The organism is Micromonospora sp. ANENR4, from assembly GCF_015354395.1.
Taxonomy (GTDB): domain Bacteria; phylum Actinomycetota; class Actinomycetes; order Mycobacteriales; family Micromonosporaceae; genus Micromonospora; species Micromonospora aurantiaca.
In genome coordinates, this window is the sequence record NZ_JADKYQ010000008.1 from 284,515 (window position 1) to 341,383 (window position 56,869).

Below are 56,869 nucleotides of genomic sequence, written 5' to 3' on the forward strand. Positions count from 1 at the left end.
CCGCTACCTCGCCCAGCTGGGCCGGGCCCTGGGGCCGGTGACGCCCGCCTCCCGGGACACGTCGGCGGTCCCCGGGCCGCGTGCGGGAGAATGGTCAACCGTGCCCGCCCCTGACGCGCCGCTGACCGGCGCCCCCACTCCCGGCCCGGCCCGGCCGTCCCGGCTCGACCCGGCCATCGCGGCCAAGCTCCGCCGCACCCCGGACGGCCTGGTCGCCGCCGTGGTCCGCGCCCACGACACGGGCGAGGTGCTGATGGTCGCCTGGATGGACGACGAGGCGCTGCACCGCACCCTCACCACCGGCCGGGCCACCTACTGGTCGCGCAGCCGCGCCGAGTACTGGGTCAAGGGCGCCACCTCCGGCAACCACCAGTACGTGCGCTCGGTGGCACTCGACTGCGACGGCGACGCGCTGCTGGTCAGCGTCGAGCAGGTCGGCGCGGCCTGCCACACCGGGCAGCGCACCTGCTTCTTCACCGAACTGCCGGTCAGCTCCCCGGAGGTGACCCCGTGACCGACGGCACCGTCAGCCCGGACCGGTCCACCTTCGCCGGCCTGGCCGCCCGCTGGCGGGTCGTACCGGTCACCCGGCGGCTGCTCGCCGACGCGGAGACGCCGGTCGGGGTCTACCGCAAGCTGGCCGGTGGTCCCGGCACGTTCCTGCTGGAGTCCGCGGAGCAGGGCGTCGGCTCGGCCGGCACCGCCTGGTCGCGCTACTCGTTCATCGGCGTCCGCAGCAGCGCCACGCTGACCGAGCGCGACGGCGCGGCGAGCTGGACCGGCACCCCGCCCGCCGGGGTGCCCACCGGCGGCGACCCGGTGACCGTGCTGCGCGAGACGGTCGCCGCGCTCGCCGGGCCGGGCTGGGATCCGGCCGGTGACATGCCGCCGCTGACCGGTGGCCTGGTCGGCTACCTCGCCTACGACCTGGTCCGCCGCTTCGAGCGCCTGCCCGAGCTGACCGAGGACGAGCTGGACGTGCCCGAGCTGGGCATGATGCTCGCGACCGACCTCGTGGTCCTCGACCACTACGAGGGCTCCGCGATCCTGGTCGCCAACGCGGTGCTGCCGCCGCTGGACGACCCCGACCGGGCGGAGCTGGTGGAGGCCGCGTACCACCACGCCGTCGGCCGGCTCGACGCGATGACCAGCGCGCTGTCCCGGCCGATTCCGCCCATGGTCTCGACAGTGGACCGGCCCGGCGTGGGCGAGGTGGTCAGCCGCACCCCCGAGGGCGGCTACCCGAAGGCGGTGGAGACGGCCAAGGAGGCGATCCGGGCCGGCGAGTGCTTCCAGATCGTGCTCAGCCAGCGCTTCGAGCGCCCCACCGACGCCGACCCGCTCGACGTGTACCGGGTGTTGCGCACCACCAACCCCAGCCCGTACATGTACCTGCTGCGCTTCGACGGCTTCGACATCGTCGGCTCGTCGCCGGAGGCGCACCTCAAGGTCAGCGCCGGCCCGGACGGTCGGCGGCGGGCGCTGCTGCACCCGATCGCCGGCACCCGCCCGCGCGGCGGCTCCCCGGACGGCGACGCGAAGCTCGCTGCCGAGCTGCTCGCCGACCCCAAGGAACGCGCCGAGCACGTGATGCTCGTCGACCTGGGCCGCAACGACCTGGGCCGGGTGTGCCGGCCGGGCACCGTCGAGGTGCCCGAGTTCGCCACCATCGAGCGCTACAGCCACGTCATGCACATCGTCTCCACAGTCGTCGGAGAGCTGCGCGACGACCGCACCGCGTTCGACGCGCTGGCCGCGACGTTCCCGGCCGGGACGCTCAGCGGCGCGCCCAAGGTGCGGGCCATGGAGATCATCGAGGAGCTGGAGCCGGTCCGGCGCGGCGTCTACGGCGGCACCGTCGGCTACTTCGCCTTCGGCGGTGACCTGGACATGGCCATCGCGATCCGTACCGCGCTGATCCGCGACGGCCGCGCCTACGTGCAGGCCGGCGCCGGGATCGTGGCCGATTCCGACCCCGCCGCCGAGGACCGGGAGACGCGCAGCAAGGCCGCCGCCGTGCTCGCCGCCATCGCGGCCGCCGAGACGCTGCGGGCCGCCCGGTGAGCGCGCCCGGCACCACCGCGCCGCCGGCCCGCGGGCGGCGCGAACTCGCGTACGCGGTGCTGCTCTGCCTGGCCGGCGCGGGCCTGGCCTGCTGGGCGGTGACCCGGACCTGGGCGGTGGAGGCGACCGCCCGGGGGTCACTGCCGTCCGGGCGGGCCGGGCGCACCGGTACGGAGCTGCTGCCCTGGGTGCTGGCGCTGACCTACGTGGGGCTGGCCGGCGGTGGCGCGGTGCTCGCCACCCGGGGCCGGCTGCGCCGGCTGCTGGGTGTGCTGCTGGCCGGCGTCGGGCTGGCGGTGGCCGTCGGCGGCGGGATCGGCCTGACCGAGGCGGGGGTGAGCCGGCAGTGGCCGGCGCTGGTGCTCGCCGGTGGCCTGGCCCTGGCGGCCGGTGGCGCGTTCACCGCCCTGCGCGGGGATGGCTGGCCGGCGATGGGCGCCCGGTACGAGCGGCGGTCCGCTCCGGCCGACGAGCCCGGCCGACCGGCGGTCGAACGTGGTACCCGGGACGCGTGGGACGCGCTGGACCGGGGCGAGGACCCGACGGTCAGCTGACCGGCTGCGCCTCGCGGGCGTCGCGCCGCTGCCGGGCCGCGGCCCGCGCGGCGGCCAGCTCGGCCACCAGCCGCTCCAGCTCACGGCGCTGGGCGGCGCGGGCCCGGTCGGCGCAGACGGCCTCCCAGGCGTTGCCGCGGGCGGTACGCGCCCGGCCGTCGCCGGCCACCGCGCGTTCGAGCGTGTCCACCACGCCGACGGCGAGGGAGGCGACGGTACGGGAGATGGTGGTCAAGCCGATGGTCTGGGTCGGCCCGTTGGCGCTCATGGTCACCCCATACGAGATCGTTGGCGACGGTCGGCAGCCGCCGGCGTCGAGTGTGCCCGACGACGATGCTTCCGGGCGGACGTTTCGCCGCCGTGAAGCACAGGTCAACGCTGCCGCACCGGGGACGACCTGGGCAGGGCCGGAGGTCCTTGAGCTTGGTCACAGCCCATCGCCGGAACCCGTCCTGCGGGCCCGGAACGATCGTGGTGAGATAGGGGATGGGTGACGGTCGATGCCAGCGGTGGCGCTGCGTGACATGGCGTTCACCGGAAGTCGGCCATCATGCCACAGCCCATGTCGTGAGGTGCGCCATACCCCCCGGCACTCGTCGCCAGGTGGCGCCCCCTAGCATCGGCCCATGACGCCCGGAGAGGGGAGTCCGTTGGTGACTGCTGAGCATGCGCACGCGGAGGGGGACGACGCCGGAGCGGCGCCGTCCGCAGGGGTGCTCGACGAGATCCTGGCCGGCGTGCGGGAGGACGTCGCCCGGCGCCAGGAGCAGGTTCCGCTGGAGCGGATCCGTGAGCTGGCCGCCGCCGCGCCGCCACCGCTGGACGCGTACGCGGCCCTGCGCCGCCCCGGCGTCGCGGTGATCGCCGAGGTGAAGCGCTCGTCGCCGTCCAAGGGGCGGCTGGCCGAGATCGCCGACCCGGCCGACCTGGCCGGTGACTACGCGGCCGGTGGCGCGCGGGCGATCAGCGTGCTCACCGAGGGCCGCTGGTTCGGCGGGTCGCTCGACGACCTGGCCGCCGTGCGGGCCGCGGTGAACGTGCCGGTGCTGCGCAAGGACTTCGTGGTCTCCAGCTACCAGGTGCACGAGGCCCGGGCGCACGGCGCCGACCTGGTGCTGCTGATCGTCGCCGCGCTGGAGCAGAACGCGCTGGTCGGGCTGCTGGAGCGGATCGAGTCGCTCGGCATGACCGCGCTGGTCGAGGTGCACACCGAGGAGGAGGCGGACCGCGCCCTGGAGGCCGGCGCGCAGGTCATCGGCGTGAACGCCCGCGACCTGCGTACCCTGGAGGTCGACCGCTCGGTGTTCGAGCGGATCGCGCCCGGCCTGCCCAGCAGCGTCGTCAAGATCGCCGAGTCCGGGGTGCGCGGTCCGCACGACCTGATCCGGTACGCCTCCGCCGGCGCCGACGCCGTGCTGGTGGGTGAGGGCCTGGTCACCCAGAAGAGCCCGCGCGAAGCGGTGGCCGAGCTGGTCAACGCCGGTAACCACCCGGCCACGCCCCGCCCGGTGCGCTGAGCCGCCGGGCACCCGATCCGAGAGGACGCCCGCGATGAGCGCCGCACCCGCAACCGGCCCGGTCCCCGACGCCGCCGGTCACTTCGGCCGGTTCGGTGGCCGGTTCGTCCCCGAGGCGCTCGTCGCCGCGCTCGACGAGCTGGACGCGGCGTACCGGAAGGCGATGGGCGACGAGGACTTCCTCGCCGAGTTCGACGCGCTGCTGCGCGACTACGCCGGCACGCCCTCGCTGCTCTACGAGGCCCGGCGGTTCTCCGCGCAGATCGGCGCGCGGGTCCTGCTCAAGCGCGAGGATCTCAACCACACCGGCGCGCACAAGGTCCGCAACGTGCTGGGCCAGGCACTGCTCACCAAGCGGATGGGCAAGCGGCGGGTCATCGCGGAGACCGGCGCCGGGCAGCACGGCGTCGCCACCGCCACCGCCGCCGCGCTGTTCGACCTGGAATGCGTCGTCTACATGGGCCAGGTGGACACCGAGCGGCAGGCGCTCAACGTGGCGCGGATGCGGATGCTCGGCGCCACAGTCGTCCCGGTGACCACCGGCTCGCGCACGCTCAAGGACGCGATGAACGAGGCGATGCGGGACTGGGTCGCCAACGTCGAGGACACCCACTACCTGATCGGCACCGCCGCCGGCCCGCACCCGTTCCCGGAGATGGTCCGGGACTTCGTGCGCGGCATCGGCGAGGAGGCCCGCCGGCAGTGCCTGGACCTGACCGGCGCGCTGCCGGACGCGGTCGCGGCCTGCGTCGGCGGCGGCTCCAACGCGCTGGGCATCTTCCACGCGTTCGTGCCGGACACCGGCGTGCGGCTCTACGGCTTCGAGGCCGGCGGCGAGGGCGTCGACACCGGCCGGCACGCCGCCAGCATCACCGGCGGCTCGTCCGGCGTGCTGCACGGCACCCGCACGTACGTGCTGCAGGACGCCGACGGGCAGACGATCGAGTCGCACTCGATCTCGGCCGGCCTGGACTACCCGGGCGTCGGCCCGGAGCACGCCTGGCTGCACGACAGCGGCCGGGCCACCTACCTCCCCGTCACCGACGACGAGGCGATGGCCGCTTTCGAGCTGCTCTGCCGCACCGAGGGGATCATCCCGGCGATCGAGAGCGCGCACGCGCTCGCCGGGGCCCGCGCCGTCGCGCCCCGGCTCGCCGAGGAGCTGGGCCGGGAACCGGTGATCGTGGTCAACCTGTCCGGCCGGGGCGACAAGGACGTGCACACCGCCGGCGCGTACTTCGGCATCCTCGACAAGGAGTGACAGCGTGAGCCGCATCGGGGTCGCCTTCGACAAGGCGCGGGCGGACGGGCGGGCGGTGCTGGTCGGCTGCATGCCGGCGGGCTTCCCGACCGTCGAGGACAGCATCGCCGCCATGAAGGCGATGGTCGAGGCGGGCGTGGACGTCATCGAGGTGGAGATCCCGTACTCCGACCCGGTGATGGACGGCCCGGTCATCCAGAAGGCGAGCGACATCGCGCTCGCGGGCGGTGTCCGCGTCGCGGACGCGCTGCGCGTGGTCGAGGCGGTCGCCGCGACCGGGGCCAGCGTGGTCACCATGACCTACTGGAACCCGATCGAGCAGTACGGTGTGGACGCCTTCGCCCGCGACATGGCCGCTGCCGGCGGCACCGGCCTGATCACGCCGGACCTGATCCCGGACGAGGCCGCCGAGTGGCTGGCCGCCTCCGACGCGCACGGCCTGGACCGCACGTTCCTGGTCTCGCCTTCGTCGACCGACGCGCGGCTGCGGATGACCGTCGAGCACTGCCGCGGGTTCGTCTACGCCACCGCGATCATGGGCGTCACCGGCGCCCGGGCGCAGACCTCCGAAGCGGCGCCGATCCTGGTCTCCCGGCTACGCGAGGTCACCGAACTACCGGTCGGCGTCGGGCTGGGCGTGGGCACCGGCGCGCAGGCCGCCACCGTCGCCGGGTACGCCGACGCGGTGATCGTGGGCAGCGCGCTGGTCCGCTGCGTGCTGGACGCCCCGGACCAGGCCGCCGGCCTGACCGCCCTGCGCAAGCTCAGCGCGGAGCTGGCCGACGGAGTCCGCAACCCCGCTCGCTGACGCCCGGGGTCCGCTCCGTCGCCACCCGCTTGATCGACTCCATTTCGCCGAGCTGGCGTGGTCCAGGACGCCGGGACACCGCCACCTCGCCGAACTGGTGTCGATCATGCGTGAGCGCGACCCGGCCGGCGGCGCGGGCACCCGGGGGTCGGTGACCCGGTGGAGGCCGACCAGGTCGGCCGGCGCCACCGCCCAGCCGGTCTCGGCGCGGACCGCCCGGACGACGGCGTCCGCCGGGCTCTCGTCGTGGCGCAGCCGCCCGCCCGGCAGGCCCCAGCGCCGGGCCCTCTCGGACCGGCGGCAGAGCAGCAGCCGGCCGGATGCGTCGGTGACGACAGCGGCGACCGCCCAGGTGAGCGGGCTCATGGACAAACAGCCTACGACCGTGCAAACCAGAAGTCATCGACCCGCGCGGCAGGCGGCCCGGGGTGCCGCACACACAGTCCGCACCGGTACCGTGTGCACCCGTGACCCTCGCCCCGATGACCCCACTGGCGGCCATGCCCAGCCCCAGCACCGCCGTCTGGCAGCTCGGTCCGGTTCCGATCCGGGCGTACGCGCTCTGCATCATCCTCGGCATCGTGGTGGCCTGCGTGGTCACCGAGTACCGGCTGCGCCGCCGCGGTGTGGCGCCCGGCGCGGTACTCGACATCGCCGTCTGGGCCGTGCCGGCGGGCATCATCGGCGCGCGGATCTACCACGTGATCACCTCGCCGGAGAAATACTTCGGTGCCGGCGGTGAGCCGATCAAGGCGCTCTACATCTGGGAGGGCGGCCTCGGCATCTGGGGCGCGGTGGCCGGTGGCGCGGTCGGCGCGTGGCTCGCCGCGCGGCAGCTCGGCATCCCGCTCACCGTCGTCGCCGACGCGCTGGCGCCGGGCCTGCCCCTGGCGCAGGCCGTCGGCCGGCTGGGCAACTGGTTCAACAACGAGCTGTACGGCGGGCGGACCACGCTGCCGTGGGGCCTGGAAGTGCACGTGATGGACCCGGACAATCCGGGTCACGCGCTGCGCGATGACGCCGGCAACCCGGTGCTCCAGCCCGGGCTCTACCACCCGACGTTCCTCTACGAGGCGCTCTGGAACGTCGGCGTCGCCGCGCTGGTGCTGTTCCTCGACCGTCGCCTGCGGCTCGGCCGCGGCCGGGCGTTCGCGCTCTACGTGATGGGTTACACGGCGGGCCGGTTCTGGATCGAGCTGATGCGCACCGACGAGGCGAACCTGATCCTCGGCGTACGCCTCAACGTCTGGACCGCCGCGCTGGTCTTCCTCGGCGCGCTCGCCTACTTCATCCGGGTCCGTGGCCCGCGCGAATACCTGGTGCCGGTGGGCGAGCCGGCCCCCGCCGCCGGCCCGGCCGGTGACGTGTCCCAGGTCGACCTGTCCGCCCGGGAGGCCGCCGCACGGCCGGCCGCGCCCGAGGGCTACCGGGTGGTGACCGAGGAACAGTTCGAGGCGTACCGGAAGACCGGCGAGTTGCCCCCGGAGCCGGCGGCGGACGACGAAGCGGCACGGGCCGAGCCCGCCGACGATGCCGCGACGGGCCGCACGGACGACGACGGCGCCACGGCCGAGCGGACGGACGGCGACGACACCGAGGACGACACGGACCCGGAGCGGGCGGACGCCGAACGGACGAACGCCGGCCGGGCCGACGGCGGGCGCCCGGCGGACCGGGACAGCTGAGCGGGGGAGTCATGCGCAGCGCGGTGGTGGTCGGCGCCGGCCTCGGCGGAATGGCGGCGGCTGGTGTGCTGGCCCGGTCGGGCTGGCAGGTCACGCTGCTGGAGCGCGCCGACCGGGTCCGCCCGGAGGCGACCGCCGTGGTGCTCTGGCCCAACGGGGTACGCGCGCTGCGCGCCCTCGGGCTGGGCGACGGGCTGGACGCGATCGCCACCCCGCTGCCCGACGGCGGCGTGCGCCGCCCGGACGGCCACTGGCTGGTGCAGGCCCGGTCCACGCCGGCCGAGCGGATGCCGGTGGTGGTGCACCGGGAGGACCTGCACGACGCGCTCATCGCCGGTCTGGGTGACCGGGTCGAGCTGCGAACCGGCGTGACAGTGGGGACGGTGCGCGCGGCGTCGGGCGAGCGCCCGGCGGTGGGCGACGGCCGGCACACCTACGAGGCGGACCTGGTGGTGGCCGCCGACGGCACGGACAGCGAGATCCGCCGGCACCTCGCCCCGGAGACCGCAGTGGTCAGCTCCGGCTGTGCCGCCTGGCGGGCCGTGATCCCCTGGTACCGGGCCCCGCAGCTACCCGACGACCAGCCGGTGCACGGCGAGACGCTCGGCGCCGGCTACCGCTTCCTGGCCGCCTCGCTCGGCGAGCGGGGCACCGCGGGCGCCTCCCGCCGGGGCGGCGTCTACTGGGTCGCCACCGCCGCCGGCGCGCCCCGGCCGGAGCCGCCGGAGATCCAGCTCGCGCTGCTCAAGCGCTGGTTCGCCGGCTGGCCCGCGCCGATCGGCACGCTGCTGGAGGCGACCGATCCGGAGGACGTGGTCCAGCAGGAGATCCGCGAGCTGCGGCCGCTGCCGAAGGCGTACGGCTTCCCGGCCGGCCCGGGTGGCGTGGTGCTGCTCGGCGACGCCGCGCACGCGATGCCGCCGCACCTCGGGCAGGGCGCCTGCCTGGCGTTCGAGGACGCGGCGACGCTGGCCGGGCTGCTGCGGGAGTCGCGGCTGCCGGATGCGGTGACCGCGTACGACAGGTTGCGCCGCCCCCGCGCGGCCACGATGGTCCGGCAGACCCGGCGGATGTCGGCGGTCCTGCAGGCCCGGGGCAGGCTGGCGCTGCGCGCCCGGGACGCCGCACTGGGCACGATCAGCCCGCGACTGCGCAACACCGCCGCGGCGGCGGCCGCCGCCTGGCAGCCGCCGTCCTGACCGTCCTGACGCGGCCCTCGGCGGCGCGGTCCCCGCGCGGGCGGGCGGCCCGCGCCGGTGCTCAGATGACGGCTGCGGGCTCGGCGATGCAGGCGGTGCCGATCCGGCGGAACCCGACCCGCAGGTAGACGCGGGCGATGTCCTCGCTGCCGGCGCTCAGGAAGATCAGGTCGGTGCCGGCGGCGCGCAGTTCCCGCGCGAGCGTGGCGGTCACCGCCGCGCCCAGCCCACGTTGCCGGGCGGACGGCAGCGTGGCCACCCCGGCGATCTCCGCCACGTCGTCGACCCGCATCGCCATCCCGCTGGCGAGCGCGCCCTCGTTCGGTGTCTCGGCGAGCACCGAGATGCGCCGTCCGTCGGCGACCCGGGTCGCCTCCTCCTCCAGCGCGGCCACGTCCAGCTGGGCGAGGGCGGCGTCCCGCTCGGCCGGTCCGGCGTCGCCACGCGCGGTGCCGCCGTTGGCGAAGCCGACCGCCGCGACCGCCCGGCGCAGCGCGATGTCCGCCGCGAAGCCGGGTTCGGCGGGGTCCAGCACCCGCACCGGTACGTCACTGAACGTCCCCGGATCGGGCAGCCGCTCCGGTTCCAGCAGCATCAGCGGCGCCTCCAGCACGCTGAGCCCGGCCGAGCGGGCCACCGCGAGCAGGTCGGGCTGGTGCTCGTGCACCCACTCGAACGCCTCGGGCAGGCCCAGTTCCCGCTGCCGGGCGCGGACGGCGGTGACGTCGGCGAGCGTGGGCGCCTCGTCGGCGTCGAGTCGGGGCCGGGCGTAGAACGGCCATCCGGCGCCGTCGCGGACGAACAGCACCAGGGCGCCGTGATCCTCGGTCCGGGCCCCGTCGCGGGGCACCGCGTCGTAGAACCGCTCCAACCGGGCGAGTACGTCAGCGCGTGCGAGATCCACCGCGCGAGACTACACGTCCCAGCATCTGGAAGTGTGATCAATCTGAACTGGCCTTGCGCCGGAAGCCCTAACGTAGACTCAATAAACCGCAGAGGGCCGACGTCGTCCCCATCATGATCCATCCTGAGTGACGACAGGAGGCCCGGTGGCCTTTCCGTACCCTCACAGCCCGCAGTCGGCCCCGCGGACGACCGGGCTCTACGACCCCGCGTACGAGCACGACGCCTGCGGCGTGGCCTTCGTGGCCGACCTGCACGGGCGGCGCTCGCACCAGGTCGTCGCGAACGGCCTCGGGGCGCTGTGCCGGCTGGACCACCGGGGCGCCCGGGGCGCGGAGCACAACACCGGGGACGGCGCCGGCATCATGATCCAGGTGCCGGACGCGTTCCTGCGCGCCACCGTCGACTTCCCGCTGCCCCCGGCCGGCCAGTACGCCACCGGCCTGGTGTTCCTGCCCGACGACGACGCGGCCGAGGCCCGCGCCCGCCAGGTGGTGGACAAGTACGCGCTGGTCGAGGGCGCCGACGTGCTCGGCTGGCGCGAGGTGCCGACCGAGCCGTCCGGCCTGGGGGAGACCGCGCTCGCGGCCATGCCCCGGGTCCGGCAGCTTTTCGTGGCCGCGCACCGGCTGACCGACTCACCGGCCGGTCCGGCCGGCTCCCCGCTGACCGGGCTCGACCTGGACCGGGTGGCGTTCTGCCTGCGCAAGCAGGTCGAGCGGGAGACCGCCGAGCGGGGCGTGCCGGCGTACTTCCCGTCGCTGTCCGGCCGCACGATGGTGTGGAAGGGCATGCTCACCCCGGACCAGCTCCCGGCGTTCTACCCGGAGCTGACCGACGAACGGGTGGTCAGCGCCATCGCGCTGGTGCACTCGCGCTTCTCCACGAACACGTTCCCGTCCTGGCCGCTGGCGCACCCGTACCGATTCATCGCGCACAACGGCGAGATCAACACGATCCGCGGCAACCGCAACTGGATGCAGGCCCGCGAGGCCCTCCTCCGCAGCCCGAGCATCCCCGGCAACATCCGCCGGGTCTTCCCGGTCTGCACCCCGGCGGCGTCCGACTCGGCCAACTTCGACGAGGTGCTGGAACTGCTGCACCTGGCCGGGCGGAGCCTGCCGCACGCGGTGCTCATGATGATCCCCGAGGCGTGGGAGAACGACCCGGACATGCGCGCCGACAAGCGCGCGTTCTACCGCTTCCACGCCAGCCTGATGGAGCCGTGGGACGGCCCGGCGTCAGTCGCGTTCACCGACGGCGAGATCGTCGGCGCGGTGCTGGACCGCAACGGCCTGCGGCCGGGCCGCTGGTGGCACACCGCCGACGGCCTGGTGGTGCTCGGTAGCGAGGCGGGCGTGCTCGACCTGGACCCGGCCACCGTGGTCGCCAAGGGCCGCCTCCAGCCGGGCACGATGTTCCTGGTCGACACCGTCAACGGCCGGATCGTCTCCGACGACGAGATCAAGACCGAGCTGGCCGCCGAGCAGCCGTACCAGGAGTGGCTGCACGCCGGCCTGATCGAGCTGGACGACCTGCCGCCGCGCGAGCACACCGTCTACACCCACGACTCGGTACGCCGCCGCCAGCAGACGTTCGGCTACACCGAGGAGGAGCTGAAGATCCTGCTCGGCCCGATGGCCCGCAGCGGCGCGGAGCCGATCGGCTCGATGGGCACCGACACGCCGATCGCCCCGCTGTCCACCCGGCCGCGGCTGCTCTACGACTACTTCCATCAGCTCTTCGCGCAGGTCACCAACCCGCCGCTGGACGCCATCCGGGAGGAGCTGGTGACCAGCTTGGCGTCCACCATCGGGCCGGAGGGCAACCTGCTCGACCCGGGCCCGGCGAGCTGCCGGCAGATCGTGCTGCCGTACCCGGTGATCGACAACGACGAGCTGGCCAAGATCCTCTCCATCGACGAGGACGGCGACCTGCCCGGCTTCAAGGCGGTCCGGGTCTCCGGGCTCTACCGGCTGCGCGACGGCGGCGCCGGCATCAAGGCCCGGCTGACCGAGATCTGCCGGCACGTCTCCGAGGCGATCGAGGACGGCGTCCGCATCCTGGTGCTCTCCGACCGGGACTCCAACGCCGACCTGGCCCCGATCCCGTCGCTGCTGCTCACCGCCGCGGTGCACCAGCACCTGGTCCGCGAGCAGACCCGCACCCAGGTGGCGCTGATCGTCGAGTCCGGCGACTGCCGCGAGGTGCACCACGCGGCGGTGCTGATCGGGTACGGCGCGGCGGCGGTCAACCCGTACCTCGCCTTCGAGTCGGTGGAGGACATGATCTCCACCGGCGGGCTGGCCGGCGTCGACCGGGTGAAGGCGGTCCGCAACTACGTCAAGGCGCTCGGCAAGGGCGTCCTGAAGATCATGTCGAAGATGGGCATCTCGACCGTGTCGTCGTACTGCGGCGCGCAGGTGTTCGAGGCGGTCGGCCTGGACACCCGCCTGGTCCACAGGTACTTCCGCGGCACGCCGAGCACCATCGGCGGCATCGGCCTGAACGAGATCCACGCCGAGGTGGCGGCCCGGCACGCGCGGGCCTGGCCGGCGCCGGGCGCGCAGGCCACCGACCGGCTGGAGGTCGGCGGCGAGTACCAGTGGCGCCGCGAGGGCGAGCTGCACCTGTTCAACCCGGAGACGGTCTTCCTGCTCCAGCACGCCACCCGCAGCCGCCAGTACGACGTGTTCCGGCAGTACACCGCCAAGGTCGACGAGCTGGCCGCGCAGGCGGGCTCGCTGCGCGGGCTGTTCACGCTGCGCACCGGCGTCCGCCCGGCGGTGCCGCTGGACGAGGTCGAGCCGGCCACCGAGATCGTCAAGCGCTTCGCCACCGGTGCCATGTCGTACGGGTCGATCTCGGCGGAGGCACACGAGACGCTCGCCGTCGCGATGAACCGGCTCGGCGGAAAGTCCAACACCGGAGAGGGCGGCGAGGACGTCGAGCGGCTGCACGACCCGGCGCGGCGCTCCGCGGTCAAGCAGATCGCCAGCGGCCGGTTCGGCGTGACAAGCGAGTACCTCGTCAACGCCGACGACCTTCAGATCAAGATGGCGCAGGGCGCGAAGCCCGGCGAGGGCGGGCAGCTACCAGGCAACAAGGTCTGGCCGTGGATCGCCCGGACCCGGCACGCCACCCCCGGCGTCGGCCTGATCTCCCCGCCGCCGCACCACGACATCTACTCCATCGAGGACCTCGCCCAGCTCGTCCACGACCTGAAGTGCGTCAACCCGGCCGCCCGGGTGCACGTCAAGCTGGTCAGCGAGGTGGGCGTGGGCACCGTCGCGGCGGGCGTGGCCAAGCTCAAGGCCGATGTCATCCTGATCTCCGGGCACGACGGCGGCACCGGCGCGTCCCCGCTCAACTCGCTCAAGCACGCCGGCACCCCGTGGGAGCTGGGCCTGGCCGAGGCGCAGCAGACGCTGCTGCTCAACAAGCTGCGCGACCGGGTGACGGTGCAGGTCGACGGCCAGCTCAAGACCGGCCGGGACGTGCTGATCGCGGCGCTGCTCGGCGCCGAGGAGTTCGGCTTCGCCACCGCGCCGCTGATCGTCGAGGGCTGCGTGATGATGCGGGTGTGCCACCTGGACACCTGTCCGGTCGGCATCGCCACCCAGAACCCGGTGCTGCGCGAGCGCTTCACCGGCAAGCCGGAGTTCGTGGAGAACTTCTTCCTGTTCCTCGCCGAGGAGGTCCGCGGCTACCTGGCCGAGCTGGGCTTCCGCAGCATCGACGAGGCGATCGGCCACACCGAGCTGCTCGACGTGGCCGGCGCGATCGACCACTGGAAGGGCCACGGCCTCGACCTGAGCCGCGTGCTGCACCTGCCGGAGCTGCCCGGGGGCGCGGCCCGCCGGGGCGTACGCGCCCAGGACCACGGCCTCGACGCGGCGCTGGACAACCGGCTCATCGAGCTTGCCGGGCCGGCGCTGCGTGACCGTACCCCGGTCCGGGTCGAGGTCGAGGTCCGCAACGAGCACCGCAGCGTCGGCGCGATGCTCGGCGGCGAGGTCACCCGCCGCTTCGGCGGCGCCGGGCTGCCCGACGACACGATCGAGTTCCGGCTGCGCGGCACCGCCGGCCAGTCGTTCGGCGCGTTCCTGCCGCGCGGAGTCACGCTGCGCCTGTACGGCGACGCCAACGACTACGTCGGCAAGGGACTGTCCGGCGGCCGGATCGTGGTCCGGCCGGACGCCGACGCGCCGTTCGTCGGCGTGGACGCCACGCCGGGCCGCCGCGCCGAGGACCAGATCATCGCCGGCAACACCATCCTGTACGGCGCCACCGGCGGCGAGGTCTACCTGCGCGGCCGGGTGGGGGAGCGGTTCGCGGTCCGCAACTCCGGCGCGGTCGCGGTGGTCGAGGGCCTCGGCGACCACGGCTGCGAGTACATGACCGGCGGCACCGTCGTGGTGCTCGGGCCGACCGGGCGCAACTTCGCCGCCGGCATGTCCGGTGGCACCGCGTTCGTGCACCGGCTCGACCAGCGGCTGGTGAACGCCGAGCTGGTCGACCTGTCGCCGCTGCGCGACGAGGAACGCGACCGGCTGCACGAGCTGGTCCAGCGGCACTTCGCCGAGACGGACTCGGCTGTCGCCGAGGACCTGCTCAAGCGCTGGCCGCAGGCGGTGGAGGAGTTCACCGCAGTGGTGCCCCGCGACTACCGCCGGGTCATGGAGATCATGCGGGCCGCCGAAGCCGCCGGCCGAGACGTCGACGACGCGGTGATGAGCGCGCTCAGCGTGCCGTCGGCCGCGCCGGTACCGCCCGCGCCCCGGGCGGTCGCCCAGGAGGTGGCTCGTGCCTGACCCGAACGGTTTCCTGCGCTACGACCGGCGGCTGCCGGCCCGCCGTCCGGTGCCGGTACGCATCTCCGACTGGCGGGAGGTCTACCCGCCGGCCGGTGAGGGGCTGATCCGCGAGCAGGCCACCCGGTGCATGGACTGCGGTATCCCGTTCTGCCACGACGGCTGCCCCCTGGGCAACCGCATCCCGGACTGGAACGACCTGGTCCGCACCGGCAACTGGGACGCCGCGGTGGAGTCGCTGCACGCCACGAACAACTTCCCCGAGTTCACCGGCCGGCTCTGTCCGGCGCCGTGCGAGGCGGCCTGCGTGCTCGGCCTCGGTGGCCAGCAGCCGGTCACCATCAAGCAGGTCGAGGTGGAGATCGCCGACGCGGCGGTGGCCCGCGACGGCCTGCGGCCCCGGCCCGCGTCCGCCCCGACCGGCCGGTCGGTGGCCGTGGTCGGCTCCGGCCCGGCCGGGCTGGCCGCCGCGCAGCAGCTCGCCCGCGCCGGTCACACGGTCACCGTGTACGAGCGCGACGACGCGATCGGCGGCCTGCTCCGCTACGGCATCCCCGACTTCAAGCTGGAGAAGCAGCACATCGACAAGCGGCTGGCCCAGCTCACCGCCGAGGGTGTGCGGTTCCGGACCGGCGTCGAGGTGGGCGTCGACGTGACCGCCGAGCAGGTGCGCGCCGAGCACGACGCGGTGCTGCTGGCCTGCGGGGCGTTGCAGGGCCGGGACACGCCGGAGACGCCGGGCCGGGCGCTGCGCGGTGTGCACCAGGCGATGGCGCACCTGGTCGCCGCGAACCGGGTGGTGGCCGCCGCCGGGGACGGGCGGCCCGCGCTCGCCACGCTGCCCGACGGTACGCCGATCGACGCCGCCGGCAAGCACGTGGTGATCATCGGCGGTGGCGACACCGCCGCCGACTGCCTCGGCGTGGCGCATCGGCAGGGCGCGGCCGGCGTCCACCAGCTCGACCTCTACCCGGAGCCGCCGGCCGAGCGCGACGCGGCCCGGGACCCGTGGCCGACCTGGCCGTGGGTGCTGCGCAACTACCCGGCGCACGAGGAGGGCGGCGAGCGGGTCTTCGCCGTCGCGGTGCAGGAGTTCGTGGACGACGGCACCGGTCAGGTCCGCGCGGTCCGGATCGCCGAGGTGACAGTGGAGAAGGTGGACGGCCGCCGCATCGTCACCCCGCTGCCGGGCTCCGAGCGGGAGATCCCGGCCGACCTGGTGCTGCTCGCCATCGGCTTCGAGGGCACCGAGGAGCAGCCGCTGCTGGCCCAGTTCGGGGTGACCCGCAACCGCCGGGGCGCGATCGACTCCGGCCCCGACTGGCAGGCCGCCGACGGCGTCTTCGTCGCCGGTGACATGCACCGGGGCGCCTCGCTCATCGTCTGGGCGATCGCCGAGGGACGCGCCGCCGCGGCGGCGATCCACGCGTACCTGGGCGGGGTGGGCGAACTGCCCGCCCCGGTCGACCCGGCCCGCCAGCCGCTCGCCGCGCGCTGACCCCGAACCGGCCGGGCCGCCCTCCGTCGCGGGGGAGCGGCCCGGCCGGCGCCGGTCAGCGGCCGAGCAGGTCGTGCGCCGCCCGGATCTTCGCCCACGAGGCCGGCTGCGCCGGTGCGGCGCTCGTCCGTGCGGCGGTGGCCACGGCGGGCCGGCCGGGGGTGAACAGCCAGGTGGTGAACACCGCGTCGAGGTCCCGTCCGGAGATCCGCTCGGCGAGCGCCTGGAACTGCGCGACGGTGCCGTTGCCGTACTGCCGCTTGGCCGTCCAGGTGCGCAGGATGCGGAAGAACGCGGCGTCGCCCACGGCGCGCCGGATCTGGTGCAGCGCCATCGCGCCCCGGTCGTAGACGGCGGCGTCGAAGATGCCGCCCGGGCCCGGGGCGCCGGGGCGTACCTGCCAGAACTCGGAGTCGGCCGGGTAGCTGTCGTAGGTGAAGTCGAACAGCTCCTGCGCGGTGCCCTCGCCCTGCTCCTCCGACCAGAGCCACTCGGCGTACGACGCGAAGCCCTCGTTGAGCCAGATGTGCCGCCAGTCGGCCACCGACACCGAGTCGCCGAACCACTGGTGGGCGTTCTCGTGCACCACCACGTACGTGTTGGCGCCGCGCCGCCAGAAGCCGGGGCCGTACACCGGGCGGGTCTGCGTCTCCAGGGCGAAGCCGATGCCGTCGACCGGCCCGGCCACGCCGCCCTGCGCCTCGAACGGGTACGGGCCGAACAGCCCGCTCTCCCACTCGACGATCTCGGCGGTGCGTTCGATGCTGGCCCGCGCGGCCGGCAGGCGCTCGCCCAGCGTGGTGCTGTACGCGTTCACCACCGGCTGCCCGTTCGGCGCGACGTCGGTGACGATCTCGTACTGCCCGATGGCCAGGAACGCCTGGTACGTGGCGCCGGGCTTGACGCTGCGCCAGCTCCACCGGGTGCGGTTGCCGGCCTCGGGCAGCGGGTCGCGCGGCTGCACGCCGTTGCTGACCACCTCGACGCCGGTCGGCACCGACACCGAGATGTCCCAGGTGGCCTTGTCCTTCGGGTGGTCGTTGCTCGGGTACCACCACCAGGCCGACTCGGGCTCGTTGACGGCGAGCGCCCCGTCGGCGGTTCGCGTCCACGCGGTGTAGCCGTAGACGGTGGTCTGCGACGGCACGCCGGCGTACCTCACCACCACGGTGAGCTGCTGGCCCTTGGTCAGCGGCCGGGCCGGGGTGACGACCAGCTCGTGGTCGCCGGCCCGGGCGAACCCGGCGGTCCACCCGTTCACCCGCACCGACTCGACGTCGAGGGCGAAGTCCAGGTTGAACCGGGACAGGTCCTTCGTGGCGGTGGCGAGGATCGTGGTGGTGCCGCTGAGCCGGTCGGTGGCCGGTTCGTAGCGCAGCCGTATGTCGTAGTGGCCGACGTCGTAGCCGCCGTTGCCGTAGTCGGGGAAGTAGCTGTCGCCCAGCCCGGGGCTGCCCGGCGTCGGGGTGGCCGCCGCGGGTTGCGGCCGGCCCCATCCGGTGGGGGCGGCCTGGCCGGGGGCACCGGTCACCGTGGTGCCGGCCGTGGTGAGGGTCAGGGCGGCGATGGCCGCCGTGAGTGCGCGTCGCACGGTGGGACTCCCTCCGTCGGGTGTCGTCACCGTCAAGCTAATCGACACATGTGAACGTATCTGTCCTGTCCGGTCGATCGGGGCTATTCAATTTCGACGAATGTTTCGATAGCATTACCGACCAGTAACAGCACCGATCCCTCGGCCACGCGCGCGGTCAACGGGCTCCACCACCCCTGCCCCGTGGAGGCTCTGCCATGCCCCGTCGCGTCCGTACCGTGTTCGCCGCCCTCCTGGCGGCCGTACTCGGCGCCGTGCTCCTGCCCGGCGCCGCCCGGGCGGCCACCGTCAACTACGTCGCCCTCGGTGACTCCTACTCCTCCGGGGTCGGCGCCGGCCCGTACGACCTGTCCACCTGCCTGCGCAGCCAGAAGTCGTACGCCCCGCTCTGGGCCGCCGCCCATTCGGTCACCAGCTTCAAGTTCCCGGCCTGCGGCGGCGCGGTCACCGCCGACGTGCTGGCCGACCAGGTCGGCCAGCTCAGCAGCAGCACCACGCTGGTCACCATCACCATCGGCGGCAACGACGCCGGCTTCGCCGACGTGATGACCAGTTGCCGCTTCGGCAGCACGTCCAGCTGCGAGAGCGCGGTCAACGAGTCGAAGGCGTTCGCCACCGCGACGCTGCCCGCCCGGCTCGACGCCACGTACACTGCGATCCGCAACCGGGCCCCGAACGCCCGGCTGGTGGTGCTCGGCTACCCGCGGCTGTTCGAGACCGGCTCCTGTGGACTGCTCGCCATGAGCAGCTACAAGCGCACCATCCTCAACCAGGCCGCCGACACGCTCAACGGCGTCATCTCCGGCCGGGCCGCCGCCGCCGGCGGCACCTTCGTCGACGCGCGGCCGTTCTTCGCCGGCCACGGCGTGTGCGCCGCCGACCCGTGGATCCGGGACGTCAGCGGCGTCATCGAGGCGTACCACCCGAACGCGAACGGCTACCGCTACGGCTACCTGGCCGCGCTGACCGCCGCCATCGGCTGATCCGCATGTGAGGAGAGGGCCCCGCTCGACACCCGTCCGTCGAGCGGGGCCCCCGCCGTGCCGGGTTGCATCGAACGTCGACAATGGTGCGACACCCCGTGCGACCCGGAGGTGACCATGCGTGAACGGGCGACCCGGCTGCGGCCGGTCCGTGAGCAGCTCCCGGCCGGCGGCCCGGAACTGCTCACCCTGCTGGCCCGGCTGCTGCGGCGTCCACGCCGCGGTGACCGCCGGCTCCCACTGCTCTGGCTGGTCCGGCCCACCGGGGACGGCGCGGTCGCGGCCCTGCTACGGCGTTTCGCGGCGCTCCGGGCCGGGCGGCGGGTACCGCACGCCGTGCTGGACCTCACCGGCCGGCCGGCCGGCGACGACGTCGCGGCCGTGCTGCGCGAGCTGCACCGGCAACTCTCCGTGGAGGCGTTCGGCGCGCCCCGGCTGCGGTTCCGGCACTACCCGCTGGCCGACTGGCTGATGCACCAGACGCTCGCCGTGGACCTGGACGCCGCCGACAGCGGCCGGGCCGCGCTGGTGCGCCGGCTGCGGGACTGGCGGGGACGGCGTGCCGGAGAGGACCCCCAGGTCGGCGGCGACTCCGGCCTCGGTGCCGCGCTGCACCTGCTGCTCTGGCTGCTGTGGCGGGCCGTACCCGGCGTCGTGTTCCGGATCGCCGTCTCCGGCCGGGTGCCGCTCGTCGGACGGCAGTACCGCTGGTTCATGCGCCAGCAGTACCTGGCGCCCCGCCAGTCGGTGACGTTCCTCGGCTTCGCCGAGCGGCTCACCGCCGGCTGGCGCGACGGCGAACACCCGGCCCAGGTGGAGAAGCTGCTGCAGCACGCGTTCCTGGAGGACCTGCGCCTGGCGTACCGGCGGCGGTTCTGGCGGCCCGGGGACTGGCGCCGCACCGCCTATCCGGTGCTGGTGCTCGACGGCGCGCGGCCGGACAACGTCGGGCACACGCTGGTCCGGCTCGTCGACGAGGTCCGCAACGAGACCGGCCGCAACGACCCGTTGCTCGTCGTCGCGGTCGCCGCCGACCCGCCACCGGAACCGGCAGCGGCCCGGCCGCTGGCCGAGGCCGAGGAGGCGTACGAGGAGTGGGCCGAGGCGCTGCCGGAGAACCGCCGGCTGCGTCGCCCCGGCGCCTGGCTGATGCTGCTGGAGGCGGACGACCGGGACGTCGACGCGCCGGTGGGAGGCGTCCCGCCGGCCCTTGTCGCACCCGACCCGCCCTGGTGGGCCCGGCGGTTCCTGCCCGCCGCGGTGGCCCTGGCGCTCGTCGCCGGGCTGGGCGTGTGGGCGCACGGGCGGTGGGCGCCGGACTGCCGCCCCTGGCCCACCGACCGGGTCACCGTGCGGCTCGTCGGCGGGGAGTGCGTCGGCTACAGCGACACCGCCGGGCAGGTCTTCAACAGCGAACCCGGGCAGGACCGGCTGCGCGCCGTGCAGCGCCGCATCTTCGCCCAGAACCGGGCCGCCGAGGAGGTGTGGCGGCGCAGCGAGCACCGCCGCCCCTACCTGACGCTCGTCTACCTGGGCAGCCTCACCGGCAACCGGACCCGCGCGGACGAGGAGTCCTACGTCTCCGAGCGGGAGGAACTGGAGGGCATGGCCACCGCCCAGTACGCCCTGCTCCAGGAGTCGGCGGCGGCGGACGACGCGGCGCTGCTGCACATCGTGGTGGCGAACGCCGGGCGGCAGATGCGACACGCCGACGACGCGGTACGGATGCTGGAAGGGCTGGCCCGCGACGACCCCACAGTGCTCGGCGTGGTCGGCCTGGTGGACAGCCGCACCAGCACGGCGGCGGCGCTGCGCGAACTCAACCGCGTCGGCCTGCCGGTGCTCGCCCCGACGCTGTCGGCCGACCGGATGGACGCCAACTCCAGCCTCTACCTGGCCATGTCGGCGCCGAACCGGGACCAGACCCGGATGGTCGAGGCGTACGCCCGGCAGGTGCTGCGGGTGGGGGAGGCGCACGTCTACTGGACCACCGGCGAGGGCAGCTCGCTCACCGACGACCTGTACGTCGCCACCCTCGTCGACGGCCTGCGGGAACGCTTCGGCGACCGGCTCACCCGGCTCGACGAGTGGCGCAGCGGGCGGCGGCTCACCCAGGAGTGCGGCTACCCGGGGATGCTCTTCTTCGCCGGCCGCTGGTCGGAGTTCGACGGGTTCATGCGCGCGCTCAAGGAGTGCGGCGCGAACCCGCCCCGGCACCTGGTCGCCGACGACTCGGTGAACCGCTACATGGCCAACCCGGGGCTGCGCGCCAGCGCGCCGGGCAACCTGCCGGTCACGTACGTGTCGAAGGCCGCGCTGGCCACCTGCGCGTCGCTGCGGGCCGCGCAGGCCGGGCGCGACGACGCCCGGGGCAGTTTCCTCACCTGGATCGGCGCGGACGGCCTGCTCGACCCGCCCCGATGCCGCGCGGGGACCGGTCCGCCGGTCGGCGAGCGGGTCAGCCTGGCCTACGACGCCACCATGATGACGGTACGCGCGCTGGAGAGCCTCGCCGCCCGCCTGCGCCACGCCGACACCGGCCGCCGATGGGAGCCCCGCTCGGTCAACCCGGTCGGGGTGCACGCCGAGGTGCTGCGGCAGAACGCTGCCGGCGGCTACCCGGGGGTCAGCGGCCTCATCCGGTACGCCCCGGACTCCGGCGAGCCGGTGGCGAAGCGGTTGGCGCTGCTCACCGTGGCGAAGGTGCCCGACGTGGACGCCGCCCCGGTCGAGGTGTTCCACTGCGGCGTGGCCGACGCCGGCCCCGACCCCGGCTGCCGCGTCGCCCCACGCTAGACGAGATCTTGGTACGCGCACGCCCCGCAAGGGGCGCCCGCGTACCAAGATCCACGGAACGAGAGGGCTCAGGTCAGCGGGCCGGGACCAGCTCCGCGGCCGGCGCCGGCGCCAGGTCCGGCACCGCCGGCCCGATCCGCCGCCGGGGCCACCGGCGGCGGCCGGAGGGTACGGCGAGCGCGGCCAGCGCCGCGGCCACCGAGATGCCGGTGAGCAGCAGGAAGCCCGCGGTGAAACCGGCCTCCCGGGGCAGCCCGCTCGGCTGCGGATTCGCGGTGATCACGGCACTGGCGAGCGCCGCGCCGATCGCGCCGCCGATGGTACGGATGTTGGCGTTCATGCCGGTCGCCGCGCCGGTCTGCCCGGCCGGCACGTTCGCCACGATCAGGTTGGCCATCGAGGCGAACGCCAGCCCGATGCCGAGGCCGACCAGGCCACCGGCGACACCGACCTGCCAGCGGGTGTCGTGTGCGACGGTCAGCATGGCGGCGGCCGCCACGTTGAACACCGCGCCGGTGCTCAGCTGGGCCTTGGCGCTGAACCGGGACTGCAGCCGTCCGGCCAGCAGGCCGGCCACGAACATGCCGACGAGCATCGGCAGCATCAGCAGCCCGGCCTGGGTGACGCTGGCGCCGAAGCCGTAGCCGGCGCTGGTCGGGATCTGCGCGAACTGCGGCAGGAACGCGTACACGGCGAACATCGAGGCGCCGTAGAGCAACCCGACGAGGTTCGTGGTCCAGACCGCGGGCAGGCGCATCATCCGCAGGTCGATCAGCGGGTTCGCGGCTCGGGCCTCGGTCGCCAGCCAGGCGGCCGCGAGCACCGCGGCCAGCGCCAGCAGCCCGACCACCCGGCCGGAACCCCAGCCCCACGCGGCGCCCTTGCTGACCGGCAGCAGCAGCGCCACCAGCCAGCCGGACAGGAGTACGGCGCTGAGCCAGTTGATCCGGCCCGGGGTGCGTACCGGCGAGCGCGGTACGAACCGGTGCGCGGCGAGCGCGGTCAGCCCGACCACCACCAGCGGGATCCAGAACAGCCACCGGTAGCCCAGGGTGGCCACGATCGGCCCGGCCAGCACCACGCCCAGCCCGCCGCCGACGGCGACGACCGCGGAGACCGAGGCCACCGCCGAGCTGACCCGGGCGGCCGGGAACTCGTCGCGGATGATGCCGAACGAGAGCGGGAAGACGGCGCCGCCGATGCCCTGCACCACGCGGGCGGCGATCAGCACGCCGATGCTGGGGGCGACGGCTGCCAGCAGGCAGCCCAGTGCCAGCGCGGCGAGCGAGAAGACGAGCGTCTTCTCCTTGCCGACCATGTCGCCGACGCGGCCGATGACCGGCGTGAAGACGGACGCGGAGAGCAGGTAGGCGGTGAGCACCCAGGTCACCGTGTTGGGCGAGGTGTGCAGGTCGTGCTGGATGGTGGGCAGCACCGGCGTGATCAGCGACTGGAGCATCGCGAAGAATCCGGTGCCGGCGGCCAGCACGAGGAAGGTGAGCCGGCGTGAGCCGCGCCCTGATGAGTGGATCATGTGGGAGAACTCCCCGTTGTCGGTACGAGACTGGTGGCCGCTCGCGCAGTCCTGCGGCGGTGGCGGCCGGGTCGTGCGGGCGCTCAGCGGTCGGCGGGCATGGTGGGACCTCCCGGGTCCGTGTCGTGGCGCGAGGATCGCGTGGCCGGAGGGCGGCCGGAAGTCCGGAGTAAGCTATCCGGAGGGGTGGCTCCGGTCAGTAACCGGAGGCGTGCCTCCATTAACCTAGCGGAGGGGTGCCTCCGGTTGCAAGACGGAAGGGGTGACGCGCGTCATGACCGACGCCGACGTGCCCGGTGAGGTCTTCTCCCGCCGCCCGAAACGGGCCGACGCCCGCCGCAACTACGACGCGCTGATCGCCGCCGCCCGCGAGGTCTTCGGCGAGCACGGCGCGGGCGCGTCGCTGGAGGAGATCGCCCGCCGGGCGGGCGTGGGCATCGGCACGCTCTACCGCAACTTCCCCCAGCGGCGGGACCTGTTCGAGGCGGTCTACGTCGAGGAGGTGCGCGCGCTCAGCGCCTCCGCCGCCGACCTGGCCGACGAGCCGCCGTGGGACGCCCTGGTCGGCTGGCTGCACCGGTTCGTCGCCTATGTGGCCACCAAGCGGGCGCTGGCCGAGGAGCTGGTGCACGACTCCGAGGTGTTCCGCAGCTGCCGCACCGAGATCTACGCGACCGGCGAGCCGCTGCTGCGCCGCGCCCAGGAGGCCGGCGCGGCCCGGCCGGACGCCGGCTTCGACGACGTGATCCGGCTGATCAGCGGGCTGGCCGCATATCAGTTCCCGGACCCGGCCCAGCGCGACCGCGTCCTGGCCATCGCGCTGGACGGCCTGCGCCCGCCGGCCCGTGTGAACTGATTCGTCTCGTCGCCCGGCCATCTGTCGACGTGACGCATCAAGGGCTGCTCTGCGCGGGAGGAAGTGGCGGGCACGGCCGTGCCCAGCCGACGAATCGAGCGAACAACACTTGTGGGCTGGGAGCCTCGTACGGGTTGAGGCGATGTAGCTCGTGGGCTGCGTCATAGAGCTGCCCACACAGGTAGATCGACAGGGCCACACGATCGTTCGCGTACTCGGCGAGCAGTGCGAGTCGAGCCTCTGCGCACGGCCACGGATAGGCGCAGCGTTTGCAGATCCAGAGCGGGCGCATGGGCAGATGCGGGCGTGCGCCGGTGCTCACCCCAGCCCTCGCAGCCGCGTGGCCGCGTAAGTGCGGCTGCTGCTGGACATGCGCTCCCGAGTTGTTGATTCCAGTCGGCGCAGACCAGCCAAATACACGAAAAGCTCCCGTTTGGCGACTGCGGTGCCTCGGGCGTTCAACTCGTACGCCTCGATCCATGCCCAGCCGTCGTACGGCTGGCGATCCTCGATCTCCCGGATCACGCGAACGGTGATCGGGCGAAAGAACTGAACGCTTGCCCTGCGGTCGAGGCGGAGGAGGTCTCCCGCGTTGAGCGGGCTGTCATTCGCCGTTGCGTCGCGTCGACCCGTCCTCGGCCTGCTGTCGGGCATGAGTTTCCTCTCCTGCCAGGGGCTGCGTCGGGCGGCTCGCCCGACGTCCCTGGTCCTGTGGCCGGCGGACGTCCGAGCACCGGCTGTGCCGCCTGGAGGTCAGCTTGCCGAGAGCTATAGGACCAATACACAGCGTTGATGTATGGTGCCGAGACGTTCGGGACGTCCATGAGGGAGGAAGGATGAACCACGCGCTCAAGGTGGCGATGGCCGAAGCCGGTGAGACGGCGGAGAGCCTTGCAGCTCAGACCGGCGTGGATCCGAAGACGGCGGCCCGTTGGGTCTCTCCGGGACGTATTCCGCAGCCTCGGCGACGTGCCCAGGTGGCGGAGCTCCTCGGCCGGGACGTCGGGGACCTTTGGCCGGACGTCCTCAAGCGCCGTGAACCGCCGTGGCTGCGTGAGTGGGTCGACTGGGAACGGGACGCCGTGTCGATCCGCTGGTTCGAGCACACATGGGTGCCCGGGCTGTTGCAGACCGAGGCATATGCACGTGCGACGTTGACCGGCGAGGCGCTGACCGCAGCGGAGATCAATGAGCTGGTCGCCTCGCGGCTCGAACGACAGGCGATCCTCCGTCGGGACAGGCCGCCCCTGGTCGTCGCGGTCATCTTCGAGGGCGTGCTGCATCAGTCGGCCTACGGCGACAGTGAGCTGATGCGGGAGCAGCTTGAACATCTGATCCGCTGCGCAGCCCTGCCCGGTGTGCAGATGCATGTCGTGCCGAGGGACATCGGCATGTATCCGGGGCTCGGTGGTGGCTTCATCCTCGCCGAACTGCCCACCGGTGAACATGTCGCGCACGTCGACAGCCAGGCGTCCGCGCAGCTCCTTAATCAGGCTGCGGCCGTTGCTACGCTCAGCCGTAGGTGGGAGCGCATCAGGGGCGAGGCCCTCTCTCGAACCCAGTCACTGGACCTGATCAGGGAAGCGGCAGGATCATGGACATGACCGCTGCGCACTGGCGCAAGAGCACGAAGAGCGGTAACAACGGCGGCTCTTGTGTGGAGGTCGCCGACAACCTCGCGGGCGTCGTGCTGGTCCGGGACACCAAGGACCGGGCCGGCGCGACGCTGGCCTTCGCACCGGCGGCGTGGCAGGGATTCGTCGACCTGGCCAAGGAGATCGGCGTCAGTGAGCACCGATGACACCAGCACCGACGCTCGCTGAGGATCTCGATGCCGAACTGGCCCGGCGGGGGATGGCCGTCTCCGCCGAGGGCCGCGCTCGCGCGCGGAAGCTACGCGTCAAGGTGGAGCAGCAGAGGCCTCGCGGTCGGCGAGTGATGCTGCGCGAACGCTCAAGCCAAGCGGCGCAGGAGATGTCCCGCCATGATCTATGACTGAGAGCGTGGCTCAGCTGATCCGCCGGACGACCGGATCGAGCGCTGCCGTCAGGAGGTCCGTCTCGCCGGTGTTCAGGTGCTGGACGCAAGCGGCGATGTTGTCCGCCGCGTCGAGTTCTGACCAGTCGAGCAGGTAGCCGGCCGCGGCGCCGAGCTGGCGCAGGAAGGCGCGCAGGGTCCGTCCGTTGCCCTCCCGGAACGGATGGCAGACGTTCAGCTCCCCGTAGTAGTGGGCGAGCGACTCGACGAACGCCTCGCGCCTCAACCCGAGCAGGAAGCCGTCCTCGGACAGTCCGGTGAGGACGGTACTCACCTGGTCGTCGATGAACCGCCAGTGGCAGAAACGGGCGCCGGGCTTGCTGATGTCGACAGTACGGGTCTGACCCGCCCACTTGTACAGGTCACCGAAGAGATGGCGGTGGAACGCCTGGAGGTGACCCAAACCGTAGTTGCCAGGGATGATGGTCCGAGCGGCCTGCACGTCCCGGACCGAGACGAGGCGAAACTCGGCGTCGCGTAGGGCGGCGGCATCCCTCAGGCCCAACTTGTTGGCCAGGCAGTCCGTACCCGGCCAGCAGTACGGATCGGTCATCCGCGCAGGCGGGCGATCTCGTCGGCGATCAGGTCCTCGGCGCTCACCAGACCCGAGGCCACATCGCGAAGGCGCTCCTGCCACTCCTCGTCGAACTCCTCGCCCTCGATCGCGGCGTTCGCAGTGGCCAGGGCGACAGCCGTTTCTGTGCTCGCCATCTGCCTCGCGTAGTAGGTCCGCATCAGGTCGGTGTCGAGAGGTTCGGAGGAACTTGCGGACTCGGGCAGTGCCCCCCGAGCGGCTCGCCACGGCAGCTCGTTGTGCGTCATGGTCGACAACTCGGCCGCCGAGAATTTTCCGTACTCGCGGGTGACCCAGCGGACACAGTCGAGCTGGGCGTCCGTGAGCCGGGAGGCATCCCCGAGCGGCCAATCCGACACGTAGAGCTGCTGGCGGTGCTGCCGGTAGAGCAGGGGAACGACAGGGCCTTCCCGCCAGGCCTCGATCGGCTCGGCGAACAGCGGTGCTCCGGTGCGGGCCAGATGCCACCCCTGGCAGTAGTAGACGAGCTTCTCCAGCTTCATCGCCGTGACGCGACCAACCTCGGCGAGCACTGCCGCGGCGACGTCGTGTGCGTTGGCCATCGGGGGACACCTCCTTCTTCGACCCTGCTCAGAGCGTACCGATGATCCGCCTGGCCAGGCGACCCGCGGAGCTGTGTCGAATGGGACGTCCGCCGCAAACCGGCACGGCCCGGCCGGCGGCTCCCGAGCGAGAACCGCCGACCGCTCGCTGTCCCGTCAGCGGTGCCCGTTACCCGGCCGCCCCCACGGCCCGGTGATCGCGAACACGTACCCCGGCGACTGGATGTTGGCGAACAGCGTCTTCCCGTCCGCACTGAACGTCGGCCCGGTGAACTCGCTGTCGTTCAGCTCGTTGCGCGCCAGCGGATACGCAGTGCCCTGCTCGGTGACGCCGACCAGGTGCGACACGCCCTCGCCGTCCTCGGCCAGGATCACCCCGCCGTACGGCGACACGGTGATGTTGTCCGGCCCGTCGTAGTTGCCGTGGTCGGCCTCCGGGTCGGTGTTCACCCCGAAGATGGTCTTCAGCGTGACCGTCTGCCGGCGCGGGTCGTAGAACCACACCTGCCCGTCGTGCTCGTTGGCGCTGCCGTCGTCGTGGCGGGCGTAGCTGGCCACGAAGTACGCGCCGCCGTCGCCCCACCAGGCGCCCTCCAGCTTGCGGCTGCGGGTCACCTCGGCGTCGGTGAACTGCTTGCGTACGGAGACGGTGCGGGCGTCGCGGTCGGGCACCTCGACCCACTGGACCCGGTAGCGGGTGCCGGGCGTGGTGGCCTCGGACAGGTCGGCCACGTGCGTGTCGCCGTGCAGGCAGCGCATCGCGGCGAGGCTGCCGGCGGTCCCGCCGTCGGGCCGCTGGGCGAGCGCCCGCAGCGCGCCCTTGCCGGCCCGGAAGCCGGGCGGCGGCGTCCACCGGAAGTACAGGCCGTTGGGCCCGCTCGCGTCCTCGGTCAGGTAGATCGAGTGCGTGTACGGGTCGACCGCGACCGCCTCGTGGGAGTACCGCCCGAGGAACGTCAGCGGCACCGGGCCGGTGTTGGCGGACCGGTCGTGCGGGTCGACCTCGAAGACGTACCCGTGGTCCTTCAGATATCGCCCACCGGCCCGCTGCTCGGTCTCCTCGCAGGTCAGCCACGTGCCCCACGGGGTGATGCCACCGGCGCAGTTGTTGTGCGTGCCGGCCACGCTCACGTACTCGCGCAGCCGCCGCCCGTGCCGGTCCACCTCGATGGTGGTGGTGCCGCCCCGGGCGCCCGGGTCGTAGGTGAGGCCGGGTAGCGGCGGCACCGGGTACGGCTCGTCGCCGCCGATCTCGTGGTTGTTGACCAGCACCGAGCCGTGCGGGCCGCGGAAGCAGCCGGTACCGTCCGCGTCGCTCGGGGTGGGCTGCCCGGACTCCAGCAGCGTCGCGCCCGCCTGCGCGACGACCGTGTACGAGAAGCCCGGCGGCAGCGCCAGCAGGCCGGCCGGGTCCGGCACCAGGTCGCCGTAGCCGACGGCGGGGCGGCACGCGGGCCGGGCCGCCGCCGGGCCGGCGATCGCCTCCAGGCTGCCGGCCACCATGATGCCGAGTCCGCCGGCCACGCCGCCGCGCAGCAGGGACCGCCGGGGGAGAGGTGAGGTGGTCACGTCGTCGCCTTCCTGTGCGCACGATTGCCTGACCGAAGGCAAGCGGGGCCGGGGGAACGGCGGGCGGCGCGTCCGTCGGTAGCCGGGTGAACAGTGGACGAATCCCCGGTGCGGAGCGCCCCGTGCCGGTGCGGCGCGCGTCCGTTAGGGTTCCCTTCGATCGCAAACGTCGGAGGGCGGACGGTGGGCAGACTCGCGGCGGCGTACCGGCAGGCGGTCGATCGGCATCGGCGGGCGGTGCGGCACTGGGAGGCGGCCCGGCGGCTGCTGGGCGCTGCGGGCCCGGCGCCGGTGGGCAGCCCCGAGCTGGTGGCGCGGCTGGCCCGCCTCGGCGGTGAGCTGGCCGCCGCGGTGCCCGGCACGGCCCGCGTCGCGACCCACCCCGTTCCGGTACGCCTCGGCGCCGCGTCCACTGTCGACGGCGCGTTCCCGGTGCTCGTGCCGGTGGGTGCGGGCGCGCACCTGGCCGTCGACGCGGACGCCCGTGACCCGCGCGTCGGCGAGCTGCTGCGGGCGGTGGTGGTACGGCTGCTGACCGCCGCTCCGGCCGGTGCGATCCGGGTGGCCGGCATCGACCAGGCGGCCTTCGGTGCGGCGTTCCTTCCGCTGCGCCCGCTGCACGACGCCGGGGTGCTCGCCCCGGCGGCGACGACCGAGGCGGAGACGACGGCCCTGCTCGACCTGGCCGAGCGGCATGCCCGTACCGCCCAGCGGTCCGCGCCGGAGGACCGCGAGCTGCTGGTGGTGGTCGCCGCGTCCGCGCCGCCGCCCCGGGAACTGGCCCGGCTCGCAGCGCTCACCCACGCCGGCCCGGCCGCTGCGGTCTGCGTGCTGCTGGCCGGGCACCCACCGGCCGGGCCGTCCGCCGCGCCGCCGCTGGGCGCCACCACCCAGCTGCGCGTCACCGAGCGGTACACGCTCGTCGGCGACCCGCCCGGGCGCCCGTTCAGCACCGACGGCAGCGGGCTGGCCGCGCCGGTGGTGCTCGACGGCGACCCGTCGCACGCCACCGTCACCGCGCTGGCCCGCCGGTACGCCGAGGCCGCCGACCAGGACGGCGTCACGTTCACCGACCTGCTGCCCGCGCAGCGCTGGGCCGGGTCCGCCGCCTCCGGGCTGCGTACCGTGCTCGGCCGGGCCGGACGCCGTCCGCTGAGCGTGGCGTTCGACGACGCCACCCCGCACTGGCTGATCGGCGGGCGGACCGGCGCGGGCAAGACGGTCCTGCTGCTCGACGTGCTCTACGGGCTGGCCGCCCGCTACTCCCCGGCCGAGCTGCGGCTGATGCTGCTCGACTTCAAGGAGGGCGTCAGCTTCACCGAGTTCGTGCCCACCGACCGTGACCCGTCCTGGCTGCCGCACGCCGACGCGGTCGGCATCGAGTCCGACCGCGAGTACGGCGTGGCGGTGCTGCGCGAACTGCGCGCCGAACTGGGCCGCCGCGCCGACCTGCTGAAGCGGCACGGCGTCAGCCGCCTGGCGGACCTGCCGCCCAACGCCCGGCCGCCCCGGATCGTCACAGTCGTCGACGAGTTCCACGTGCTGTTCGCCGGCAACGACGCGCTGGCCCGGCAGGCCGTCGACCTGATCGAGGAACTGGCCCGCAAGGGCCGCTCGTACGGCCTGCACCTGGTGCTGGCGAGCCAGAGCACCACCGGCATCGAGGCGCTCTACGGCCGGGCCGAGGCGATCTTCGGGCAGTTCCCGCTGCGGATCGCGCTACCCGGCGGCGACGCCGTGCTGGACCCGCGCAACGACGCCGCACGCGGGCTCACCGTCGGCACGGCGGTGGTGAACACCGGCGCGGGGGCGCCCGGCTCGGACGCCGAGGTGCGGTTCCCGGACGCGCACGCCGCCTCGGCCGACCTCGCCGCGCTGCGCCACGAGCTGCACGCGGCCCGCCCGGCCGGGTCGCGCCCGCCTGCCGTCTTCCGGGGACACGAGACGCCCCGGCTCACCGACGACAGCGCCTGGGCGGCGTTGACGCCCGGCGCCGACCCGCCGTACGCGCTCGTCGGCCGCGTAGTGGACGTCCCCGGCAGCCCGGCCGGGTTCGCGCTCGACGCCAGCCCGGGCCGGCACCTCGCGGTGGTCGGCACCGCCGCGGGCGGCGCGGACGTGCTCCGGTCGGCCACCCTGTCCCTGGCCCGCCAGCACGCCCCCGGCACCGCCCGGTTCCTGTTCGCGCCGCTGGCGCCGGGCACCACGGACGCCGCCGACGACCTGGCCATGACGCTCGCCGCCGCCGGGCACCAGGTCCGACGCCTCGACGCCGGTGCACTGCGCACCCAGCTCACCGAGGCCGCCGCCGGCGACAGCCCGGCGTCCGGGCGCACCTACCTGGTGGTGTTCGGCATGGACGCCGCGGCCACGACGCTGGCCGCCTCCGACCCGGCGACGTTCCGCTCCGGGTACGACGACCTGCGCGCCGTGCTGCGCCAGGGGCCCGCGCGCGGCACGCACGTGCTCGGCTGGTGGCGCGGGCTGCGCCGGCTCGCCGACGACCTCGGCGGCAGCGGGCACCGCGACGACGTGACCGGCCTGGTCGCGCTGAACGTCCCCGCCGCCGACCTGGGCCTGCACCTCGGCGTGCACGACCTGGCGTACGTCCCGCGCGAGGGGCGCGCCCTGCTGGTCGACCGGCACGAGCACCGCACCGCGCTGATCGTGCCCTTCGCCGCCGCGGGAGAGCCGTCATGAGCGGATTCGACGAGTACGCGGCGCTGCTGCGGGAGCTGTCCACCCGGCAGCGCGGCGGGGAGCGGGAGATCGCCGCCGAGGCGGAGCGCCGCCGTGGCCTCCAGTCCGCCGTCGACACGCTCGGGCAGCGGCTCGCGACCCAGGGCCAGCACCTGGACCGGCTCGGGCAGGCGATCGGCGTGCCGATGACGTCGGTACCGGCGGAGGCGCCGGCGCCGGCGATGGCTGCCGGTGGGGGAGCGCCGGGTCCCGCACCCGGGCCGGGGGACGGGGTGACCGGCGGCGCAGCCGACGCGCCGGGGCGGCCGGACGTCGGGGCGTACCCCTCGGGGGGTGTTCCGGCGCCGCGGGCCGGCGACCCGGCGGCGGAGCTGGCGGCGGCGGGGCGGCTCGCCGAGGAGGCCGACGTGTTCGGGCAGCAGGCCGATGCGCTGGCCCGCACGCCGGTGCTGCTGCCCACCTGGTCGGCGCCGGCGCGGGCGGTGGTGGTGTACGCGGGCTGTGCGCTGGTCGGCTCGCTGCTGATGCTGATCGCGATAGTGGGTTCGTCGCTGCCGGTGACCGGGCTGGACCTGGTGGCGGCGCTGAGCTGCGCGGGCGTGCCGTTGATGTCCTTCGTGGCCGGTCAGGCGGTGCTCGCCCGCTGGGGCCGCCCGGCGGTGGAGGGCGACGCGCCCCCGGCCGGACGCTACGTGCCGCTGGGTTTCGTGATCTGCGCGCTGGTCTCCCCGTCCTTCTTCTGCCTCTACCTCCTCCTCTTCCGCCTCCTGCGCTGACAGCGAGGCGGGGTGGGGCGGTAGGCTGCGCGCGGGTCGGTGAGCTGGGGGAGGGCGTGTGAGCGCGGCGGAGATCATCGCCAGGCTGGCGGCGGCGGCACAGAAGCTGGACGAGGCCAAGGCACGCACCGCCGCCGCCGCGCAGGACGCGGCCGAGGCGCGGGCGCTGGTGGCGGGCGCGCTGGAAGGTGCCACGGCGGGGCCGCTGATCGGCGCCATCGACTCCTACCGGCAGGCGCTGGCACAGGCCGCACAGGGCGGGGAACCGGCCCGGCAGCACGTGCAGGAGACCATCGCGAAGGTCCAGGCGCTGGGCAACTGAGCCCGGTCCGGCATGCCGGTTTGCGCGCAGGGCGCGACAAGGGTTACCGCCGCGTAACTTTTCATTGACGTGTGTGAAATCGGACACGCATCATCGTGTCCACGATCGATCGGATCCCACCCGTCCCCCCGGGTACGCCCGGGTGCCTCCCCCCGGAGGTGCAGCCCATGCTGCTCCGAACGATCCTGGCCGTCACCACCGCCGCCACCGTCCTGCTCGTCCCGGCCGCCGCCCAGGCCGCCACCGCCGAACCCGCCGCCCCGTCTGCCACGGCCACCGTCGCCACCGCCGCGCAACGGGCCGCCGCCGCGGCCGCCGACCCGGTGATCGTGGTCGGCGGCCTCAGTGGAATCTCCATCGCGTACGAGCCGATCGCCGCGCGGCTGCGCGCCGACGGCTACCGGGTCTCGATCTTCCAGTTGCCGAACCTCGGTCTCGGCGACATCCGCGAGTCCGCCCGCGCGTTGTCGTCCTACGTGGACCGGGTGCGCGCCGGCACCGGTGCGGCCCGCGTCGACCTGGTCGGCCACTCCGAGGGCGGCCTGGTCAGCCGCTGGTACGTCAAGTACCTCGGCGGCGCGGCCACCGTCGACCAGTACGTCAGCCTGGGCAGCCCGCAGTACGGCACCTACGTCGCCAACCTGGTCGCCTTCCTCGGGCTGGGCAGCTGCGCCGGGGTGATCGCCTGCCAGCAGATGACCATCGGGTCGAGCTTCCTCGCCGACCTCAACGCCGGGGACGACACCCCCGGCCCGGTGCGGTGGGCGACGGTGCGCACCTGGCAGGACGAACTGGTCCGGCCGGTCGACAACGCCGTGCTCGCCGACGGCGCGACGAACATCCTGGTGCAGGCGTGGTGCCCGCTGCGGGTCGTCGGCCACCTCGGGCTGGTGCTGGACGGCACCACGTACACGGCGGTACGCCAGGTGCTCTCCGGCGCCGCGGTCCAGCCGAACTGCTTCGCGGTCTGAGCCACGTGCCCGGGCCCGCCGTCGGGCAGGCCCGGGCACGTCCGGCCGGGCCGTCGCTCAGTCCGCGTCCCGGTCCGTGATCACGTCGGCGGCCCGCCAGGCCAGCGCGGTCACCGGGGCGCTGGTCCAGCCCGCCACCATCACCGGCAGCACCGACGCGTCGACCACCCGCAGCCCCTCCACGCCGCGGACCCGCAGGTGCGGGTCGACCACGTGATCGTCGCCGTCGCCCATCGCGCAGGTGCCGATCGCGTGGTAGCCGCAGTAGCCGCGTGCCACCGCCGCCTCGACGATCTGCGTGTCGGTGGTAGCCGCCGTCCCGGGCACCGTCTCGGCCCGGATGCGCTTCGCGATCGGGCCGGTGCCGAAGAACTCCCGCATCCGGCGGAACAGGTCCACCGCCACCCGCCGGTCGTGCTCGGTGGCGAGGTAGTTCGCCACGATGGCCGGCGGCGTACGCGGGTCCGCGTCGGTGATCGTCAGGCTGCCCTCGCTGTCCGGCCGGGTCACCGTGCCCAGGCACATCAGGCCCGGTTCCCGTTCCAGTTCGAGGGCCTTGCCGGGCCGGGGCGGGGCGGCCGAGAACGGCGCCATCAGCAGGTGCGCGTCCGGGCGGTCCAGCTCGGGGCGGGACTTGAGGTGGGCCGCCACGTCCAGCACCGGCAGGGCGAGCGGGCCGCCCCCGGTGAGCAGCCAGCGCAGCGTGGCCCGGGCCTGCCCGAGCGGGCTGCCGATGGTCATGTTGTGGCCGCCGCGTTCGGCGAGGCGGTACTGGAGCACCATCGACCGGTGCTCGCGCAACCCGGCGCCGACCCGGGGCCGGTCGAGCAGCACCGGCACCCCTGCCGCGCGCAGCGTGTCCGCCGGACCGATGCCGGAGACCTGCAACAGGTGCGGAGTGGCGAGGGCGCCCGCGGCGAGGATCACCTCACCGGCCGACCGGTACGTGGTCTTCCCGCCGCCGCGCGCCACCCGTACGCCGGTGGCCCGGCCGCCCTCGACGAGCACCCGCAGGACGACGGCGCCGACCTCGACGGTCAGGTTGGGCCGGCGCCGCACCGGGTGCAGGAACGCGTCGGCGGCGCTGACCCGGCGTCCGGCGTGGATGGTGGCGGTGGGATAGCCGATCCGCTCGTCGTCGTGGGCGTCCAGGTCGTCGGCGCGGCGCCAGCCCAGCTCGGCGCCGGTCGCCACCATCTCCTCGGCGAGCGGGTCGGTGCCGGTGGCGATGGACAGCCGCACCGGGCCGCCGGTGCCCCGGTGCGGCGCGGACCCGAGCGGGTGGTCCTCCAGCCGCGGGAACACGCGGCCCATGACCGACCAGCCCCAGCCCAGTGGTGCTAGGGCGTCCCAGTCGCGGGCCGCGCCGCGGCTCCAGATCATGCCGTTCACCGACGTCGAACCGCCGATCATCCGCCCGCGCTGCCAGATCTCCTGGCGGCCCGGTCCGGTGGTGGCCGGGTAGTGCCAGGCGGTGCGCTGGTCGTCCATCAGCCGGGAGAACGCCTTCGGCACCCGCACGTACGGGCTGCGGTCCCAGCCGCCCGCCTCCAGCAGCAGCACCCGCGTCCCCGGATCCTCGGTGAGGCGGTTCGCCAGCACGCACCCCGCCGCGCCGGCCCCCACGATGACGTAGTCGAACTCCTCCACAGCGGACCCCCACTCGCGAGAATCCCTCTGACAGTAGTTGCTCGATCACATTCCGCGAAAGGGCCGGGCGCGTCCGGGTCAGGCGGCCTTCGCCAGCGCCTCGAACTCGTCGTCGGTCAGCTCCACCTCGGCCGCCGCCACGTTCTCCTCCAGGTGCGCCACCGACGACGTACCCGGGATCGGCAGCATCACCGGCGACCGGCGCAGCAGCCAGGCCAGCGCGAGCTGCGCCGGGCTGGCGCCGTGCGCGGTCGAGATCGCGTCCAGCGGTCCGCCGGGCCGGGCCAGGTTGCCGGTGGCGATCGGGAACCACGGGATGAACGCCAGGTCGTGGCGCTCGCAGTGCTCCAGCACGTCCTCCGCGCTGCGGTCGGCCAGGTTGTAGAGGTTCTGCACGGACACGATCGGCGCGATCGCCCGGGCCGCCTCGATCTCCTCGACGCTGACCTGGGACAGCCCGATGTGCCGGATCTTGCCCTCCTGGCGCAGCAGCGCCAGCTCCCCGAGCTGGTCGGCCAGCGGCACCTTCGCGTCGATGCGGTGCAGCTGGTAGAGCGGGATGCAGTCCAGTCCCAGGTGGCGCAGGCTCAGCTCGCACTGCTGGCGCAGGTACTCCGGGCGGCCCACCGGCCGCCAGTCGTCCGGGCCGGAGCGGGTCAGCCCGGCCTTCGTCGCGATGACCAGGTCGTCGGCGTACGGGTGCAGCGCCTCGCGGATCAGCAGCTCGCTGACGAACGGCCCGTACGAGTCGGCGGTGTCGACGAACGTGACGCCCAGCTCGTACGCGCGGCGCAGCACCCGTACCGCCTCGGCCGGATCCTTCGGGTCGCCCCAGACGCCGGGGCCGGTGAGCTGCATCGCCCCGTAGCCGAGGCGGTCGACCGGCAGGTCGCCACCGATCCGGTAGCTGCCCGACGCCTTGGCGGGCTGGGTGCTGGTGGCCATTCGCGGTCCTCCTGTGCTCGTTCGTGCCTCGCAGGGCGGTGTTGCGCCCCGACCACTGGACATTCCCCGAATCGTGACGGCGAAGCACTGGTAGTTGCGGCGAGCGGCCCCGGCGCACCGGGCCGCCGTGGGAGGCTGGGTGGGACGGTGCTCAGGAGGTGCGCATGGCCGCGACGCCACGGCTCGACTTCGCGCTGGACACGTACGAGTGCATCGTGCTCTACCCCGGGCCCTCGGGACGGGCCCTGCCGGACGAGACCGTGCAGCGGCTGCAGGCCGAGCACCTCCAGCACATGCGGGCGCTGCAACGGCGCGGCATCGTGCTCGTGGACGGGTCGGTCGACGGCCCGGCCCGGGAACCCGACCCGCCGATCGGTTTCGGCCTGGCCCGGACCGGTTCGGTGGACGACGTCCGCAGCGTCATGGAGGCCGACCCGGCGGTGCAGGCCGGGCTCTACCGGGTCGAGGTGCTCACCTTCCTCTGCCCGGCCGGCTCACTGGAGTTCCCGCTGGTCAAGACGGAGAGCTGAGGCGCGACGCCCGCCCCTCCGACGGCACCGGTCGCTGCCGCGTACCCGGTGCCCGCCCACGCCCGGCCGGCCGAGCGCGGCGGCCCCACAGTGCCCCCGGCCGGTCCGTGACGGGGAGCGGTACGATTTCTCACCGCGCGGTCGCCGATGCCCGCCACACGACGTTCCGGTGCGGTACGCCTACCGCCCGCCCACGCGGTTGACGCGCGTCGTTGGACAAATGTTCCGCAGTCCGCAAGGGGTCGGCCGGGAGGCCGATCCGGAGGAGAGACTAGCCTGATGGGCGTGACACGCCGCGCGAAGATCGTCTGCACTCTCGGCCCCGCAACCGCGTCCCCGGAGCGTATCCGCGGCCTCGTAGAGGCGGGCATGAACGTGGCGAGGCTCAACTTCAGCCACGGCAGTCACGCCGACCACGAATCGGTCTACCGGCTGGTCCGCGAGGCGGCCGAGGCGGCCGGCCGACCGGTCGCCGTGCTCGCCGACCTCCAGGGCCCCAAGATCCGTCTCGGCCGGTTCGTCGACGGCCCGCACGAGTGGCGCACCGGCGACTCCGTGGTGATCACCGGCGACGAGGTGGAGGGCACCAAGGAGCGGGTCTCCTGCACCTACCGCAAGCTGCCGCAGGAGGTGAAGCCGGGCGACCGGCTGCTGATCGACGACGGCCGGGTCGCGGTCGAGGTCAGCGACGTCACCGGCAACGACATCCGGTGCCTGGTCACCGAGGGCGGCCCGGTCTCCAACAACAAGGGCGTCTCGCTGCCGAACGTCGCGGTGAGCGTCCCGGCCCTGTCCGACAAGGACGCCGAGGACCTGCGCTTCGCCCTCGGCCTCGGTGTCGACCTGGTCGCGCTCTCCTTCGTCCGCTCGCCGGAGGACATCAAGCTCGTCCACTCGATCATGGACGAGGAGGGCGTACGGCGCCCGGTCCTGGCCAAGGTCGAGAAGCCGGAGGCGGTCGACCACCTGGAGGCGATCGTGCTCTCCTTCGACGGGGTCATGGTCGCCCGCGGCGACCTCGGCGTCGAACTGCCGCTGGACCAGGTGCCGCTGGTGCAGAAGCGCGCCGTGCAGCTGTGCCGGGAGAACGCCAAGCCGGTCATCGTGGCCACCCAGATGCTCGACTCGATGATCGAGAACTCCCGCCCGACCCGCGCGGAGGCCTCCGACGTGGCGAACGCGGTGCTCGACGGCGCGGACGCGGTGATGCTCTCCGGCGAGACCAGCGTCGGCAAGTACCCGGTGCTCACCGTCAGCACCATGGCGAAGATCATCACCACCACCGAGGCCGGCTCGATCGCCGTCCCCCGGTTGCAGCACGATCCGCGTACGCACGGCGGCGCGCTCACCGTCGCCGCCTCGTCGATCGCCCGGGCCATCGGCGCCAAGGCCATGGTCGCGTTCTCGCAGACCGGTGACACCGTCAAGCGGCTGGCCCGGCTGCACTGCGACCTGCCGCTGCTGGCGTTCACGCCGGTGCCGGAGGTGCGCAACCAGCTCGCGCTGTCCTGGGGCGTGGAGACGTTCCTGATGCCGTTCGTCCAGCACACCGACGACATGTTCCGCCAGGTCGACCAGGCGCTGCTCGGCCTCAACCGGGCCAACCCGGGCGACTACGTGGTCATCGTGGCGGGCAGCCCGCCCGGCACCCCCGGCTCCACCAACACGCTGCGCGTGCACCAGCTCGGTTCGCTGGTCGACGCCGCTTCGGCGCGAGCCCTCCAATGAGTGGTGTGGCCACCGGGCAGGCGGCGGTCGACCAGCTGCTGGAGGTGCTCGACCTCGCCCGTACCGGGGAGATGACCTTCCGGGGGATGAGCCCGCCGGTGGGCCCGCAGCGGGTCTACGGCGGGCAGGTCGCCGGCCAGGCCCTGGTCGCGGCCGGCCGCACCGTCGACGCGGAGCGGGCCGTGCACTCCCTGCACGGCTACTTCGTGCGCCCCGGCGACCCGGCCGAGCCGATCGAGTACCAGGTGGAGAACGTCCGCGACGGCCGCTCCTTCTCGGTACGCCGCTCGGTGGCGTTGCAGCACGACAAGCCGATCTTCTTCATGTCGGCGTCGTTCCAGCGCCAGGAGGAGGGGCTGGACCACCACGCCCCGCTCCCGCCGGACGTACCCGGCCCGGACGACGTGCCGACGATGGCCGACCGGCTGTCCCGCTACCCGGAGCGCCTGGGCATCTGGGGGATGATCCCGCGCCCGATCGACGTGCGCTACGTCGGCGAGCCCGGCTGGGTCCGCCCCGGCGACCGCCCGGCCGAACCGCACCAGCGGGTGTGGATGCGCCTGGACGGCAAGCTGCCGGACGATCCGCTGCTGCACGCGTGCGCCCTCACGTACGCCTCCGACCTGACGCTGCTGGACTCGGTGCTGTCGGTGCACGGCGAGGTGTGGGGCCCGGGCGGTGTGGTCGGCGCGAGCCTCGACCACGCGCTCTGGTTCCACAGGTCGTTCCGCGCCGACGAGTGGTTCCTGTACGACTGCTGGAGCCCGTCCGCGTCCGGCGCCCGCGGCCTGGCCACGGGCCGGATGTTCACCACCGACGGCCGGCACATCGCCAGCGCCGTCCAGGAGGGGCTGCTGCGGCGCGTCGGCGACTGACCGCCCGGGCGGTGATCGCCCGGCCGGTGATCGTCCCGGCGCGGGTCGGGCGGCAGGTCCGCACCGCAGCGGACTAACCTGGCCGTATGCGTCTTTCCGCCCGGGTCGACTATGCCCTCCGCGCGGCCGCTGAGCTGGCCTCGGTCGCGGACGGGGGAAGCACCGGACGGAGCCGCCCGGTGACCGCCGAGCAGATTGCCCGCGCGCAGGACATCCCGCCGAAGTTCCTCGAGAGCATCCTGCTGCAACTGCGCCGGGGCGGCATCGTGCACGCCCAGCGTGGCCCCGAGGGCGGCTACTGGCTGGCCCGGCCGGCCGGCGAGATCTCCCTGGCCGAGGTGATCCGCGTCATCGACGGTCCACTCGCGCACGTGCGCGGGCAGCGCCCGGAACAGCTCGGCTACCAGGGCGCGGCCCGCGCGTTGCAGGACGTCTGGATCGCGCTGCGGGCCAGCGAGCGGGAGATCCTGGAGCTGGTCACCATCGCCGACGTGGCCGCCGGCGCGCTGCCCGGCCGGGTCAACGAACTGGCCGCCGACCCGCGCGCCTGGAGCTGACCACACCGTCCGGCGTCTCCTACCAACCGGATGGGGGACTTGACCCGGGGTGCCCTCGTGCCGCATTGTCGACCAAGTTGATAGGAGATACCGAAAAGTCAGGGGGCGCTCGTGCGCAAGCTGCTGGTCCTCGCCCTCGTCGGGCTCGCCGCGCAACTCGTCGACGGCGCGCTCGGCATGGCGTACGGGCTGACCTCCTCCACGCTTCTCCTGTTCGCCGGCGTGGCACCGGCCGCGGCATCCGCCTCGGTGCACCTGGCCGAGATCGGCACCACGCTCGCCGCGGGCGTCTCGCACTGGCGATTCGGCAACGTCGACTGGAAGGTGGTCGGCCGCATCGCGTTGCCCGGCGCGATCGGCGCGTTCGCCGGGGCGACGTTCCTCAGCTCCATCTCCACCGAGGCGGCGGCGCCGTGGATGGCAGCCATCCTGTTCACGCTCGGCGCGTACCTGCTGGTGCGGTTCTCCCGGCCGCTGCGCGCCAACCGCGCCGCCGGCCGGCTCCGTAGCCGCTTCCTCGCCCCGCTCGGCCTGGTCGCCGGCTTCGTCGACGCCACCGGCGGCGGTGGCTGGGGCCCGGTCGCCACCCCGGCCCTGCTGGTCTCCGGTCGGATGGAACCCCGCAAGGTCATCGGCTCGGTGGACACCTCCGAGTTCGTGGTGGCCGGCGCGGCCAGCATCGGCTTCCTCATCGGCCTGGGCTCCGAGGGCTTCCTGCTGCCCACAGTGGCCGCCCTCCTGGTCGGCGGCCTGATCGCCGCGCCGATCGCGGCCTGGCTGGTCCGCATCGTCCCCGCTCAGCTGCTCGGCGCCGTGATCGGCGGCGTGATCGTGCTGACGAATGCCCGCACGCTGCTGAGCGCCGGCGGCGTGGGCGGCTCGGTGCCGGTGGTGGTGTACGTGCTGCTCGGCACCGCCTGGCTGGTCGCCGTCGGGCTGGCGGTGCGCGCCCTGCGCCGTACCCGCCGGGCCCGCGCCACTGTCGACGCGGCCCTGGCCGCCGCGCCGCCGGCCGAGGCCGCGCCGGCCTCCGCGTCGGCGGCGGAGGACGCGCAGTCGGGGCAGGTCCCGGAGCCGGCGGCCACCGCCGAGGCCGCCGAATCGCGGAAGCTCGCCGCCGCCGTCGAGGGCTGAGCCGCCCGCGGCCTGAACCGCGCGCCTCGCCTGGCCGTGCCGTCGCCCGGGAGAGAAGATGTCCCGCTGACCGGTATGCCTCTCGGTCATATTTATGACTCTGAGGTATATCGGCTGTCGGGCCATTCCTTCGCGCCGCCCGACCGCTCCGCCGCGCTTGTGGTGCGTCCAGTGGCGACCTAGGCTGACGAAGCGCGGAGCCGAATCACCGACGTCGATGCGTTGACGTCGCCCGTCGCGTCAGGGCACGTATCCGCCGGTCCGGGCAGGCCGGCGCTCGTCGCGTGCCTGACCTCCGCGAAAGGCGTTCCCCGTGCACCCCACCACCCCTCGCCGCCGGATCGCGCTGCTCGCCGCGGCTTCGGCGGTCACCCTGTCGGCCGGCGCGCTCACCACGATGACTGCTGCCGCGGCGGCCGTCGCCTGCCGGGTCGACTACCGGATCACCAACCAGTGGAGCGGCGGCTTCGGCGCCGACGTGACAGTCACCAACCTCGGCGACCCGGTCAACGGCTGGACCGTCGGCTGGAGCTTCGCCGCCGGCCAGCAGGTCGTCCAGGCGTGGAACGCGACGGTCAGCCAGTCCGGCGCGCAGGTGAGCGCCCGCGACGCCGGCTACAACGCGGCCATCGGCACCGGCGGCACCGCGAACTTCGGCTTCAACGGCTCGTGGAACGACGCGTCGAACCCGGTTCCGGCCGCCTTCACGCTCAACGGCACCGCCTGCACCGGCGCGCCGTCCACCAGCGCGCCGCCGACGACCCCGCCACCGTCCACCACACCTCCGCCCACGACCCCGCCGCCGACCACACCCCCGCCCACCACGCCGCCGGCCGGCGCGAAGCAGATGGAGGACCTCGACCGAGGGCTGATCAGCGTCCGCTCCGGCAGCGGGAACCTGGTCTCCTGGCGGCTGCTCGGCACCGAGACCACCGGGGTTTCGTTCAACCTGTACCGGGGCGGTACCAAGGTCAACGGCAGCCCGATCACCGGCGCCACCACGTACCTGGACAGCGGCGCGGCGGCCGGCTCGGCGTACACCGTGCGGGCCGTGGTGAACGGCGCCGAGCAGGCGGCGTCCGCGCCGGCGCTCCAGTTCGCCAACGGTTACCTGGACGTGCCGATCCAGCCGCCGCCCGGCGGCACCACCCCGTCGGGGGAGGGGTACAGCTACTCGGCGAACGACGCGAGCGTCGGTGACCTCGACGGCGACGGCCGCTACGAGTTCGTGCTCAAGTGGGACCCGTCGAACGCCAAGGACAACTCGCAGTCCGGCTACACCGGCAACGTCTACGTCGACGCGTACACGCTCGCCGGCACCCGGCTGTGGCGCGTTGACCTGGGTCGCAACATCCGCGCCGGCGCCCACTACACCCAGTTCCAGGTGTACGACTACGACGGCGACGGGGACGCCGAGGTGGCCATGAAGACCGCCGACGGCACCCGCTCCGGCACCGGCCAGGTGATCGGCAACGGCTCGGCCGACCACCGCAACTCCAGCGGCTACGTGCTAGCCGGCCCGGAATACCTGACCATGTTCGACGGCCGCAACGGCGCGGCGCTGTCCACTGTCGACTACGACCCGCCGCGCGGCACCGTCTCCTCCTGGGGCGACTCGTACGGCAACCGGGTCGACAGGTTCCTCGCCGGCACCGCGTACCTGGACGGGCAGCGACCGTCGTTGATCATGGCGCGCGGCTACTACACCAGGGCCGTCGTCGCGGCCTGGGACTTCCGCGACGGCACGCTGCGCAAGCGCTGGACGTTCGACTCGAACGCCTCCGGCAACGGCGCCGCCGCCGGCCAGGGCAACCACCAGCTCTCCGTGGCCGACGTCGACAACGACAGCCGCCAGGAGATCGTGTACGGCGCCGCCACCATCGACGACAACGGCCGGCTGCTGTACTCCACCGGCAACGGCCACGGCGACGCCCTGCACGTCGGTGACCTCGACCCGTCCCGCTCCGGTCTGGAGGTGTTCAAGGTCGACGAGGACGCCAGCAAGCCCAGCTCCTGGATGGCCGACGCGCGTACCGGGCAGATCATCTGGCAGACCGCGCCGAACGGCGACAACGGCCGCGGCGTCTCCGGTGACGTGTGGGCGGGCAGCCCGGGTGCCGAGTCCTGGTCGTCGGCGGTCGACGGACTGCTCAACACCCGGGGGCAGAACGTCGGGCGCAAGCCGTCGTCGGCGAACTTCCTGATCTGGTGGGACGGCGACCCGGTCCGGGAACTGCTCGACGCCACGAAGATCGACAAGTACGGCACCGGCGGCGAGACCCGGCTGCTCACCGGCAGCGGCGTCGCCTCCAACAACGGCACCAAGTCCACCCCGGCGCTCTCCGCGGACCTGCTCGGTGACTGGCGGGAGGAGGTCGTCTGGCGCACCTCCGACAGCACCGCGCTCCGGATCTACAGCACGCCGTCGACCACCGGTCTGCGTCTGCCGACGCTGATGCACGACCCGCAGTACCGGGTGGCTGTGGCCTGGCAGAACACCGCCTACAACCAGCCGCCGCACCCGGGCTTCTACCTGGGCGACGGCATGAGCACCCCGCCCGCGCCGAACATCTACCTGCGCTGAAACGGCAGGCACCGGGTCGCCGGCCGCGGAATCCGCTCCGCCGGCGACCCGGTGCACCACACCGCAGCATTCCCGACCCGTCCCGACCGGGAATGCCGTACCACCACCGGGGACAAAGTTATGCGTCCCGCGCGACGCTGCGGTGACGTGGCTATGAAGAGCGTGTTTCAGCCCTCCCGGCGCAGCCCGCCCGCCACCTTCTCGGCGATCAGCTCGAACGAGCGGACCCGGTCCGCCACGTCGTACACCATCGTGGTGAGCATCAGCTCGTCCGCGCCGGTGCGCTCCAGCAGCTCACCGAGCTGCCGGGCCACCGTCTCCGGTGAGCCGGTCGCCTGGCCGTCGCGGCGCTGGGCGACGAACTCCCGCTCGAACTCCGAGTACGGGTACGCCGCCGCCTCCTCCGGCGTGACCAGCGGCTCCGGCCGCCCCGACCGCAGCTTCAGGAACGACAGCCCGGCCGGCCCGGCCAGCCACTCGGCCCGCTCGTCGGTCTCCGCGCAGACCGCGTTGACCGCCACCATCGCGTACGGCCGGTCCAGCCACTGCGACGGCCGGAAGTTCTGCCGGTAGAGCTGCAACGCCGGAATCGTGTTCTGCGAACTGAAATGGTGCGCGAACGAGAACGGCAGCCCGAGCAGACCGGCCAGCTGCGCGCTGAAGCCGCTGGACCCGAGCAGCCACACCTGCGGCGACTGGCCGCGGCCCGGCGTCGCCGTGATCGGGCCCGGCTCGGCACCGGAGAAGTAGTTCATCAGGTCGGCCAGCTCACGCGGGAAGTGCTCCGCGGACAGGCCCTCCATCGTGCGGCGCAACGCCAGCGCGGTCACCTGGTCGGTGCCCGGCGCCCGGCCGATGCCCAGGTCGATCCGGCCCGGATGCAGCGCCTCCAGGGTGCCGAACTGCTCGGCCACCACCAGCGGCGCGTGGTTGGGCAGCATCACCCCGCCCGAACCGAGCCGGATCGTGCTGGTGTGCGCCGCCAGGTGCGCGAGCAGCACCGCCGGCGCGGAACTCGCGATCGCGGGCATGTTGTGGTGCTCGGCCACCCAGAACCGGCGGTAGCCCAGCTCCTCGGTGCGGCGGGCCAGCTCCGTGGTGTACCGCAGCGCCTCACCGGCACTGCCGGTCGCCGCCACCGGGGCAAGATCAAGAACAGACATGGGTACGTCGATCACAGGGAGGTGCAACAGGCGACGTGCCGGAATTGTTCCGCCGGGTGCGCTACCCCATACCCCGCGCCTGCTCGAAGATCAGGCTGGTCTGCGTGTGCTGCACCGCCGGATCGACTGCGAGATGATCGAGGACGAAGTCCCGCAGCGCGTCACCGGAGGCGGCCCGCACGTGCAGCACGTAGTCCTCCGCGCCCGCCACGTGGAACACCGACACCACCCCTGGCAGCCGCACCGACCGGGCCCGGAACGCGTCCACAGCGGCCCGCTCGTGCGCCGTCAACCGCACCGACACCAGCGCCTGCAACGGCAGACCCACCGCCGCCGGGTCCACCTCGGCGTGGAACCCGCGGATCGCACCGCACTCCCGCAGCGCCCGGGTACGCGTCAGACACGTCGACGGCGCCACCCCCACCCGCTCGGCCAGCGCGTTGTTCGGCAGCCGGCCGTCCGCGGCCAGCTCGGTGAGGATCGCGCGGTCGATGTCGTCCAGGCCGGCGAACGGCCGTACATCATTCGGTGCGGCAGGCATGTGACCATCCTTCACCGAATCACCGCCGAACGAAAGCGTGACTCCCAGAATATTCTTCGCTGCTATTGCCTCTAGCCATCGTCATGTTCGACAGTTCCGGCATGACTTCCGTGGACACCGCAGCCGTACACGCCGGGCGCGCCGACCTCGCCGGGCTCGGCGTCCACGTCCCGCCGATCGACCTGTCCACCACCAACCCGCTGCCCTCGGTCGCCGGCGGTGGAGACGACTACGAGACGCTCGCCACCGGCGGCACCCTCCCGGCCGGCGGCAGCGCCGTCTACCAGCGCCTCTGGAACCCCACAGTGGCCCGGTTCGAGACCGCGCTCGCCCAGCTCGAAGGCACCGCCGAAGCCGTCGCGTTCGCCAGCGGCATGGCCGCGCTCACCGCCACCCTGCTCGCCGCCACCCGCGACGGCAAGCGGCACGTCGTCGCCGTCCGTCCCCTCTACGGCGGCACCGACCACGTCCTCGCCACCGGCCTGCTCGGCACCGAGGTCACCTGGGCCACCACCGCCGACGTGGCCGCCGCGATCCGCCCCGACACCGCAGTGGTCGTGGTCGAGACGCCGGCGAACCCCAGCCTCGACCTGGTCGACATCGCCGCGCTCGCCGACGCCGCCGGTGACGTCCCGCTGCTCGTCGACAACACCGTCGCCACCCCGGTGCTCCAGCAGCCCGCCCGCCACGGCGCTGCGCTCGTGCTGCACAGCGCCACCAAGAGCATCGGCGGCCACGGCGACGTCCTCGCCGGCGTCGTCGCCTGCGGACCCGAGTGGGCCGCCCGGCTGCGCCAGGTCCGTGCCGTCACCGGCGCCGTCCTGCACCCGCTCGGCGCGTACCTGCTGCACCGCGGCATCCAGACCCTCCCGCTGCGCGTCCGCGCCCAGCAGGCCGGCGCGGAGAAGCTCGCCGCCTGGCTCGCCGGGCACCCCGCCGTCGAGCGCGTCCACCACCCGTCGCTGCACGACCCGGCCGGGCTGGTCGGCCGCCAGATGTCCGGCACCGGCAGCCTGCTCGCCTTCGAGGTCCGCGGCGGCGCGCCCGCCGCGGCCGAGGTCGCCGGCGCGTGCGAGCTGATCACCCACGCCGTGTCGCTCGGCGGCGTCGACACGCTGATCCAGCACCCGGCCTCGCTCACCCACCGGCCGGTCGAGGGCGACGCGAAGCCCTGCGGCGGGCTGCTGCGCGTCTCGGTGGGCCTGGAGGACCCGGAGGACCTGCGGGCGGACCTCGCGCGGGCACTGTCGCGGATCTGACGTCGCCCGGCCGCTGTCCCGCGCGCCGTGGCCGGGTCACGACTTCGGGCCCACGTGCCGGTCGAGGGCGGCGACCGCCTCCCGGCGGGCCACCGACAGGGAGTTGCGGCGGTTCATTCGCCAGGCGATGCCGAGCCGGTCGAGCGCCTGCTGACAGAGGCCCATGATGTCGGCGGACTCGTTGGCGAACATGTAGCGCGGATAGACGTAACGCTTGCCGCGCACGACCACCTGATTGGCGAAACGGCAGCCGTCGGAGTGGAACAGGCCGCGCAGGAAGTCGCCCGCCTGGGCCTCGACAATGGGTCGCTGCCAGTCGGTCAGAACGATCGGGCCCTCGTGCTTCTTGCCGGGCCCGTGCTGCGGTAGTAGGCACGGCCAGTGCTTCCCGTAACTCTGCACGCTGACGCAGCCCGGTTTCTGGACCCGCTGCACCTTCTCGGCCAGCACCGCCCGCATGGCGTCGTCGCACGCCTCGATCAGGCCCGGCCAGCAGTCGCTGCAGGCGATCCGGAGCACCGGCACCCGGGCCTTGGTCACGAGGTGCCCGTCGCCGAGGTAGAGGCCGAGGAGATAGGCGTAGGCCGCCGGGTCTGTCGGGACCTGCATGTCGTCACGACAGCGGAAGCACCGCAGTGCGGTGCCCTGCTGCTTCGGCACCGGCCGATCCTTGCACCAGTGGCGGACCGTCGGATAGGAGAGCCCCACGGCCCGCGCCACCTCAGCGACGGTCGCGCCGTCGAGGTAGAGACGTCGCGCCCGGGCGCGCAATTCGGGTGGATGCACAGCCCCATGTTCGAACGCCTGTATGACATTCTGGTGCCCTCGGTGGGATTCGAACCCACACTGTATGGAGTTTGAATCCATTGCCTGCTGCCAGTTGGGCTACGAGGGCGTTCCGTGATTCGGCCTCGACAGCCTACCCGCTAGGCTGAAGGCGGCGACACCCGGCAGGGCGGGTGTCGGGCTCGAACCGGTGGGAGTGGCTCGTGGGCGAGATGCAGGCGGACGCCGAGCGCAAGCGCGTTCTGATCGCCGAGGACGAGGCGCTCATCCGGCTGGACCTGGCCGAGATGCTTGTCGAAGAGGGCTACGAGGTGGTCGGCGAGGCCGGTGACGGCGAGACCGCCGTCAAGCTCGCCGAGGAGCTCAAGCCGGATCTGGTCATCCTCGACATCAAGATGCCGATCATGGACGGGCTGGCCGCCGCCGAGCGGATCGCCGGCGCGCGCATCGCCCCGGTGATCATCCTGACCGCGTTCAGCCAGCGCGACCTGGTGGAGCGGGCGCGGGCGGCGGGCGCGATGGCGTACCTGGTCAAGCCGTTCCAGAAGAGCGACCTGGTGCCGGCGGTGGAGATCGCGCTGTCCCGCTACTCGGAGATCGCCGCGCTGGAGTCGGAGGTCGCCGGCCTCACCGACCGGCTGGAGATCCGCAAGACCGTCGAGCGCGCCAAGGGCGCGCTGATGACCACGTACGGGATGACCGAGCCGCAGGCGTTCAAGTGGATCCAGCGCACCGCGATGGACCACCGGATGACCATGAAGGAGGTCGCCGAGCGGATCCTCGCCGAGACCGCCGGCGGCGAGGTGGAGCAGCCCACGCCCTGACCTGCCCGGGAGGCGTCCGATCGATAGGATCGGATGCATGTCTCCCGCGCGTGCCCGGCCGGCCCTCGTCGCCGCTGCCGCCGCGCTGCTCCTGGCGGCCTGCCACACCACGCCGCGACAGCTGCCCGAGCCCGCGCCGGTACGCCCGCAGTGGCAGCCCGTCGAGCTGGCCCTTCCCGCCGGCGCCACCGGACGGCCGGTGCTGCGCGACGCCGCGCGGTGCGCGGGCCGGTGGTACGTGGTGGGCGGGCTGGTCGATCCGGCGGGGGAGACCCGGCCGGCGGCGTGGTCCTCATCGGACGGCGTGACCTGGTCGCCGATTCCGGTGCGCGCGCAGACGTTCTACGGCCGCCAGCACGTGCTCTACGCGGTGGCGTGCCGCGACGACGGGATGGCGGCGCTGGGCGCGAAGACCGGTGGCGTGCACGGCAATCCGCGTACCGGAACGTGGGTGTGGGGTCCGGGTGGGCCGTTGCGGGAGGTGCCGGCGGCGTTCGAGTTGTTCGGCGGTCCGCGCGCGGTGAGCGCGTCGCGGCTGGCGGCGGGTCCGGGCGGCTGGCTGGTGGCAGGGGCGCGCGCGGACGGCGCGGCGGTGTGGTCGTCGCCGGACGCCGAGGGGTTCGTCCTGCGCGAGGGCGTCGCGGAGCTGGCCGGCGACGGCCGGGGCCGGACGGCGGCGTACGACGTGGCGGCGGTGGGGTCGGGCTGGCTGGTGGTGGGGTCGTTGCTGCCGCCCGGCGGGACGGCCCGGACGCCGCTTTCGTGGTTCTCGGCCGACGGCCGGGTGTGGCGGCGGGTGGCCCTGCCGGTGCCGGCGGGGGCGGCCGGGGCTGCCGAGCGGGTGGTGTCGGCCGACGGCGGGCCGGTGGCGGTCGGCCCGGTGGGTGACCGCTTCGCGGTGTGGCGCGGGTGCGACGACTGCGGCTCGCCGTCGGCCGGTTCGGCGGGTGCGAATCAGGGGTGGCGGCGGGTAGGCGGGTTCGGCTCGGCGGGCCCGGGGGTGTCGTCGGTGGACGCGTTCGTGGCGTCCGGTGGGCGGCTCGTCGCGGTGACCGGGGACGGGGGTCAGCGACGGCTCTGGATGTCGCGTGACGGCGGCGCGTCGTGGCTTCCGGTGATCACGCCGGTGCAGGTGCCGGACGGGGGCGACGCGGCGCTGGCGGTGGCGGTCCGCGACGACCGGCTGCTCGTGGTCGCCGATGACGGGAAGACGTCCCTTGCCTGGTGGGGGGCGTTGCCGACCGTCGATCGGTAGCGGGTGGGGAGGGCATGGCTCATTACCGAGGAATAGTCGGCGAAAGCCTTTGCCCGCCTTCGGTTCTTACGCCGATGGGCTTGAATCCGCCACGGCGTGTAACGGTTCGGTCAACCCCGCTTTCCAGGTCTTACGCCACCGCTCACGGTGGGATAACGTCCCGCCCCAGACCGGCGACGACGGTCTTGGTTCGTCCACCCCGCAAGGGCCAATCAGCGGCGGGTGGTTCGGATCATGGACGGAGGAGGGTTCGGGCCTTGAGGCAGAAGCTCGCACGCGTGATCGGCGGGGTCGCCATGCTGGCGCTCGTCGCCGGTGGCACCGCTTGTTCCAGCGGCAGCGACGATGAGGGTTCCGGGGGCAGCGCCTGCGGGAGCAAGATCGCTTTCTTCGGCGCGCTGACCGGTAGCTCGGCCGCGCTGGGCATCAACGAGAAGAACGGCGTCAAGCTGGCCGTCGACAAGTACAACAAGGAGAACCCGGACTGCAAGGTCGAGCTCGCCGAGCTCGACTCGCAGGGCAGCCCGGACCAGGCGCCGGGTCTGGCCCAGAAGGCGATCGACGACACCAAGATCCTGGGTGTCGTGGGTCCGGCCTACTCGGGCGAGTCCGAGGCCGCCGGCCCGCTGTTCAACGAGGCCGGTCTGGTCACCATCACCCCCTCCGCGACCCGTCCCAGCCTCGCCGAGCAGGGTTGGAAGACCTTCTTCCGCGCGGTCGGCAACGACCTGAGCCAGGGCCCCGCCGCCGGTAACTACATCAAGAACGTGATGAAGGCCGACCGGGTCTACGTCATCGACGACCAGTCCGCGTACGGCGCCGGCCTGGCCGACGAGGTCAAGAAGGTCCTCGGCGCCTCGGTCGTGGGCAGCGACAAGGTCCAGGGCGAGGGCAAGCAGACCGAGTTCTCGGGTGTGGTCACCAAGGTCAAGGCCGCCAACGTGAAGGCGGTCTTCTACGGCGGCTACTACCAGGAGGCCGGCCTGATCCGTAAGCAGCTCACCGCTGCCGGGGTCACCGCTCCGCTGGTCGCCGGTGACGGCGTGAACGACGGCGCGTACATCACCTCCGCCGGTGCCGCCGCCGCCGAGGGCACCATCCTCACCTGCCCCTGCGCTCCGTCCACCGAGGCCCGCGGCACCTTCGCCGCCGACTTCAAGGCGCTCAACGGCACCGACCCGGGCACCTACAGCGACACCGCCTACGACGCGGCGAACATCCTGCTGGCGGGCATCAAGGCCGGCAAGAGCAGCCGTGCCGACCTGCTGGAGTTCGTGAAGGGCTACAGCGGCGAGGGCGTTGCCGCCAGCTACAAGTTCGTCGAGGGCGGCGAGCTCGACCCGGCGCAGGTCAAGGTCTGGGCGTTCAAGGTGCAGGGCGGCAAGGTCGTCCCGGACCAGGAGATCCCCAAGTCCTGATCGTTCGATCGCTGGACTGGCGATTGAGTAGTGATCGCGGGTGCGGCCGGGAGCTGGCTCCCGGCCGCACCCTCTTTTTCTCTTGAGCGACGGAGCGTCCCTCCCTTGGACTTCGACGGATTGTTCTCCAACTTCGGGGAACTCACCACGACCGGCTTGACGCAGGGCGCCATCTACGCCCTGGTCGCGCTCGGCTACACGCTTGTGTACGGCGTGCTCAGGCTCATCAACTTCGCCCACTCCGAGGTCTTCATCGCCGGCGCGTTCGCCGCGATCTGGACCTGGAACGGCTTCGGACTCGACCAGAACTCCCAGGTCAGCGGCATCGGCTCGATCCTGTTCTACCTGCTGGTGGCGATGATCGTGGCGGCCATCGCCTCGGCGGGCACCGCGACGGTGATCGAACGGGTGGCGTACCGGCCGCTGCGCAAGCGCAACGCGCCGCCGCTGGCGTTCCTCATCACCGCCATCGGTGCCTCGATCGCCATCTCGGAGGCGTTCGGCGTCTACACCCGGCGGCGGCCGGAGGGCGCACCGATCCTGGTCAGCTCGGAGCCGCTGTTCCACATCGCCGGGGTGCCGATCGACGCGGTGCAGCTGCTCACCATCGGTTCCGCGCTGGTGATGATGTTCGCGCTGGACCAGTTCATCAACCGCAGCCGTACCGGCCGCGGCATCCGGGCGGTGGCCCAGGACGCCAACACGGCGGCCCTGATGGGCGTCAACAAGGACCGCATCATCCTGATGGTCTTCATCGCCGGTGGCACCATGGCCGGCGTCGCGGGCCTGCTGTACGACGTGCGGATCCAGACGCTCACCTACAGCGTCGGCTTCCTGCTGGGCCTCAAGGCGTTCACCGCGGCGGTGCTCGGCGGTATCGGCAACCTGCGCGGCGCGCTCGTCGGCGGGTTGCTGCTCGGCGTCGTGGAGAACTACGCCGCGGGCCTGTTCGGCAGTCAGTGGAAGGACTTCGCCGCGTTCGCGGTGCTGGTCGTGCTGCTGATGTTCCGGCCGACCGGTCTGCTCGGCGAATCACTGGGGAGGGCACGCGCATGACGACCACCATCGACCCGCCGGAGCGGCGGGAGACGGCGGCGGACAAGCTGCGGCAGGGCCGGCACGCGATCTCGGAGCGCTGGCACCACGCGCCGCGCTGGGTGCGCTGGGTGCTGCTGGTCGCGGTCATCGCGTTCTTCTACGCGCTGCCGAACAAGGAGTTCTACCAGTACCTCGGGCCGATCCCGACCCCGGGAGCGAACTTCACCCAGGTGATGTTCACGGTCTCGATCTACGTGCTGCTGGCGGTCGGGCTCAACATCGTGGTCGGCTTCGCCGGCCTGCTCGACCTGGGCTACTTCGGCTTCTTCGCCGTCGGCGCGTACACGGTGGCGGTGCTGACCTCGCCGAGCAGCGACCTCAAGACGCTGTGGCCGTGGCTGGCGGTGGTGCCGATCGCGATCGGCCTGACCATGGTCTCCGGCGTCATGCTCGGCACGCCGACGCTGCGCCTGCGCGGCGACTACCTGGCGCTGGTGACGCTCGGCTTCGCCGAGATGATCCGGATCGCGGCGGTCAGCTCCGAGTTCCTCAAGGGACAGCGCGGCTTCAACCAGATCCCGCACCCGCCCGGCGAGTACGCCGACGGCCGGCCGTGGTTCGGCGTGCTCGACGCCCGCCCGTACTACTGGCTGGTGCTCACGCTGATCATCCTGGTGGTGATCGGGGTGCGGAACCTGACCCACAGCCGGGTCGGCCGGGCCTGGATCTCGATCCGCGAGGACGAGGACGCCGCCCAGCTGATGGGTGTGCCGACGTTCAAGTTCAAGCTGTGGGCGTTCGCCTCCGGCGCGGCCATCGCCGGCCTGGCCGGTGCGCTGTTCGCCGGCAAGCAGAACTTCGTCAACTCGCAGAACTTCGAGCTGCTCAACTCGATCATCATCCTGGCCGCCGTCATCTTCGGCGGCTCGGGCAACATCGTCGGCGCGATCGTCGGCGGTGGCCTGGTGGCGTACATGATCGAGCGGTTCCGTGGCATCGAGCTGTTCGGCGTGGAGCTGTACGAGTACCGGTTCCTCTTCTTCGGTCTGGTGCTCGTGGTGATGATGATCTTCCGCCCGCAGGGCCTGATCCCGAACCGGCGACGAGCGGCGGAGTTCAAGGACCGCCGCAAGGAGGTGATCGTCGGTGAGTGACACCGAGCAGACCCCGGCCGTTCCGGCCCAGGCGGCGGCCCCCGCCGTCGAGACGGTCGACAAGCGGGAGCCGTTGCTGGAGGTCGACCACGTCACGCTGCGCTTCGGCGGTGTGGTGGCCCTCAACGACGTGGACTTCACCCTCTACAAGGGTGAGATCCTCGGCCTGATCGGCCCGAACGGCGCCGGCAAGACCACCTGCTTCAACGCGATGACCGGCATCTACCAGCCCACCGAGGGGCAGATCCGGTTCCTGGGCCAGAAGATCAGTGGCAAGAAGCGCCACCAGATCACCCGGATGGGCATGGCCCGTACCTTCCAGAACATCCGTCTCTTCCCGGAGATGACCGCGCTGGAGAACGTCCAGGTCGGCGCGGACGCGCACCACAAGACCAGCGTGATCTCCGCCCTGTTGCGCCTGCCGCGGCACTGGAAGGAGGAGCGCGAGGGCCGGGAGAAGGCCGAGCGCCTGCTGGAGTTCGTCGGCATCAGCAACCGGATGCACGAGTTCGCCCGCAACCTGTCCTACGGCGAGCAGCGGCGGTTGGAGATCGCCCGCGCGCTGGCCACCGACCCGAAGCTGCTCTGCCTGGACGAGCCGGCCGCCGGCTTCAACCCGGCGGAGAAGGAGGAGCTGCTCCAGCTCATCCGGCAGATCCGGGATCAGGGCGTGACGGTGCTGCTGATCGAGCACGACATGCGCCTGGTGATGGGCGTGACCGACCGGATCGTGGTCCTGGAGTTCGGAAAGAAGATCGCCGAAGGGCTGCCCGCCGAGGTGCGGGACAACCCGAAGGTGGTCGCGGCGTACCTGGGGGTGCCGGACGATGCTGCTTGAGATCGAGGACGTGAGCCTGCTCTACGGGCGGATCCAGGCGCTGCACGGCATCAGCCTGACCGTGGACGAGGGGGAGATCGTCGCGCTGATCGGCGCGAACGGCGCCGGCAAGTCCACCACCATGCGGGCGATCTCCGGCATCCGGCCGGTCGCCTCCGGCACGATCAGGTTCGCCGGTGAGGACATCACCAAGCTCCGGGCCGACCTGCGGGTGCGGCGCGGCCTGTGCCAGGCGCCCGAGGGCCGGGGCATCTTCCCCGGCATGTCGGTGCTGGAGAACCTCGACATGGGCGCGTACACCCGGCGCGACAAGGCCGGCATCGCGCAGGACCTGGCCCGGGTGCTGGACCTGTTCCCGCGGCTGGCCGAGCGGCGCAAGCAGGCCGGCGGCACGCTCTCCGGCGGCGAGCAGCAGATGCTCGCGGTCGGCCGGGCGCTGATGAGCCGGCCGAAGCTGCTGCTGCTCGACGAGCCGTCGATGGGTCTCGCGCCGATGCTGATCCAGCAGATCTTCACGATCATCACGGAGATCAACCAGCAGGGCACCACGATCCTGCTGGTGGAGCAGAACGCCCAGCAGGCGCTGGCGCGCGCCCACCGGGCGTACGTGCTGGAGACCGGCCGGATCGTCAAGAGCGGCACCGGCGCGGACCTGCTGCACGACCCCTCGGTCAAAGAGGCCTACCTCGGCGTGGCCTGACCGGCCGACCCCTCGCAATAAGGAGTACAGCCATGTTCCACCCCAACCCCGGACGGCGGGCGGCGCTCGGCGTCGCCGGTGCGGCCGTCCTGCTGCTCTCCCTCGCCGCGTGCGGCGAGGAGGAGAGCACCGAGCAGCCCGGTGGCGGCCCCAGCGTCTCGTCGTCTGTCGACGCCGCGCTGGCCGCGAAGGTCCCGGATGCGATCAAGTCGGACGGCAAGATCGTGGTGGGCACCGACTCCACCTACGCCCCGGCGGAGTTCCTGGACACCGACGGTAAGACCGTGATCGGCTTCGACGTCGAACTGTTCACCGCGGTGGCGGCCAAGCTGGGCCTCAAGGCGGAATTCGTCTCGGCGCCCTTCGGCGACATCATCAACGGCGTCAACTCGGGCAAGTACGAGGCGGGCGTCTCGTCGTTCACCATCAACGACGATCGCAAGGCCCAGGCGAACATGGTCAGCTACTTCCAGGTCGGCACGCAGTGGGTGACCAAGAAGGGCAACCCGGCCGGGGTCGCGCTGGACAACGCCTGCGGCAAGAAGATCGCGGTGCAGAAGGACACGGTCCAGGTCGAGGACATCCAGAAGCGCTCCAAGGCGTGCACCGACGCCGGCAAGCCGGCGATCACCGTCGACCAGTTCCCGGGCCAGGACGCCGCCACCGCCGCCGTCGTGTCCGGCAAGGACGACGCGATGCTGGCCGACTACCCGGTCGGCGTGTACGCGGTGACGCAGTCCAACGACGCCCTGGAGCTGCTGGACAAGCAGTACGAGGCGGCGCCGTACGGCTACGTGCTGGCCAAGGAGCAGACGCAGCTGGCCGAGGCGGTGCGTGACGCCACCAAGGCCGTGATCGCCGACGGCTCCTACAAGCAGGTGCTGGACAAGTGGAAGGTGGGAGACGGCGCGATCACGGACCCCGCGATCAACCCGTGACGACATGACCACCGAGGAAGCGACAACCGCACGGGCACGGCCGGAACCGATCAAGGCCGTGCCCGTGCGGCACCCCGGACGATGGGTCGCGGTGGCGGTGCTCTCCGTCCTGGCCGCGATGTTCGTCCACCTGCTGGTGACCAATGAGGCCTTCAACTGGTCCTTCATGGTCGACAAGATGTTCCGGCCGCCGATCATCGAGGGCCTGCTGCGCGGCACCGTGCTGATGACGGTCAGCGCGATGCTGATCGGCGTCACGCTCGGCGTGGTGATCGCGGTGATGCGGCTGTCGGACAACCCGATCCTGCGCGGCGTGGCCTGGCTCTACACCTGGTTCTTCCGGGCCGTGCCCCGGCTGGTGCTGCTGGCCGTCTTCGGCAACATCGGCATCCTGTGGAGCCGGGTCGAGTTCGGGGTGCCGTTCGACACCCAGATCGGCCAGCTGTTCGGCATCGACAACCTGCAGCTACGGCTGTTCGGGTTCTCCTCCCGCGATATCCTCACCGGGTTCATGGCCGGTCTGCTCGGCCTCGCGCTCTCCGAGGCCGCGTACATGGCGGAGATCGTCCGGGCCGGCATCCAGTCGGTCGATCCCGGCCAGACCGAGGCCGCCCAGGCACTCGGCCTGAGCCGCGCCCAGTTGCTGCGCCGGGTGGTGCTGCCGCAGGCGATGCGGGTGATCATCCCGCCGACCGGCAACGAGACCATCGCCATGCTCAAGGACACGTCCCTGTTGCTCTACGTGCCGGTGAGCGTGGAGCTGTTCTTCCAGCTCGACGCGGTCGGTAAACGGACGTTCCAGATCTTCCCGATGTACGTCGCGGCCTGCCTGTGGTACCTGTTCCTGACCAGCATCCTGCTCGTCGGGCAGTACTACCTGGAACGCCACTTCGGCAAGGGCTACGGCGTGACCGGACGGGCCCGGCTGAAGCTGCGCGGGATGACTGCCGAGGCCGGCGGCGGCGCGGGGGTGGTGAAGTGACCGAGCTGATCGTGCCCGCGCAGGCCACCGCGCCGGCCGCCGAGTCCGGGCTGATGGTCCGGGCCGAGCAGGTGCACAAGTCGTTCGGGCCGCTGGAGGTGCTCAAGGGCATCGACCTGGAGGTCCGCTCCGGCGAGGTGTGCTGCCTGCTCGGACCCTCCGGCTCCGGCAAGTCGACGTTCCTGCGCTGCATCAACCACCTGGAGAAGATCGACGCCGGCCGGATCTGGGTGGACGGTGACCTGATCGGCTACCGGGAGCGCGGCGGCAAGCTGTACGAGATGCGGGACAAGGAGGTCGCCGCGCAGCGCCGCGCCATCGGCATGGTGTTCCAGCGGTTCAACCTGTTCCCGCACATGACGGTGCTGCAGAACGTCATGGAGGCCCCGGTGCTG

The 56,869-nt window shown here is 73.0% G+C and carries 50 protein-coding genes, 1 tRNA gene and 1 pseudogene (1 of these 52 cut by a window edge); 36 read left to right on the forward strand and 16 right to left on the reverse strand.

What is annotated here, in order from left to right; all coding sequences use genetic code 11:
* Positions 1 to 100: 100 nt before the first annotated feature.
* Genes hisI through IRY44_RS16545 form a run of 3 tightly spaced genes read left to right on the forward strand, consistent with a single transcriptional unit; the run spans position 101 to position 2,618 of the window.
* A complete protein-coding gene (gene hisI, locus IRY44_RS30720; protein WP_269698127.1) occupies positions 101 to 514 on the forward strand; it encodes a phosphoribosyl-AMP cyclohydrolase in 414 nt (137 codons plus the stop codon).
* The gene (locus IRY44_RS16540) at positions 511 to 2,064 is read left to right on the forward strand and encodes an anthranilate synthase component I (protein WP_194801252.1); all 1,554 of its coding nucleotides are present in this window, start codon (positions 511 to 513) and stop codon (positions 2,062 to 2,064) included. The genes hisI and IRY44_RS16540 overlap by 4 nt, the downstream gene beginning before the upstream one ends.
* Positions 2,061 to 2,618, forward strand: coding sequence for a Trp biosynthesis-associated membrane protein (locus IRY44_RS16545; protein WP_194801253.1), 558 nt, complete (start codon positions 2,061 to 2,063; stop codon positions 2,616 to 2,618). Before IRY44_RS16540 ends, IRY44_RS16545 begins: the two co-directional genes overlap by 4 nt.
* Here the strand turns inward: IRY44_RS16545 and IRY44_RS16550 are convergent.
* Entirely contained in the window at positions 2,611 to 2,886 is a 276-nt protein-coding gene (locus tag IRY44_RS16550; RefSeq protein WP_194801254.1) for a hypothetical protein, read from the reverse strand. The two genes, IRY44_RS16545 and IRY44_RS16550, sit on opposite strands and share 8 nt — an antisense overlap.
* 445 nt (positions 2,887 to 3,331) lie before the next feature.
* Between IRY44_RS16550 and trpC the strand changes: the two genes are divergently transcribed.
* The 3 genes from trpC to trpA are packed head-to-tail and all read left to right on the forward strand — an operon-like array spanning position 3,332 to position 6,204.
* Positions 3,332 to 4,135 carry an indole-3-glycerol phosphate synthase TrpC gene (gene trpC / locus IRY44_RS16555; protein ID WP_194801305.1) on the forward strand — a complete coding sequence of 268 codons (804 nt, stop codon included), beginning with the start codon at positions 3,332 to 3,334 and terminating at the stop codon, positions 4,133 to 4,135.
* A gap of 34 nt (positions 4,136 to 4,169) precedes the next feature.
* Complete coding sequence (gene trpB, locus IRY44_RS16560; RefSeq protein ID WP_194801255.1) at positions 4,170 to 5,396, forward strand: tryptophan synthase subunit beta; 1,227 nt, start codon at positions 4,170 to 4,172, stop codon at positions 5,394 to 5,396.
* A 4-nt stretch (positions 5,397 to 5,400) separates the two neighbouring features.
* Entirely contained in the window at positions 5,401 to 6,204 is an 804-nt protein-coding gene (gene trpA, locus IRY44_RS16565; protein WP_194801256.1) for a tryptophan synthase subunit alpha, read from the forward strand.
* A 177-nt stretch (positions 6,205 to 6,381) separates the two neighbouring features.
* Here the strand turns inward: trpA and IRY44_RS16570 are convergent.
* A pseudogene (locus tag IRY44_RS16570) lies at positions 6,382 to 6,570 on the reverse strand (NUDIX domain-containing protein); the annotation flags it as partial.
* Between the two features lie 101 nt (positions 6,571 to 6,671).
* On the opposite strand from IRY44_RS16570, the gene lgt reads away from it, so the two are divergent.
* Entirely contained in the window at positions 6,672 to 7,889 is a 1,218-nt protein-coding gene (lgt, locus tag IRY44_RS16575) for a prolipoprotein diacylglyceryl transferase (protein ID WP_194801257.1), read from the forward strand.
* Positions 7,890 to 7,900: 11 nt separating this feature from the next.
* Positions 7,901 to 9,088: an NAD(P)/FAD-dependent oxidoreductase gene (locus IRY44_RS16580; RefSeq protein ID WP_194801258.1), complete on the forward strand. Its 1,188-nt coding sequence runs from the start codon at positions 7,901 to 7,903 to the stop codon at positions 9,086 to 9,088.
* A 61-nt stretch (positions 9,089 to 9,149) separates the two neighbouring features.
* Here IRY44_RS16580 and IRY44_RS16585 read toward each other — a convergent pair whose 3' ends face one another.
* Positions 9,150 to 9,992 (reverse strand): GNAT family N-acetyltransferase, encoded by an 843-nt coding sequence (locus IRY44_RS16585; RefSeq protein WP_194801259.1) that lies wholly within the window; start codon positions 9,990 to 9,992, stop codon positions 9,150 to 9,152.
* A 145-nt stretch (positions 9,993 to 10,137) separates the two neighbouring features.
* Between IRY44_RS16585 and gltB the strand changes: the two genes are divergently transcribed.
* Together gltB and IRY44_RS16595 are read left to right on the forward strand one after the other, a co-directional pair.
* The gene (gltB, locus tag IRY44_RS16590; RefSeq protein ID WP_194801260.1) at positions 10,138 to 14,805 is read left to right on the forward strand and encodes a glutamate synthase large subunit; all 4,668 of its coding nucleotides are present in this window, start codon (positions 10,138 to 10,140) and stop codon (positions 14,803 to 14,805) included.
* Complete coding sequence (locus IRY44_RS16595; protein WP_194801261.1) at positions 14,798 to 16,303, forward strand: glutamate synthase subunit beta; 1,506 nt, start codon at positions 14,798 to 14,800, stop codon at positions 16,301 to 16,303. The genes gltB and IRY44_RS16595 overlap by 8 nt, the downstream gene beginning before the upstream one ends.
* 55 nt (positions 16,304 to 16,358) lie before the next feature.
* Here IRY44_RS16595 and IRY44_RS16600 read toward each other — a convergent pair whose 3' ends face one another.
* On the reverse strand, positions 16,359 to 17,894 hold the full coding sequence (locus IRY44_RS16600) for a M1 family metallopeptidase (protein ID WP_194801262.1): 1,536 nt from the start codon (positions 17,892 to 17,894) through the stop codon (positions 16,359 to 16,361).
* A gap of 197 nt (positions 17,895 to 18,091) precedes the next feature.
* Here IRY44_RS16600 and IRY44_RS16605 point away from each other — a divergent pair, with 197 nt between their 5' ends.
* Both IRY44_RS16605 and IRY44_RS16610 read left to right on the forward strand, forming a co-directional pair.
* The gene (locus IRY44_RS16605; RefSeq protein ID WP_194801263.1) at positions 18,092 to 18,877 is read left to right on the forward strand and encodes an SGNH/GDSL hydrolase family protein; all 786 of its coding nucleotides are present in this window, start codon (positions 18,092 to 18,094) and stop codon (positions 18,875 to 18,877) included.
* Positions 18,878 to 18,994: 117 nt separating this feature from the next.
* Positions 18,995 to 21,673: a hypothetical protein gene (locus IRY44_RS16610; protein ID WP_194801264.1), complete on the forward strand. Its 2,679-nt coding sequence runs from the start codon at positions 18,995 to 18,997 to the stop codon at positions 21,671 to 21,673.
* Between the two features lie 73 nt (positions 21,674 to 21,746).
* Here IRY44_RS16610 and IRY44_RS16615 read toward each other — a convergent pair whose 3' ends face one another.
* Positions 21,747 to 23,207 (reverse strand): MFS transporter, encoded by a 1,461-nt coding sequence (locus IRY44_RS16615; RefSeq protein WP_194801265.1) that lies wholly within the window; start codon positions 23,205 to 23,207, stop codon positions 21,747 to 21,749.
* Positions 23,208 to 23,481: 274 nt separating this feature from the next.
* Here IRY44_RS16615 and IRY44_RS16620 point away from each other — a divergent pair, with 274 nt between their 5' ends.
* The gene (locus IRY44_RS16620; RefSeq protein ID WP_194801266.1) at positions 23,482 to 24,063 is read left to right on the forward strand and encodes a TetR/AcrR family transcriptional regulator; all 582 of its coding nucleotides are present in this window, start codon (positions 23,482 to 23,484) and stop codon (positions 24,061 to 24,063) included.
* Between the two features lie 37 nt (positions 24,064 to 24,100).
* Here IRY44_RS16620 and IRY44_RS30725 read toward each other — a convergent pair whose 3' ends face one another.
* Positions 24,101 to 24,355 (reverse strand): hypothetical protein, encoded by a 255-nt coding sequence (locus IRY44_RS30725; protein WP_228532290.1) that lies wholly within the window; start codon positions 24,353 to 24,355, stop codon positions 24,101 to 24,103.
* Positions 24,356 to 24,381: 26 nt separating this feature from the next.
* Entirely contained in the window at positions 24,382 to 24,717 is a 336-nt protein-coding gene (locus IRY44_RS16625; protein ID WP_228532192.1) for a hypothetical protein, read from the reverse strand.
* A 182-nt stretch (positions 24,718 to 24,899) separates the two neighbouring features.
* Here IRY44_RS16625 and IRY44_RS16630 point away from each other — a divergent pair, with 182 nt between their 5' ends.
* Together IRY44_RS16630 and IRY44_RS16635 are read left to right on the forward strand one after the other, a co-directional pair.
* Positions 24,900 to 25,667, forward strand: coding sequence for a DUF5753 domain-containing protein (locus IRY44_RS16630; protein ID WP_194801267.1), 768 nt, complete (start codon positions 24,900 to 24,902; stop codon positions 25,665 to 25,667).
* Complete coding sequence (locus IRY44_RS16635; protein ID WP_194801268.1) at positions 25,658 to 25,864, forward strand: DUF397 domain-containing protein; 207 nt, start codon at positions 25,658 to 25,660, stop codon at positions 25,862 to 25,864. The genes IRY44_RS16630 and IRY44_RS16635 overlap by 10 nt, the downstream gene beginning before the upstream one ends.
* A 207-nt stretch (positions 25,865 to 26,071) precedes the next feature.
* Here IRY44_RS16635 and IRY44_RS16640 read toward each other — a convergent pair whose 3' ends face one another.
* The 3 genes from IRY44_RS16640 to IRY44_RS16650 form a co-directional block, all read right to left on the reverse strand.
* Positions 26,072 to 26,653: a Fic family protein gene (locus tag IRY44_RS16640; RefSeq protein WP_194801269.1), complete on the reverse strand. Its 582-nt coding sequence runs from the start codon at positions 26,651 to 26,653 to the stop codon at positions 26,072 to 26,074.
* Entirely contained in the window at positions 26,650 to 27,237 is a 588-nt protein-coding gene (locus IRY44_RS16645; RefSeq protein WP_194801270.1) for a Panacea domain-containing protein, read from the reverse strand. Before IRY44_RS16645 ends, IRY44_RS16640 begins: the two co-directional genes overlap by 4 nt.
* A 156-nt stretch (positions 27,238 to 27,393) precedes the next feature.
* Positions 27,394 to 28,806 (reverse strand): alkaline phosphatase PhoX, encoded by a 1,413-nt coding sequence (locus tag IRY44_RS16650; protein ID WP_194801271.1) that lies wholly within the window; start codon positions 28,804 to 28,806, stop codon positions 27,394 to 27,396.
* Positions 28,807 to 28,989: 183 nt separating this feature from the next.
* On the opposite strand from IRY44_RS16650, the gene IRY44_RS16655 reads away from it, so the two are divergent.
* From IRY44_RS16655 to IRY44_RS16670, 4 genes are all read left to right on the forward strand, one after another.
* Positions 28,990 to 31,506: an FtsK/SpoIIIE domain-containing protein gene (locus IRY44_RS16655; RefSeq protein WP_194801272.1), complete on the forward strand. Its 2,517-nt coding sequence runs from the start codon at positions 28,990 to 28,992 to the stop codon at positions 31,504 to 31,506.
* The gene (locus tag IRY44_RS16660; protein WP_194801273.1) at positions 31,503 to 32,282 is read left to right on the forward strand and encodes a hypothetical protein; all 780 of its coding nucleotides are present in this window, start codon (positions 31,503 to 31,505) and stop codon (positions 32,280 to 32,282) included. Before IRY44_RS16655 ends, IRY44_RS16660 begins: the two co-directional genes overlap by 4 nt.
* 58 nt (positions 32,283 to 32,340) lie before the next feature.
* Positions 32,341 to 32,604, forward strand: a complete 264-nt coding sequence (locus tag IRY44_RS16665) for a DUF6244 family protein (RefSeq protein WP_073830945.1) — start codon at positions 32,341 to 32,343, stop codon at positions 32,602 to 32,604.
* Positions 32,605 to 32,771: 167 nt separating this feature from the next.
* Positions 32,772 to 33,575 (forward strand): alpha/beta fold hydrolase, encoded by an 804-nt coding sequence (locus IRY44_RS16670; RefSeq protein WP_194801274.1) that lies wholly within the window; start codon positions 32,772 to 32,774, stop codon positions 33,573 to 33,575.
* Positions 33,576 to 33,632: 57 nt separating this feature from the next.
* On the opposite strand, the gene IRY44_RS31295 is transcribed toward IRY44_RS16670, so the two are convergent.
* On the reverse strand, positions 33,633 to 35,225 hold the full coding sequence (locus IRY44_RS31295; RefSeq protein ID WP_194801275.1) for a GMC family oxidoreductase N-terminal domain-containing protein: 1,593 nt from the start codon (positions 35,223 to 35,225) through the stop codon (positions 33,633 to 33,635).
* Between the two features lie 78 nt (positions 35,226 to 35,303).
* Entirely contained in the window at positions 35,304 to 36,170 is an 867-nt protein-coding gene (locus IRY44_RS16680; RefSeq protein ID WP_194801276.1) for an aldo/keto reductase, read from the reverse strand.
* A gap of 164 nt (positions 36,171 to 36,334) precedes the next feature.
* Between IRY44_RS16680 and IRY44_RS16685 the strand changes: the two genes are divergently transcribed.
* The 6 genes from IRY44_RS16685 to IRY44_RS16710 all read left to right on the forward strand — a co-directional run bounded on the left by IRY44_RS16685 (position 36,335) and on the right by IRY44_RS16710 (position 43,578).
* The gene (locus IRY44_RS16685) at positions 36,335 to 36,700 is read left to right on the forward strand and encodes a YciI family protein (RefSeq protein WP_013287532.1); all 366 of its coding nucleotides are present in this window, start codon (positions 36,335 to 36,337) and stop codon (positions 36,698 to 36,700) included.
* Positions 36,701 to 36,979: 279 nt separating this feature from the next.
* Positions 36,980 to 38,428, forward strand: coding sequence for a pyruvate kinase (gene pyk, locus IRY44_RS16690; protein ID WP_194801277.1), 1,449 nt, complete (start codon positions 36,980 to 36,982; stop codon positions 38,426 to 38,428).
* On the forward strand, positions 38,425 to 39,303 hold the full coding sequence (locus tag IRY44_RS16695; protein WP_194801278.1) for an acyl-CoA thioesterase II: 879 nt from the start codon (positions 38,425 to 38,427) through the stop codon (positions 39,301 to 39,303). Before pyk ends, IRY44_RS16695 begins: the two co-directional genes overlap by 4 nt.
* A gap of 86 nt (positions 39,304 to 39,389) precedes the next feature.
* Positions 39,390 to 39,860, forward strand: a complete 471-nt coding sequence (locus tag IRY44_RS16700; RefSeq protein ID WP_135241228.1) for an Rrf2 family transcriptional regulator — start codon at positions 39,390 to 39,392, stop codon at positions 39,858 to 39,860.
* A gap of 111 nt (positions 39,861 to 39,971) precedes the next feature.
* A complete protein-coding gene (locus IRY44_RS16705; RefSeq protein ID WP_194801279.1) occupies positions 39,972 to 40,994 on the forward strand; it encodes a sulfite exporter TauE/SafE family protein in 1,023 nt (340 codons plus the stop codon).
* A gap of 313 nt (positions 40,995 to 41,307) precedes the next feature.
* On the forward strand, positions 41,308 to 43,578 hold the full coding sequence (locus tag IRY44_RS16710; RefSeq protein ID WP_194801280.1) for a cellulose binding domain-containing protein: 2,271 nt from the start codon (positions 41,308 to 41,310) through the stop codon (positions 43,576 to 43,578).
* 167 nt (positions 43,579 to 43,745) lie between these two features.
* Here the strand turns inward: IRY44_RS16710 and IRY44_RS16715 are convergent, their stop codons facing one another.
* Positions 43,746 to 44,741: an LLM class flavin-dependent oxidoreductase gene (locus tag IRY44_RS16715; protein WP_194801281.1), complete on the reverse strand. Its 996-nt coding sequence runs from the start codon at positions 44,739 to 44,741 to the stop codon at positions 43,746 to 43,748.
* Positions 44,742 to 44,802: 61 nt separating this feature from the next.
* Entirely contained in the window at positions 44,803 to 45,282 is a 480-nt protein-coding gene (locus tag IRY44_RS16720; RefSeq protein WP_013475837.1) for an Lrp/AsnC family transcriptional regulator, read from the reverse strand.
* Between the two features lie 83 nt (positions 45,283 to 45,365).
* On the opposite strand from IRY44_RS16720, the gene IRY44_RS16725 reads away from it, so the two are divergent.
* A complete protein-coding gene (locus IRY44_RS16725) occupies positions 45,366 to 46,541 on the forward strand; it encodes a PLP-dependent aspartate aminotransferase family protein (RefSeq protein WP_194801282.1) in 1,176 nt (391 codons plus the stop codon).
* 36 nt (positions 46,542 to 46,577) lie between these two features.
* Here the strand turns inward: IRY44_RS16725 and IRY44_RS16730 are convergent, their stop codons facing one another.
* Together IRY44_RS16730 and IRY44_RS16735 are read right to left on the reverse strand one after the other, a co-directional pair.
* Positions 46,578 to 47,327, reverse strand: a complete 750-nt coding sequence (locus IRY44_RS16730; protein WP_194801283.1) for a helix-turn-helix domain-containing protein — start codon at positions 47,325 to 47,327, stop codon at positions 46,578 to 46,580.
* A gap of 31 nt (positions 47,328 to 47,358) precedes the next feature.
* Positions 47,359 to 47,436 (reverse strand) — tRNA-Leu (locus IRY44_RS16735).
* Between the two features lie 94 nt (positions 47,437 to 47,530).
* Between IRY44_RS16735 and IRY44_RS16740 the strand changes: the two genes are divergently transcribed.
* The 10 genes from IRY44_RS16740 to IRY44_RS16785 all read left to right on the forward strand — a co-directional run.
* Positions 47,531 to 48,151: an ANTAR domain-containing response regulator gene (locus IRY44_RS16740; protein WP_194801284.1), complete on the forward strand. Its 621-nt coding sequence runs from the start codon at positions 47,531 to 47,533 to the stop codon at positions 48,149 to 48,151.
* 37 nt (positions 48,152 to 48,188) lie between these two features.
* Positions 48,189 to 49,406 (forward strand): hypothetical protein, encoded by a 1,218-nt coding sequence (locus IRY44_RS16745; protein WP_194801285.1) that lies wholly within the window; start codon positions 48,189 to 48,191, stop codon positions 49,404 to 49,406.
* A 257-nt stretch (positions 49,407 to 49,663) separates the two neighbouring features.
* Positions 49,664 to 50,824 carry a branched-chain amino acid ABC transporter substrate-binding protein gene (locus IRY44_RS16750; RefSeq protein WP_104114971.1) on the forward strand — a complete coding sequence of 387 codons (1,161 nt, stop codon included), beginning with the start codon at positions 49,664 to 49,666 and terminating at the stop codon, positions 50,822 to 50,824.
* Positions 50,825 to 50,929: 105 nt separating this feature from the next.
* The gene (locus IRY44_RS16755; protein ID WP_091420555.1) at positions 50,930 to 51,880 is read left to right on the forward strand and encodes a branched-chain amino acid ABC transporter permease; all 951 of its coding nucleotides are present in this window, start codon (positions 50,930 to 50,932) and stop codon (positions 51,878 to 51,880) included.
* Positions 51,877 to 53,016, forward strand: coding sequence for a branched-chain amino acid ABC transporter permease (locus IRY44_RS16760; RefSeq protein ID WP_194801286.1), 1,140 nt, complete (start codon positions 51,877 to 51,879; stop codon positions 53,014 to 53,016). The genes IRY44_RS16755 and IRY44_RS16760 overlap by 4 nt, the downstream gene beginning before the upstream one ends.
* Positions 53,009 to 53,854 (forward strand): ABC transporter ATP-binding protein, encoded by an 846-nt coding sequence (locus IRY44_RS16765; RefSeq protein ID WP_047893879.1) that lies wholly within the window; start codon positions 53,009 to 53,011, stop codon positions 53,852 to 53,854. Before IRY44_RS16760 ends, IRY44_RS16765 begins: the two co-directional genes overlap by 8 nt.
* Positions 53,844 to 54,554, forward strand: a complete 711-nt coding sequence (locus IRY44_RS16770; protein WP_194801287.1) for an ABC transporter ATP-binding protein — start codon at positions 53,844 to 53,846, stop codon at positions 54,552 to 54,554. The genes IRY44_RS16765 and IRY44_RS16770 overlap by 11 nt, the downstream gene beginning before the upstream one ends.
* A gap of 32 nt (positions 54,555 to 54,586) precedes the next feature.
* Positions 54,587 to 55,492: an ABC transporter substrate-binding protein gene (locus tag IRY44_RS16775; RefSeq protein ID WP_194801288.1), complete on the forward strand. Its 906-nt coding sequence runs from the start codon at positions 54,587 to 54,589 to the stop codon at positions 55,490 to 55,492.
* Positions 55,493 to 55,496: 4 nt separating this feature from the next.
* Positions 55,497 to 56,474, forward strand: a complete 978-nt coding sequence (locus IRY44_RS16780; RefSeq protein WP_013287514.1) for an amino acid ABC transporter permease — start codon at positions 55,497 to 55,499, stop codon at positions 56,472 to 56,474.
* A 53-nt stretch (positions 56,475 to 56,527) separates the two neighbouring features.
* Positions 56,528 to 56,869: the beginning of an amino acid ABC transporter ATP-binding protein gene (locus tag IRY44_RS16785; protein ID WP_194801306.1), read on the forward strand. It continues 411 nt past the right edge of the window; 342 of the gene's 753 nt are visible here — the first part of the coding sequence; it begins with the start codon at positions 56,528 to 56,530; its stop codon lies beyond the right edge, outside the window.

Excerpts from the sequence above, each read along its gene's own strand:
- IRY44_RS16550 (WP_194801254.1), bottom strand. The coding sequence starts at position 2,886 with ATGAGCGCCAACGGGCCGACCCAGACCATCGGCTTGACCACCATCTCC.
- trpB (WP_194801255.1), top strand. The coding sequence starts at position 4,170 with ATGAGCGCCGCACCCGCAACCGGCCCGGTCCCCGACGCCGCCGGTCAC.
- IRY44_RS16580 (WP_194801258.1), top strand. The coding sequence starts at position 7,901 with ATGCGCAGCGCGGTGGTGGTCGGCGCCGGCCTCGGCGGAATGGCGGCG.
- IRY44_RS16605 (WP_194801263.1), top strand. The coding sequence starts at position 18,092 with ATGCCCCGTCGCGTCCGTACCGTGTTCGCCGCCCTCCTGGCGGCCGTA.
- IRY44_RS16610 (WP_194801264.1), top strand. The coding sequence starts at position 18,995 with ATGCGTGAACGGGCGACCCGGCTGCGGCCGGTCCGTGAGCAGCTCCCG.
- IRY44_RS16615 (WP_194801265.1), bottom strand. The coding sequence starts at position 23,207 with ATGATCCACTCATCAGGGCGCGGCTCACGCCGGCTCACCTTCCTCGTG.
- IRY44_RS16620 (WP_194801266.1), top strand. The coding sequence starts at position 23,482 with ATGACCGACGCCGACGTGCCCGGTGAGGTCTTCTCCCGCCGCCCGAAA.
- IRY44_RS30725 (WP_228532290.1), bottom strand. The coding sequence starts at position 24,355 with ATGCGCCCGCTCTGGATCTGCAAACGCTGCGCCTATCCGTGGCCGTGC.
- IRY44_RS16625 (WP_228532192.1), bottom strand. The coding sequence starts at position 24,717 with ATGCCCGACAGCAGGCCGAGGACGGGTCGACGCGACGCAACGGCGAAT.
- IRY44_RS16630 (WP_194801267.1), top strand. The coding sequence starts at position 24,900 with ATGAACCACGCGCTCAAGGTGGCGATGGCCGAAGCCGGTGAGACGGCG.
- IRY44_RS16635 (WP_194801268.1), top strand. The coding sequence starts at position 25,658 with ATGGACATGACCGCTGCGCACTGGCGCAAGAGCACGAAGAGCGGTAAC.
- IRY44_RS16640 (WP_194801269.1), bottom strand. The coding sequence starts at position 26,653 with ATGACCGATCCGTACTGCTGGCCGGGTACGGACTGCCTGGCCAACAAG.
- IRY44_RS16645 (WP_194801270.1), bottom strand. The coding sequence starts at position 27,237 with ATGGCCAACGCACACGACGTCGCCGCGGCAGTGCTCGCCGAGGTTGGT.
- IRY44_RS16660 (WP_194801273.1), top strand. The coding sequence starts at position 31,503 with ATGAGCGGATTCGACGAGTACGCGGCGCTGCTGCGGGAGCTGTCCACC.
- IRY44_RS16670 (WP_194801274.1), top strand. The coding sequence starts at position 32,772 with ATGCTGCTCCGAACGATCCTGGCCGTCACCACCGCCGCCACCGTCCTG.
- IRY44_RS16680 (WP_194801276.1), bottom strand. The coding sequence starts at position 36,170 with ATGGCCACCAGCACCCAGCCCGCCAAGGCGTCGGGCAGCTACCGGATC.
- IRY44_RS16685 (WP_013287532.1), top strand. The coding sequence starts at position 36,335 with ATGGCCGCGACGCCACGGCTCGACTTCGCGCTGGACACGTACGAGTGC.
- pyk (WP_194801277.1), top strand. The coding sequence starts at position 36,980 with ATGGGCGTGACACGCCGCGCGAAGATCGTCTGCACTCTCGGCCCCGCA.
- IRY44_RS16695 (WP_194801278.1), top strand. The coding sequence starts at position 38,425 with ATGAGTGGTGTGGCCACCGGGCAGGCGGCGGTCGACCAGCTGCTGGAG.
- IRY44_RS16700 (WP_135241228.1), top strand. The coding sequence starts at position 39,390 with ATGCGTCTTTCCGCCCGGGTCGACTATGCCCTCCGCGCGGCCGCTGAG.
- IRY44_RS16715 (WP_194801281.1), bottom strand. The coding sequence starts at position 44,741 with ATGTCTGTTCTTGATCTTGCCCCGGTGGCGGCGACCGGCAGTGCCGGT.
- IRY44_RS16720 (WP_013475837.1), bottom strand. The coding sequence starts at position 45,282 with ATGCCTGCCGCACCGAATGATGTACGGCCGTTCGCCGGCCTGGACGAC.
- IRY44_RS16725 (WP_194801282.1), top strand. The coding sequence starts at position 45,366 with ATGTTCGACAGTTCCGGCATGACTTCCGTGGACACCGCAGCCGTACAC.
- IRY44_RS16745 (WP_194801285.1), top strand. The coding sequence starts at position 48,189 with ATGTCTCCCGCGCGTGCCCGGCCGGCCCTCGTCGCCGCTGCCGCCGCG.
- IRY44_RS16760 (WP_194801286.1), top strand. The coding sequence starts at position 51,877 with ATGACGACCACCATCGACCCGCCGGAGCGGCGGGAGACGGCGGCGGAC.
- IRY44_RS16770 (WP_194801287.1), top strand. The coding sequence starts at position 53,844 with ATGCTGCTTGAGATCGAGGACGTGAGCCTGCTCTACGGGCGGATCCAG.
- IRY44_RS16775 (WP_194801288.1), top strand. The coding sequence starts at position 54,587 with ATGTTCCACCCCAACCCCGGACGGCGGGCGGCGCTCGGCGTCGCCGGT.
- IRY44_RS16780 (WP_013287514.1), top strand. The coding sequence starts at position 55,497 with ATGACCACCGAGGAAGCGACAACCGCACGGGCACGGCCGGAACCGATC.